Origin of the sequence: Paraprevotella xylaniphila YIT 11841 (assembly GCF_900683745.1) — a bacterium.
GTDB lineage: Bacteria > Bacteroidota > Bacteroidia > Bacteroidales > Bacteroidaceae > Paraprevotella > Paraprevotella xylaniphila.
This window is the reverse complement of record NZ_LR215980.1, coordinates 1,262,661-1,320,331: the sequence shown is the minus strand read 5'-3', so window position 1 is coordinate 1,320,331 and position 57,671 is coordinate 1,262,661. Positions and strand designations below refer to the sequence as shown.

Here is a 57,671-nt window from a genome sequence, read left to right as displayed (position 1 = left end):
ATATGATAGACCTGAAACTTATTGGAGAGATTTATACCAAGGGGTCGTGGGGATTGAGTACGCAATCCAATTACCGTAAGCGTTACCGCTTCAATGGTAATTTCTTCCTGAGCTACCAAAATACGGTGGAAGGAGAGAAAAACATGCCGGATTATTCGAAGTCCACTAGCTTCAAGATTCAATGGACGCATCGTCAGGACGCCAAGGCTAATCCTTCACAAAGTTTCTCTGCCAGTGTGAATTTTGCAACCTCTAACTACGAGCGTAACAATCTGACGAGCATGTACAATCCGGAGAACTACACGCAGAGTACGCGTACGTCGAGTGTGGCTTATTCCAAGACTTTCGAGCGGATAGGGTTGACGCTTTCCAGTTCTTTCAACTTGTCGCAAAGCATCCAGGACTCTTCCCTGTCGATGACTTTGCCGAGCCTTGATATTACTTTGGCGCGTTTCTATCCTTTCAAGCGCAAGAAGGCTGCGGGGAAAGAAAAGTGGTACGAAAAGATTGCTTTAAGCTATACCGGAAGCTTGAGCAACAGCATAGATACGAAAGAAGACTTGTTGTTCAAGTCCAATCTGATTAAAGACTGGCGTAACGGTATGCGTCATAACGTGCCCATCAGTGCGACGTTCAGTTTGTTCAACTATATCAATATCACGCCGGAATTCAGGTTTACCGACCGTATGTACACGCATAAGGTCATGAAAGGATGGGATGAAGAAAACCAACGGGAAGTGAACGACACGATTTGGGGATTCCAGAACGTGTATAATTATGATATGAGCGTATCGGCCACGACCAAACTCTACGGTTTTTACACGCCTTTGTTCGGTAAGAAGATACAGACCATCCGCCATGTCTTCACGCCGACCGTAAGCTTTAATTATGCACCGGATTTCGGTACGTCCCGTTACGGTTATTATGCGTCGTACGTGAAGACGGATAAAGACGGCAATGTATCTACGGTGAGTTATTCTCCTTACAGCGGTAGCCTCTATGGTGTGCCGGGGCGGGGGAAGACCGGAAGCGTGTCGATGGACATATCCAATAACATAGAGATGAAGGTTCGTACGAAGAACGATTCGGTACGGAAAGTCAGCCTTATTGACGAACTGGGAGCGAACCTGAGCTACAACATGGCGGCCGAACGTCAACCGTGGAGTGATTTGTCGATGAGGGTGCGTATCAAGACACCTTGGAACTATACGTTCAGCATGAATGCCCAGTTTGCCACTTATGCATACGAGTTCGATGAAAACGGTAATGTGCGTGTGGGTGACCGTACGGAATGGTCGTACGGGCGTTTTGGACGTTTCCAAGGCATGTCGCAGAACTTGTCTTATACGTTCAACAACGAGACGTTCAGAAAACTTTTCGGATGGGGAAAAGGCCGGGCGGAGTCCGTGGAAGGGACAGATGGCGAGACGGACGAGGAGGAAGCGGGCGACACGAACATAGATCCCGACCGTAAGAAATCGGAGCGGGCCGGAGCCAAAAAGGAGCCTCAGAAGGCCGAGGTGGACGAAGACGGATATTTGAAATTCCAGTTGCCTTGGTCCTTTACCGTATCATACGGTGTGACGATGTCGGAGAATACAAGCGGACGCATTAAGGTAAAGAAGATGCGCTACCCTTATAAGCTGACCCATACGCTGAACTTTTCGGGTAACATCCGTATTTCGGACGGATGGAATCTGACTTATTCCTCGGGATATGACTTCAACTATCACCGTTTGTCCATGACAACGGCTTCAATATCACGTGATTTGCACTGTTTCTCCATGTCGGCTAGCGTGGTGTTGAGTCCTTATACTTCCTATAATTTCACATTCTCAGCCAATGCTTCGGAGTTGGCCGATGTGCTGAAATGGAAAAAACAAAGCAGTTACAGTTCAAATATTGAGTGGTACTGATGTGTGTTTGTTAGAACAGAGTCGGGTAATCCATGCTTCTTTCTTCTTTTTCAGGAAATTCAACGGCTTCTTCCGATGGGCTTTCGGTGAAGTCGATTCGCATCTGTCGGCAGACGTTGGGTTTCAAGGCATACCAACCGCGATTGGCCGTTCCCATGAAAGGCGACGACGGTTTGCAGGACTGTGCCCATAGAAAGAAGCGTACATTTTGATAAACCCTTTCGTATGTCAGTTCCGTATTAAACAGTCCGGCGTGACGGTTGTAGACCTGTTTGGCGATGATGCCTACGGGAAGTCCTTCGCAGCCCTTCGTCTGCAAGATTTCATAAATATCGTTATAAAAAGGGTTTTCCATCTTGCAAAGATAATGATAAATAAGGATACTTTCAATTATTTATTTATCTTTGCTCGTCATTTTAATGAAATAAATATCATGAAGAAAGTAATTGGGTTTTCAGTAGCCTTGGCCGCTGTTTTGTTTGCGGCTTGTGATAATAAGGAGAATTCTTACAATTTTGCACAAATCATTTATCCGAGCGGATACGGCTCTGTGCTTTATGCCGACCAGACCGTTGATTCTTTGAGGTTTGCCACCACTTTCGATTGGTCTATTTCCGTGCCGGCCAACTGGATGCATGTCAATGAAGATTCCATGGCTGGAACTGTACCACAAGGATATTATATGGTGAAAAAGATTGATGTGAAGTTGGATGTAAACAACACAGATACGATTCGTACGGATTACATCTATTTCCATGCCGATGGCAAGACGTTGGTGACAGCCTACACGCAATATCACTATTTGAATATCGAGCGTCCGGTGCGCAGAAACTACCAGTTCACGTTGCAGGATACGGCTCGTCAGGTGCGTGACAGTTTGGTGTTCCAGACTTATGGTGACGACTGGACGTTGGCTTTCAAGGGAGGGGAGCCTGCGTGGGTGCGTTTGGCTGACGGGGCACCCACTTCCGGACGTTCCGGGAAATATACCGTGCATTACCAATTAGACCAGAACACGACGACAGCCGAACGTACGGCCGTGTTGGAACTGAAGAGCCGGGGCGTTTCGACAGACATCCGGATTAAACAGTTAGGGTTGAAAGCCGAAGAAGATTAAACGGTTAGGCAATATATTTTTATCTAATTATCAATATTAATTTGACATGAAAAAACATTTTGTGAACAAGGCTCTTTCTGCGGCTTTGTTAGGATGGGGATTGTGTGCATCCGTTTCGGTTGGAGCCGCAGTCCCTGATTCGGTGTACCTTATGGCCTATAATGTGCATGTGGGCAATGGGTTGAATTTTGCTTGGAGTGCGAACCGGCAGGTGTGGAAGGGGATTGGCCCTGGCCATGCTTTCGTCAAGAGCGATTTCGGAACGTGGGGGGCAGAGAAGAAAATGTACAATCCGAACCTGATGCAGATGCCGGACGGGACATGGCGTTGCGTGTTTCAGGTGAACGATTATGCCAACCAGTTTGCTGTGGCTTATAGTGAAGATTTGGTGAAATGGCGTCCGCAGGATTATCCTTATATGGAAGGGGTGAACAGCTGTATTGCACCGGTTTTGTCTTACGATGCGGCAACGGCTACTTATAAGGTGTTGTTCAAGACCAAGGATGGTGGGGTGTACGAGACCATGTCCAAGGATTTTTATCATTTCAGTAAGCCGCGTAAGGTTGATGCTTCCCTTTATCCTTCGGTAACGGAGCAGGCACTTGTGGACGGGCATCCGGTGAACGGACAAGTATTCAAGGTGTCGTATGCCGGAGTGGAGCGCATGGTGCAAGCTGTAGAAAGCGCAGTATATTGGGCAGCACTCAACGGAGAATTGGCGCGGGACAATGAGGTGCGTTTCCAAGGCTTGAAGCCTCTTGAAGCCACAATCAAGATAGATGCGGGCCGGACGAAGAAGATTAGTGACAAATTGATCGGTATCTTTTTTGAGGACATCAGTTATGCTGCCGATGGTGGTTTGTATGCCGAGTTGGTGCAGAACCGTGATTTTGAATATTCCCAAGCCGATGTCAAGGGGGGAAACAAGGCTTGGAAAGCCGATTTTGCCTGGACGTTGGAAGGCAACGGCGGGACGTGGGAGATACGGAAATCCGAGCCTATTCATGAAAACAACCCGAATTATGCCGTCGTGGACGTGAAACAGCCTGGCCAAGTGGCTTTGTTGAATGGCGGTTTCGACGGTATTCCCGTTCGTGAAGGTGAGAAATACGATTTGTCGGTGTTTGCCAAACAGTTGGAGGGAAAAGGCGGAAAGATACGGGTGAGCCTCGTGCAGGACGGTCGGGTGATGGCACAGACCATCCTTAAAGCACCCAAGTCGGATTGGAAGAAAATGACTGCGGTGTTGAAAGCCGATGCCGATGCCGACCACGCGTCCATTAAAGTGGAACCTTTGGGGACGGGCAAGGTGGCTTTGGACATGATTTCGCTTTTCCCGCAACAGACGTTCAAAGGGAGAAAGAACGGTTTGCGGGCCGATTTAGCTCAGGCGTTGGCCGATTTGAAACCGAAGTTCATGCGCTTCCCAGGCGGCTGTGTGGCTCATGGAGACGGTTTGCACAACATTTATAATTGGAAGGAGACGATTGGACCGTTGGAAGCCCGCAAACCTCAACGCAACTTGTGGGGCTACCATCAGACGAAAGGCTTGGGGTATTATGAGTACTTCCAATTCTGCGAGGATATCGGGTGCGAGCCGCTTCCGGTGTTGGCAGCCGGTGTGAGTTGCCAGAACTCGAGCGACTGCGGGCATGGACAGCAGGGAGGTATCCCGATGGATAAGATGCCGGAATACGTACAGGATGTGTTGGACTTGATTGAGTGGGCCAACGGGGATGCCAAGACTACGAAATGGGGCAAAGTCCGTGCCGAGCAGGGACACCCGGCACCGTTTAACCTGAAGTATATCGGCATCGGCAACGAAGATTTGATTTCCAAAACGTTTGAAGAACGCTATCTGATGATTGTCAAAGCCGTGAAAGAGAAGTATCCTGACATCGTCGTTTGCGGTACGTCAGGACCGTGGTCGGAAGGTAGTGATTACGAGACCGGTTGGCGTTTGGCTAAAGACCATAAGATAGACATGATTGACGAGCATTATTATCAGACGCCCGGTTGGTTCATTTATCATCAGGACTATTATGACCAATACGACCGTAACGGTTCCAAAGTGTATTTGGGCGAATACGCGGCTCATGCTCCCGGCCGTCCCAACAACATAGAGACGGCCTTGTGCGAAGCCTTGCACATTTGCGGCATGGAGCGCAACGGTGATGTGGTGGCCATGAGTTCGTATGCTCCTTTGTTGGCCAAGGATGGACATGTGAATTGGAATCCGGACATGATTTATTTCAATAACAAAGAGGTGAAGCCCACAGTAGGTTACTACGTGCAGAAGCTTTGCGGCAACTATTGCGGCGACGAGTATATCGAAAGCACGCTTTCGGTGAACGAAGGCCGTAGGGGAGTACGCGATCGTCTGGCTGTCAGCACGGTACGCGATACCAAAACTGGAAAGGTGTACATTAAAATGGTGAACCTCCTGAATCATCCCGTGAAAGGGAAACTGGACTTGTCGAGCCTGAAAGACCGTTTCGGCGAGGCGCAGAGTTTGGATGCCCGCCTGCATGTGTTGACCGGCAACTGGGACGACCGCAATGCCCGTCCGAAGGAGAGCGACATCAAGGTGAAACCTGAATTCGACTATGAACTTCCGGCTTATTCGTTCAGCCTGATTGAGATTTAAAGGCTTGTCCGTTAGCATAAAAGAACCTTGCCAAGAGCTGATTTTGCTTTTTGCAAGGTTTTTTTGTATTCTTAAATAAGAAGAATCTGCTCTTCGTTCGTATATATAATAAAGGAAAGATTATAAATCGAATCAAACAGAAAGTATACAATGGTGAAAGAAAGTTTATCAAGAGGTATGTTGCGGGTGGCGATGTATGGTTGCCTCCTTTGCGGAGGAATCCCGCTAGCGGCACAAACTCAGGAATACCTGTCTGAAGTATGGTCGCCCGATTTGGGCAATGGCATGTACAAGAATCCGGTGATTCATGCGGATTATTCCGACCCCGATGTCTGTGCCGTGGGGAATGATTTCTATCTGACGGCCTCCAGTTTCTCCTGTGTGCCCGGCCTGCCCATCCTCCATTCCAAGGATTTGGTGAATTGGAAAGTCGTGAACTATGCCCTGAAGGAGTTGGTCCCGACGGACTTTTACGCTACCGTGCAGCATGGCAGGGGAGTATGGGCACCGAGTATCCGTTACCACGAAGGGGAGTACTATATCTATTGGGGCGACCCGGACTTCGGCGTGTATATGGTCAAGGCGGAAGACCCTGCCGGCGAATGGTCTGAGCCGGTGTTGGTCAAGGCTGCCAAAGGCATTATCGACCCCTGTCCGTTGTGGGACGATGACGGGAAGTGTTATCTGGCTTACGCATGGGCTGGGAGCCGTGCACAAATCAATTCCGTGTTGTGTGTGGCCGAAATGAATGCGGAGGGCACGAAAGTAGTCGGCCCTTCCCGCATCGTGTATGACGGAAATGATGATGTGAACCACACAGCCGAGGGACCTAAGTTTTATAAACGCAACGGTTACTATTACCTGATGTTTCCGGCCGGTGGCGTGCAAATGGGATGGCAGATGGCCGCCCGCAGCCGCAACGTGTACGGGCCGTACGAGGCGCGGCGCGTCATGGAGCAAGGGGATACTCCGGTCAACGGACCCCATCAGGGCGGTTGGGTGCAGACCGCATCCGGCGAAGACTGGTTCGTGCACTTCCAGGATAAAGGATGCTACGGCCGTGTGGCTTGGCTCGAACCCATGACGTGGAAAGACGACTGGCCGGTGGTGGGCGAGGATAAGGACGGTGACGGTTGCGGCAATCCCGTACTGACCTACCGCAAGCCGTCCGTGCCGTCTTCCGTCCGGGTGAATCCGGCCGAAAGCGACGAATTCGACACTACGGAGCTTGGGTTGCAGTGGCAATGGCATTCCAATTATCAGGATTTATACGGATTTACCACTCCGTACGGTTTTATCCGTTTATATTCTTGGCCGTTATCCGAAAAGTATATAAATTTGTGGGAAGCATCCAATATGTTGCTCCAGAAGTTCCCCGCCGAGACTTTTACGGCCACGACAAAAGTCACGGTGGTGAGCAAGGAAGACGGTCAGGAAGGCGGCCTGATAGTCATGGGATGGGATTATGCGGCACTGACCGTGCGTCGGGAGGGCGACCGTTTCATCCTCATTCAGCGGGTTTGTAAGGATGCAGAGCAAGGCGGGAAGGAATCTGTGGAAAAATTGGCGGGTTTCGAGCCGTCCGAACGTCAAACTATCATTTATTCACCCACGGTCAGCCGTTCGGTCTATTTGCGGGTACAAGTGGCCGAAGAAGGGATGTGCCGTTTTGCATACAGTCTCGACGGTCAGACGTTTACTCCCTGTGGCAAGCCGTTCAAAGCCCGTCAGGGCAAGTGGATAGGCGCAAAGGTGGGCTTCGTATGCGTGGAGCCGCATGCCGAACCTGCGGTGAACCGGGGATGGATGGATGTAGACTGGTTCCGGGTTACTCCGTAAACGGGAAAAACACTCATTTTAAAATATAAAAACAACATGAAAAAACAAACATCTATGCTTGCGGTCCTTCCCGTTCTGTTCGGGTTCTTTGTGATGGGCTTTTGTGACATTGTCGGTATTTCGTCGGATTATGCGCGCGAAGCGTTCGGTTGGAGCCATACCATGGCCGGTTTCGTGCCTTCGATGGTCTTCATTTGGTTTCTGTTTTTCAGCATACCGGTGGGCATCAAGATGAATGCCTGGGGGCGCAAGAACACCGTCATGCTCAGTATGGCGGTCACGCTTGTGGGTATGCTTATCCCGTTGTTGAAGACCGATTGGGCCTGTCTTGTGGGATATGCCCTGTTGGGAATCGGCAACACCATCCTGCAAGTGTCGCTCAATCCTTTGTTGAACAATGTGGTGACCGACCAGAAACTGTTGACCAGTAGTCTGACTGCCGGGCAAGTTGTCAAGGCTGTTTCTTCGTTCTGCGGCCCGTTCATCATGCTTTTTGCCGTGAACGTGTTGGGCGGTGGCGACAAGGACAACTGGTATCTGGCTTTCCCCGTGCTCGGAGCCATTACGTTAGTGTCCGCCCTTTGGCTTTACTTCACGCCCATACCCCATGAGAAAAAGGAAGACAGCGGCGTGACGATGGGGAAGGTGTGGGGCTTGCTGTCCGACCGTACCATCCTGTTGCTCTTTCTGGGTATCTTCTTCGTAGTGGGTATCGACGTGGCCACGAACTTCATCAGTTCGAAAGTCATGATAACCCGTTTCGGTTGGGATACATCGGATGCCGGTATGGCTCCTCAAGTGTACTTCATTTGCCGTACGGCGGGGGCGTTCCTCGGCGTGTTCTTCATGACCAAGATTTCCGAGATGAAGTATTTCCGTATCAATATTCTGGCCGCTATTGCCGCCATCCTGGTGTTGGCTTTCTATGAAGATGCCACGGTGAATCTGATTTGCGTGGGCGGCATCGGATTCTTCTGCTCCTGCATTTTCTCCATCATCTACTCCATGGCCGTACAGCGCATGCCGGAGAAAGCCAATCTGATTTCCGGTCTGATGATTACGGCGGTGGCCGGTGGCGGTGCGGTGACCCCGTTGATTGGTGCGGCTACGGACGCGGCCGGTATCACAGCCGGTGTGTGCGTGCTACTGATTTGTGCATTCTATCTCACTTTCTGCGCATACGGCGTGAAGAGTACACGATAGGGATTTTTAGAATGATAACAATGAAACGGATAAACTATAAAATAGGATTTGTATTGCTGTTGGGATTGTGCTGCCGTCCGGTGGCGGCCCAACAGCGGGTCGATGTAGAGAAAGACTTGCAATACTGCCATCGTCAGGTGGCACGTGCATTGGCAGGTTTGAAGAAAGACGGCGGATGGGATTATACCCGGATGCCGCGTAACATTCTTGCGGAAGATTTGAAGGAGGGTCGGACAGAGTGGAATTGTCGTCCGGCTACACCCGAAGAATGGTGCGGCGGTTTTTGGCCGGGCGTGTTGTGGTATGACTATGAATATGGGGGCGAGGCTTACATCGGACGTCAGGCCCGGAACTATACGGCCTCACTGGCTTATTTGGCCGACCGTGACCCGTACGACCATGATTTGGGCTTTCTGGTGTATTGCAGTTTCGGCAACGGGATGCGCATCGCGCCTTGTGCATCCTATCGGGATGTCATTGTAGGCACGGCCAATCAGTTGGCCAAACTCTTCAACCCCCGGATAGGTACCATTCTGAGTTGGCCGCGTGAGGTCGAAAAACAAGGATGGCCGCACAATACCATCATGGACAATATGATTAACTTGGAGATGCTTTTCTGGGCTTCCCGTAACGGTGGTGGACAAAACTTGTACGACGTCGCTGTGCGTCATGCCGAGACGACCATGAACAACCATTTCCGCAAGGACGGTTCTTGCTATCATGTGGCGGTCTACGACACGGTGAGCGGTAAGTTGATAAAAGGTGTCACGCATCAGGGGTATTCGGACCGGTCGATGTGGGCGAGGGGACAGTCTTGGGCCATTTACGGCTACACGATGGTGTATCGTGAGACCCGTGACCCTCGTTTTCTGGCTTTTGCGCAAAAGGTGACGGATGTGTACCTCAAACGTTTGCCCGAACGCTCGGACGACTGGGTACCGTTGTGGGACTTCGACGACCCGTCGCCATCGGCACCCAAGGATGCTTCGGCAGCCTGTGTGGTGGCTTCCGCTTTGTTGGAACTGAGCGTTTATGTGGATGCCGGGAAAGGACAGCAATATCGCAAGGCGGCAGAAAATATGTTGTCATCCCTGAGCCGGAACTACCAGAGCGGAGAACGTTGCGTGTCTTTCCTGCTTCACAGTACGGGACACCATCCGGCCGGGAGCGAGATAGACGCTTCCATCATCTATGCCGATTACTATTATTATGAGGCCTTGTTGCGCTTGCGCCGGTTGCAGCAAGGACGTCCGGTGTTAGGTATCGGATGACGACTTGAAACTTTCGGGTTTCTCTTTCACTGCCATATTGCGGTCGAGGGAGAGACCCGAATATTTGTATACATAAAGTTGAGATAAACATGCTGTATGGTTTTGAAATAAAATAATGGTACGAAATGAAGACAATGGTTTGGATGGCCGTGGCAGGTGTGATATGGACTTGTTGGGGCTGCAAAGACGAAAATGGTGTAAAGAAAGGAAAAGACGAACCGTGGGTTGTGGAAATCAAATCCTTCGAGGGAGATGAGTTGAAAGTGTCGGATATTTTGGCACGTATAGATACAGTGGAGTTGTATACGGATGGGAAGGCCATGGCTTCGATAGGAGATTTGTGTTTTCTGGATTCCATGGTCTATATATTGGACGCTTCGAAAGCCGTGTCGGCCTTCAACCTGCGTACAGGGAGATTATGCAAGCAGATACGGACGGTGGGACGGGGGCATAACGAGTATATTATGCCAAACGCTATTGCTTCAGGAGGCGGCCGGGTGCACTTGATGGATTTTTCCGGAAGATGTATCCTCTCTTATGATGCAGACCTGAATTTGTTGCACCGTACGCCTGTGGACTTTATGATGCATGACATTATTCCTGTAGATGACGGATTCTTACTTAGTAACAGCTCTCCCGGAGACCGTGAAGTATTGATTATTCATACGGATACATCGGGCAAAGTATTGGGTAGGTTCCTTTCTGCTGATTTAAGTCAGGCTATTTGGCCGGTGGGCAAACCTTTTATCCGTAATCCGAAGGGGGACGTTTTCCTGAAAGCACCCTTTTCCAACGGTATTTATGTTTGGCGCGATACGGTTCCGGTATTGGCTTATCGTGCGGACTATGGTAGCCTGACTCCCGAACAAGGTCGGGAGGCGGAAGACTTCCTGAGTGCGGGAAAGGTCGGGACGTTTCATGATTTCTTGACCTCCGACCGTTGGTTGGGTATTTTTGAATATTCGGATGAGGTCTATTGTCACATGGAAAGCCTGTCCGACGGACAATTCCACCTTCAAGGAAAGCTTGTGCGGGATGTCCCTGGTTTTTATCCCCAGTGGCAGTATGGTGAAGCGTTGGTTGGGGCTGTTCACGGTGATGATTACGGCAGCGAGGCCAAACTTCAAGAAACAAGATTGGGGGCGGTTCTCTTTTTTTATTATTTGAAATAAAAATAGGGATACAAATTTTTTTTCTTACTTTTTTCACATTTTTATTTGAACTTCGAATCGAATCTCGTATATTTGCGGATGTAAGTAGGGAAACTCTTACATTTATACTTTTCCAGTGGGGACGATGTGGAAGATGGAGTAGCATCGTCCCCACATTTTGATATAGTGGAAAAAATTTGTTACTAGTCTAATTATGATAATATCATGAGAAAAGTTCTTTTGTATGTATCGTTTGTTACAGCATTGGTGTCGTGTAATAATGATAAGAGTACGCCACGATGGGAAGAGAAACATAATACTCGTGAGTTTGGTGCTGTCATTGCAATGGAAACCTATCCGGTTGTAGTAGATGAATTTATGAATATAAAAGAGTGGTGCATCGTGGATACAATGCTCATTTGTAAGAACGACGGCGGTGAACCGTTTTATTATGTGTTCAACACAAATGATTTCCGAGTTACTGGAAAATTCGGCCGTAAAGGAAACGGGGAGAACGAATGGATTTCTCCTCATCTGATACCGATAACGGATACTGCTTATACCGTCATTGATAATTTTCGGTGGGGAATCTATGACGTGACGAAGGTAGATAGTTCGTATGTGATTCAAAAGAAAAAGAATATGGGCGTGCAGATGCCTTTAAATTCCCCTAAGTTTGTCTCATATTCAACTTTTGGAAATATTTCATATAGTCCGCGAGAAATTGTATGGGAGATTACGGATATAGAGAATCTGTCATGTTCGGATTCGATTGTTTTTTTTGATGAAAGTAAAGGTGGTAATTCCATGCTTTATAATTTTTCGTATGATGTGGCGTTTGGGCATGCCGTATTTGCTTACCTTTATCAGGATGGTTTTATGATAGCCTCCTTGTCCGATGGGTGGCATGTGATACCGGAGTTAGCCGTGAAGGGCGACGGAGAAGAAAGGATGAAAGACGGAGGGTATTATACGGATGTGGTATGCGGAAAAAAATGCTTTTACATTTTGTCGCAGGGGGACGTGGAGACATCCGGATTGTCAGGAGCATCTTCCATAGAGGTTTATGACTATGAGGGAAATCCTATGAAGAAAATAAACTTAGATATCATAGCGTCCCATATGGTTTACGATAAAATAAACAAAAGGGTTATTTTCAGTCCTTCAATGGATAATGATTTACACGTATTGGATTATGAGTTTGAATAGATAATTTATTCTTACAGCAAACCGGAAAACCATTGTGTTATGATTGGTTTTCCGGTTTGTGATAACAAGACACCTATAATTTCAAGATATCTTCTTTGGAAAGTCCGGTGGCACGAGAAATATCTTCCATGGAAAGCCCCATGGCTTTCAGGTTCCGTGCCGTGGATAATATCCCTTCAGCTCTTCCTTCAGCTCTTCCTTCAGCTCTACCTTCAGCTCTTCCTTCAGCTCTTCCTTCGGTCAGTCCTTCCAGTTTGGCTGTGCTCAACACATCATTCTGTATCATAATGGCATTGAGATGTTCGTCGTAGGCGTACCGTTCACCGGGCGTCATGCTGTAGTACTTCAGTTTCTCCCGTGCTTCGCTCAACCCCGGAGTTTTCGTATCCGGCTCGATTTCTCCGGTTTTCAGGTAGTTCACCCATTCTTCCAGTGGCGTCTTTGCGACCTTGTCGAACTCGTTCACGCGGATGATGTAATATTCAGGGAAGATCTCCCTTGGGTATTTGGGCAGGATGGCATCCTCCTGCTTGGTCGAGATTTGCAGTTCATCGGAAGTGTGCACGCCGATGAAACGGTTCTGCCCGTGGTAGAGGTAGTCGTTGCCTTTTCCCAAATCGAAATAGACGATGCTGATGGAGTACACCTTCTTGATGTTTCCATAGCTCTCACCTAATGAAATGTGTTCGGTGATGGTCTTGGCCACGCCGTAGAGAATGCGTTCCAGATAATAAACTTCCCGCGTGTTCTGCACCTCCACGAGTATGATTTCTCCCTTGCTGTTCTTTGCCTTGATGTCCACGCGGTTGAACTTGTCTGTTTCGACCAACTGGTTGCCCTCACTTTCCAGTATTTCCACGATTTGCGTCTTGTCCTCGAAGAGCACGGTGAGCAGCCCTTCCAACACGGCGAAGTTGGCCTTGTCGCGTAGCATCCGCTTGATGGCCCAGTCGAATCGTATGTATCTGTCCTTTAACTTGCCCATAAGAATCTTGTTTTAGGGTTTATGCCGATACAAAGGAACGGATTTATCGTAATAAATCAAAATGGAAGGTAGTGAAAATTGTTTTTCTTTGGATTTGTTAATGATTCGTAAATTCCGCTTCCATTTGTGTGCTTTTTGCTGCACTTGTTCGTAAACCGTATAAAAACAGAAAAGATTTAAAAGACGATGAAGGATGTGACAAAACGGAAATGGAGGCCAAGCCGCCGCGTTTGGCAACTGTCTGTGGCGGCGGTGGCATGTGCGCTTGCGGGATTGTTGGGAGGTATGCTGAAAAAGCCGGATTATTATGATGCGAAGAAGGTCCGTGCCAGCATTCTGGAGGCCAATCCCGGTTTGGGGGCAGTGCTCAAACTGTATGAGGGCGACAGCCTGAAATATGCGGCAACTCTCTACCTGATAGACAACTTGGGCTATCACCAAGGGATGGACAGTGCGGACATGCGCGGGCTGTATGCGGCCTACGAGTTGTTTGCCACGGGGCGTTATGGTTACCAACAGGCCATGGATTCAGCCTACCGCCTTTACGGCACATCCGGCGTGCGCGATGTACGGTGGAAGAAGGATGCCTATATCGACCCTGGCTATCTGGTGCGCAACATTGAATGGGCTTTCAAGGTTTGGCGCGAGCAGCCGTGGGGGAAGAACGTCCCTTTCTCCCAATTCTGCGAGTACGTGTTGCCTTACCGCGTGGGCAACGAGAAACTGGAGCCATGGCGTGAGAAGCTCTATTATGAGTTCATGCCGGCCATCGAGCGGCATATAGACGACCCGAGGATGGAAGACCCCGCATACGCGGCGGGCATCCTTCTCGACAGCCTCTTCAAGTCCCCCTACCGCTTTACGGGCCAGATGGGCAGTGACGTGCATATCGGTCCGCGCATCGCGGAATGGAAGTCCGGGAGTTGCCTGGACCTCTGCCACATGGCCGTTTACATATTCCGTGCCTTGGGCATCCCCTGCGGGGTGGAGGAACTGCCCTTGCGCGGTGACAACAATGTGCCCCACTATTGGAACTTCTTCGTGGATCCTCAGGGGCAGACGTGGTGGTTTTCGATGTTCTACTGGCGCCAGCGTCTGGGCATGCCCGAGGACTATGGCGACGTGTACGGCAAGGTGTTCCGCCAACGTTTCGGTCTGAATCGTGCGTTGGCCGGGAATCTTCCCGGTGCACCGGAGTGCCTGCATCCCGTGTTCCGTTATCCTCTTTTTGAAGATGTCACGGGTGTGTATGCCGGAAAGAATTCTTTTACCGTGTGCGTGCCCGGCAATCGGTTGACCGTCCCGGTGGAGAAAGGTAGCCCGCTTTACCTTTGCATGTCCACGCGTCTGGAGTGGAAACCTGTGGCCTGCATCTCCTACAATGGTGCAGAGGCCCGTTTCCCGGACTGTCACGGCGGCACGGTGTACTGTCTGGCCGTTTATGATGCCGCTTCCAAGCGCCTGCGCACCGTGTCCCATCCCTTCGTGATGGACAAGGAGACCGGTGCCCTGACTTTCCATTCCCCCGGGAAGCGCAAGGGCGATGTCGTGGTGTTGAGCAAGTTCGGGATGATAGGCGAGTTCTACCTCGGGCGCATGGTGGGTGGCGTGTTCGAGGGCAGCGACACGCCCGACTTCCGTCTCCGCGACACGCTCTTCCTTATCCGCGAAGCCCCGTCGCGCCTTTGCACGGTGGCACGCACCGACACGGTGAGTCGTTACCGTTACGTCCGTTATTTCGGCCCTTACAAGGGCTACTGCGACGTGTCCGAGGTTTCGTTCCTCGCTCCCGACGGTTCCGCATTGCAAGGCACGGTCATCGGTCCCGAACGCGGCGCATACGGCAACAATTCCTATTTCAAGGCCATGGATGGGGACCTCACGACTTCCTACGGACATCCCACGCTCTACGGTGGATGGGTGGGTCTGGATTTGGGCGAGGGGAAGGCCGTGGGCGCAGTGTCCTACTCTCCCCGCCACCGTGACAACTTCGTCCGTCCGGGCGACACCTACGAGCTGTTCGTTTGTGACGGCGGCGGATGGAAGTCGGTCGGGGTACAGGTGGCGCAGTCCGACTCGCTCCTCTACCGCGACATCCCCCTCGACGCGCTCATGCTTCTGAGGAACCTTACACGCGGGGTGGACGAACGTGTTTTTGAATACAAGGACGGGAAACAGAAATTTTGGTAATGGTTAATACTTTCCAGGTTATGAAAAGAATAAACAAGACAGATTTAAGATTGATATACCCATCCGTATTATGGGGTGCCTTGTGGTTGTGCGAGGCTTCGGGCTTTGTTTTCATGTTGTCGGAGTGGCGGGGCTATCCCCAGTGGCATGACCTGATGTCCACGGAGACGTTCCGGGCGGATGCCCTTCACTTCAAGTTCCTGTATGCCTTCTGCATCTCCGCGTCCGTCCTTTTGGTTGTGACGGCAGTGGTTTTCCGGCATTCCTTGCTCCGTAGTCTGGAACTTCTCAAGTTGGCGGACGAAGAACGTTCCATTGATGCTATGCGTGAGGCGTTGTCTTCCGCCCTCGCTTCTTTCTCAGTCAATACGTCTGACGGGTATATGTCGTACGATGGTTGTACGGTCAAGGTGCCTCCCCGTGTGGCCGTGTTTTTGGACGCTTTGGTATTGAAGGAAGATCACACCTTGTCGTTGGAAGAACTCAATGGACTGTTCCATGCAAGATTTTATGACGGCACGGAAAGCAGCCATTCCCGGATAAGGAATATGAAATGTACGGTACATAAGACCCTTCAGGATACTCCGTTCGATGTGGTCAGGGACGCTTTCGGGAACTTCCGCTTGGTTCTGAAGAGGTAAGCAGGGAAAGGATGCCCTTTGTGTTCCTTTTCTGCCTCTTGTTTTTGCCGCAAATCGGAAAATCGTTGTGCTGTGACTGGTTTTCCGGTTTGCGGTAATTGTTTTTGGTTTCTTTGCTTGGTTTTTCTAAGCTTCCTCCCCATACAGGGAGATATGTGGGAAAATCCATTCGCATCCTTCATACTTGCTGTTTTACAGATTGTTAAGGTGAACTTTCCTCATCCATGGGGTTCACCGGGCATTCACCGGAAAGGGGCACGGGGATACCGGACGGGGACGATTACCGCTGAAAGAAGGCTGAAGGACGGATGAGCATATCATTCACCGGAACCTTTTGTATTCCAGAAGCTTGCAAAGTGTCCTGAAGGATGAAGCATATTTTTGAAAACTTGCCGTGTATGTCCATTTGGAGGGGCGGGTCTGCGCCAACCTGTTTTGCCATGCCGCAGGCGTTAACGGTGCATTACTTGGCGTTAACATGACGTTAACAAGGCGTTAACGGTGTGTTAATTAGGGAAAAACGGTACTACCGTATTTTCTAAGCTGTTGGAAATAAGGCGTTAATGTCTTGTTAATGGTGCTGATAAAATCGTTAATGAAAAAGTACGGTAGTTAACATTGTCATTCAGAAATTTTGTGATTACTTTGCCTGCGAATCCCACGCAGGTGGTCGGCAAAAAAGAGCGTGAAGCCGCGAAACCTGTAAAGGGTATAATTTTAAAACTTTAAAACAATGAAGAAGAAAAAATTCTTCGCGCCCTTGGTGGGCGCATTGGTGTTGGGCCTGTCGGCCTACGCCGGGTATCGCACGTATGATGCGTACAATGTAGTGAGTGAAAGTGACTTGTTGTTGGCGAATGCGGAAGCATTGGCTAATAATAATGAGTCTACTCCCGCTTTTAAGCGAGAAGAAGGCGAGTGTGTCATCAATGTAGGAGCAAAGGGTAAAATAAAGTTATTTGGAGGAACAATTCTCGAAGCCGATGCCAAGGGGAATATTTCTTTCACGGGTAAAGTCGTTTGTATTGGACAAGGTGATGTTTCTTGCAGGCCAATTGAGTGTATTGATTTGTATGAAGTCATATTAAATTAAAAAAAATAAAAGGGGGGCTTCCCCCTATTTTACATAAAAGATAAAGAGATGGGAAGGACGATTTTATTAAAAATGCTATTGTTTTTTGGGATAGTATTTGCCTTTTGTACTTGTGGGAAAAGGCCAGTGGCAGATTTGCCAACCTTTCATGTGGATGTAAAACAGCGCGACAGTGCAAGTTGTTTCTTTTCCGGTTATAGTTATGTCATGTTGGAAACAAATATGGAATGTTTGTTGACTGATGTTGATAAAATCAAAGTGGATTCAGAGAAAATTGCTGTTTTGGACCGAGAGCGGATTTTGTTTTATGAACATGATACTGGGCGTTTTATTGGTAAAATTGACAGATTGGGTAAAGGGCATAATGAATATCTTTCGATAGACGATTTTATAGTCCGCGATTCATTAGTTTATGTTTTGTCTGCTATGCAGCATGCCATATTGGTTTATGATGTGTATGGGCATCCAATAAAAGAAATTCAGTTGGATGCTTTTTATAAGCATTTTGACTTTTGGGATGAACATCGAGTATTTTTGTCTTCTGACTTTGGTAATGATACTTATTATAACTTCGTGTTATTTGATTTGCGAACGGGGACTGTTCTAAGAAGATTCGATGAGTTCTCCCAAAATGAAAGTGTCTTTTTTAATTCTTTTAGTTCGTTTAGTGGGAGAAATAATAAGGAATTATATGTAATTCATCCTTTTGATTATACGATATATACCTTAACGGATACAGTATTTGTTCCTTATTGTAGATTTGATTTTAATACGGAAGAGACGTTTGATATGGGAAAGTCTTTTGCTGAGTTATCAGATCAGACGAGGAATAAAAGCGTTGTAAAATATTTGGGGAATCTTATTGAAAGTGACAGTGTGATGTATTTGACTTTTGATTTGTTTGATTCACATGGAATAGGTACTTATTTATATAAGAGATGTGGTCAACAAAGTTATTTGATAAGAATTAATGAAGATTTTATTTCAGATTTTCCGTATTTGTCAAGTCCAAAAGGAATACATGGAAATACGTTAATCTCTGTGCTTTCCGCGTCCACTATATTGGATATTGAAGAAACGTATGGTTTGTCCTTTTTTAGAAAGAAAGGTTTAAACAAAGAAGATAATCATGTAATATTCTTTCATAAATTAGAATGATTGATATGAGGAATGCCAGTATTTTGTTGATAGGAGTATTTTTTGCTTTAATGTCATGTTCTGAAAAAGAAAGTTTTAAAAAAGGTATCATTCAATTACAGTCTCATCCAATAACATTGCCTTTAGATAAAATGAGGTGCATGTGGAATGGCAAGGATACACTTTCATTGCATGGCAAAATCAATCCAAATTTTAAGTTGGTTGTTTTTTTGGATACTGTCGCATGTTCATCTTGTGAATTGAAGGCAATGTATATGTGGAATGAAATGTTAGATAAAACAAAGATGTATGCCCCTGAATTATCTGTTTATTTTATATTTCTTCCATTGAACAAGGATTTGGATTCATTTTATTTTACGATGAGAACAATGTCCCCTTCTTTGCCGATATATGTGGATACGGCAGGTGTCTTCATCCGTGAGAATCCCCATATTCCGAGAGAAGCCGTATACCATACCTTCTTGTTGGACAAAGACAACCGTGTTGTGTTGGTGGGAAATCCATCAAGAAGTGAGAAGATAGAGGAAATGTTCTGGCAAATCGTGGAAGAAAAGTTAGGTAAACGAGAATAATATGAAACGTATAATCCGTCATATCCCTTCCTTGCTGTTAGGTGCGTGCTTCGTGGCCTCCGGTTGGCTGAAAGGCGTGGACCCTTACGGCACGTCGCTGAAACTGTCGGAGTATTTCCGCGTGTGGGGTTGGAGCGGCTTCGTGGCCGACCATCCCTTGGCATGGTCGGTGTGTCTCTGTGCCGGGGAGTTGTGCATGGGGCTGCTCCTGCTTTCGGGCGTGTTCCGCAAGGCGGTGGCCTGGGGTACGGTGGCGGTGATGTCTGCCTTTACCGCACTGACGGTTTGGCTGGCTTTCTCGCCCATGGGGCTGTCGGTGCAGGATTGCGGCTGCTTCGGCGAGGCTTTCACGTTGGGTCATGGGGCTACGCTGCTGAAAAACATCATGTTGTGGGCTTTGTCGGTCTGGCATCTGTGGGTAGTGTGGGCAGAGCACCAGTGCGGCCTGAAAGGGTGGCGTACGGTCTCCTGCTGTGCGGTCTTTTCCTTGGCAGTTCCCCTCTACTCGGCGGTCTGGCTTCCCCCGGTGGATTTCCTGCCTTTCGGCCGTGGGGCGGCTTTGCCTGCCGTGCCGGGTTTCGGGGTGTATGACGGAAGGTATGAAGAGGTGACGGATTCTTTGATGGAGGTGTCCGGGTCAAAGCCCTTGGTGGCGGTGGTGTCGCGGCGCACGCTTACGGCGGACGACCTGCGCAAGCTGTCCGGCCTTCTTGCCGAAGCCGGGGCCGGGCGCATCTCCCTCTGCCTGTGGACGCTTCCCGGCCTGGATGGCGGGGTGGGTATGGACGTTTTCTATACGGACGAGGTGACGCTGAAGTCGCTGCTGCGTGCCGAAGCGGGTCTCGTGGTGGTGGACGGGGGCATCGTGCGTGCCAAGCGCAACCTGCCGGTGTTCCGTCCGGAGCGGTTCGGCCGGAGGGTCACGGTGGAAGAGATGATGGAGGAGGACGCAGGCCTGCCGTGGCGTTACGGCGTTTGCGTGTTGGCGGGCCTGGCGGTGATGGTCTGGGTGCGCCGTAAAGAAACGGAGGGCGGACGATGAAGGCGGCATGGGGCGTGGCGTATAAGGTGGCGTGCGGCGTGTGCCTCGTGTGGTTGCTCATTGTGTTGGGCGTGGTCGTGCACTACGGTTGGCGTGCCTTGGTGGCCGACACGTTCGTCATCCCGTCGGACTCGATGTCGCCCACGCTGCTTCCGGGCGACAAGGTACGGGTGGACAAGACGATCTTCGGTGCGCGGCTCTACACGTCGCTGGACTTTACGGACGGGCGTATGGAGAGCATCCGCACACGGGGGCGGTGCGGCCTGCGCTACAACGACATCGTGGTGTTCAACTATCCGGTGAATGACAAGGGTCGCATCGGCTTCAAGATGAATTACGTGTACGTGAAGCGCGTGGTGGCCTTGCCGGGCGACACGATAGCCTTCGTGCACAGCCGTCCGGTGAACAGCCATTATGAGGGCGCATTGGGGCTTGCGGAGGCGCAACGGCGGTTGGAGGAAACGCCGGACAGCCTGATACCTTGGTACGCGATGCGCAACATCCTGGTGGAGACGGCGGTGTTGGGTTATACCATCAAGGACATCCCACCGGTGTACGTGCCGCGCCGGGGTGACATCCTGCGTATGGACGACTGGCGCAAGGTGGAAATCTACCGCCGGGCGATAGAGTGGGAGACGGGGCGTACTTTGGCATGGGACGGTGAGCGCGGGCGGTGCCTGTCGGGCGGTCGGCCTTTGTCGTACTACCGTTTCCGGAAGGATTATTATTTCGTATGCGGCGATATGGCCTACGGGTCGAAGGATTCGCGCTACTGGGGCTTCGTGCCGGAAGAATACATCGTGGGCGTGGTGGACCGTGTAGTGGAGTCGCACCATCCCGTGACGGGGCGTGAACGGAGGGAACGCTGCGGACTAAACCTGACGAACAATGAATAAGGAACAATATAAATCGGTCAGGATATTCCTACCGATAATTTTAAAATTAAAATTATGACAAAAAGAAAGTTCTTCGCGCCCTTGGTGGGCGCGGTGGTGTTGGGCTTGTCAGCCTACACCGGGTATCGCACTTATGATGCGTACCATGGAGTGAGTGAAAGTGATTTGTTGTTGGAAAATGCAGAAGTGTTGGCACAAAATGAAGGGCCAAGACCTCCTGGAATCTTTGATTTCATTAACAATTATGAAGTCGCAGAGAAAATACCGGTAACGACTTCTGAATGTAATAGTGGGTCTATGTATTACAAAGGAGTTCGTATAACACTGTCGAATTGTAAGAACTATTCTTACGTAATATACCATTGGTGTTATGATGGTGGAAATCGGAATGAATGTACGAGTAGTCATGTGCAATCTTATTTGTAAATAATGTGTAATCCAAGAGGGGCGATATTATCGACCCTCTTAGTAACCCTTTTGTTTTTATGAAAACGATTTTATCTGTTTTATTAGTGATGGCATTTGTTTCTTGTTCAAAAAAAGATAGGTTCGCTGGAGATATAGAGAAGTGGGAACTTGATGCCAAGACGGATAGTACAATTACTATCAATATGAAAGAACACATGGTTGCCCAAAAAAATCTAAGTGAAATAATTTGCGATGTGAGTTATTTGGAGTTAGAAGCTACGGATGGCTCTTATTTGACAATCCCTGTTAATATCAAGCTTACGGATAGTTTGATATATGTATTGGATTTGGATGAACATTTGCGCTGTTTTAACCGTAATGGAAAATTCCTTCGTAACGGTTATAAAAAAGGCCGGGGACAAGGTGAGGTTATAAGTCTGTATGATTTTGATGTGGATAAAGACTATTTGTATTTGTTGGATGGGGCAAAATCCGCTATTTTAAGATACACCCATGATGGGCATTTCGTTGATTTATGTCAATTGCCTTTTAGAGCCATCCGCTTTAAACAGATGCATAATGGATGGTATCTGTTTGCGCTTGCTCCTTTTACCATGACGGACAAAGAAGAAAATTATAGTATAGTACTTACAGACAGTAGCTTTGTTGTGAAGAAGAAATATTTTTCGTCTTTGGGGATAGAAAAATCTATTCCTGTCGCGAGAACTCCTTATTTTGAGAATAGTGCAAATTCTGTTTATTTTGCTCCGATATATCAAAGAAGCATTTATCAGTTAAGAGATTCCATATTGTTTATGAAATACTATTTGAATTTCGGCACACCTTATTTTGAGCCTAGTAGGAACGTGAATGGGGAACAGGAAGCCCAAGAGAAAGGGATATTGTATACTTACGGGAATCCTATTCATGCCAATGATTATCTGATTCAGAACTTTTATACCTCAAGAGAGGTTAAAGGTTTGTTCTTGTATGATATTCAAAAGGATGAATCCTTGTTTATAAAAGAAGTTATAAATGACATGGATAATGTTATCCGTTTTAATTTTGATCTTACGAAGTTTTATGATGTCCATCAAAATTTGTTTGTAGGCTTGACTGATGTTTATTTCAAGGGCTCTCATACGGAAGAAGAAATAAAAGAGGGAACATCCCATTTGTCGGACGATGCCAAGTCTGTATTAGTTAGAAATGAGGGTGAAGAGGGAATAAATCCAATTTTAATGTTTTATCGGCTTAGAAAGGATATAATAAAATGAGTGTGGTAAAGTTTGGAATAAACATTATATTTCTTCTTTTAGCCTGTGTGGTAGGAACATCGTGTAATGATGCTGAAAGAATCAAGAGGGAAATCAGAAGGATGCAGGAGCAAGAGACTCATTTGCATTTGTCAGAAATGGATTTGTATACAATGGAAGACAATGAAAAGGAGGTGCTTTATTCTTTTGAGAGGTGTCCAATGAAGTTGGTTGTTTATGTGGATTCAACTTCTTGTTCTTCCTGCCTTATTAAAAATATGTACCATTGGTACGATGTTATTGATGAAGTAGAAAGGCGTTATCATGGGAAGTTGAAAACTGTTTTTATTTTTAATCCGATTAAGAAACAGTTAAGGATGTTTGAGTATGCCTATCGGAATAGTGCATTTGGCTATCCTATATTTGTAGATACGACAAATGTTTTTAGAAGGATGAATACTCATATTTCTAATAGTAAAGAGTATCATATATTCCTATTGAACGAGGAAAATCGGGTGGTCCTAGTGGGGTGTCCGTTGACAAATCCTGAGGTGAAGGAGATGCTATTTGATTGGGTCGACCAAAGTTTGGAGGCGAAACGGTAGTTTCTTGTTTTTAGAGCGAAACACAAAGCTTTTCATATGAAACCTGACGAATAATGAATAAGGAACAATATACATATATAATAAGGTATGGCGTGGCGGCTATAGCCGTGGCGGCGTTGTGTGCCCCTGTCGTGTGGCAGACGGAGGCGATGCCTTCCGTGTCGGACGTTTGGGGCTATCGGGCGGTGGCGGCTTTGGCCGTCTTGGTCTTGACGGCCGTATGCTTGGGACGGCGGTTGCCGCGCCTGCATTGGGCGGACGGCGTGGCCTTGTTTTGGTGGGTCTGCGTTTCGCTGAATTATGTGTTCGTGTCGCCCTATCCGGCTGCGGAGGTCTATGGCAAGGCCATGGCCTTGGGAGTGGCTTACGTAGCCTTGCGGTTGGTTATCCCTTACTGCGGAAGGGCTTTTACCCGGCTTTGGTGGGTCGGACTGTGTGCGGCAGGCGGCTATGAGCTTTGGACGGGCTTCATGCAGTTGGTGGGGCGGGAGGCATCCCGGCATCATCTGTTCGACGTGACGGGCACGTTTTTCAATCCCGGCCCGTATGCCATATTCGTGGCCGTGGTGTGGGCCGTGTCCGTAGCCTGGTGGTACAGGCATGGAGAGGCCTTTGCCGGGCGAGGCCGGTGGAGCCGGGTGGGGGCTTGGAGCGTGGCGGCAGTGGCGGTTTTTTGCTTTCCCGTATTGGTCGCCACGTGGAGCCGTGCGGCCTGGGTGGCTGTGGCGGTGGCTGCGGCCTGCCTGCTGTGGAAGAAGCATCGGCGATGGGTGCTTGGGGGAATGGGCGTGGCCGCGTGTGCAGGCGTGGCGGCTTACTTCCTGAAACAAGGGTCGGCAGACGGACGCCTGCTAATGACGATGGTGGCCGGACAAGCTTGGGCCGGGGAATGGCTTTGCGGGCACGGGCTTGGCGGCTATGCGCAGGCCTACGGTGCGGCGCAGGAGGCTTTCTTCGCAGCGCACCCCGGTTCACCGCTATCGGTGGTGGCCGGTAGTCCGGAGTATGCCTTCAACGGTGTGTTGGGTGTAGGCGTGGAACAGGGCGTGTTGGGGGCCGTACCGGCCTTGGTGTTGGGATTGTGGAGCTTGGCGGTGCTGTGCAAGCGTGGTGAGGTCTCAGCCTACGGTTGGTTGGTCTTGTTGGTCTCTTCCCTGTTTTCTTATCCTTTCGCCTTGTGGCCGTTTCTGTCGTTGGCCGTGGCGTGGGTCTCCTGGGCGGTGTCGCTCGAAGCCGGAACGGCGGAAGTGCGGTGGTGGAAGAGGACGGTCGTATGGCCTGTGGTGGCCGTGGGCGGTTGGTGCGTGTGGAACCTGTCGGTCGATACGGCCCGGCGCGTGGAGGCTTACGGGGAGTTCCGCCGCGTGCGTGGCATCCAGGATGTGGCATTTTTGGAAGATTACCGTAAAAAGTATGAGGATTTGAAAGCTTATCCGGATTTTTTGTTTACCTTTGGTACTGCGTTGCGGGAGGCCGGGTGTTACAACGAGAGTAATGCGGTGCTGCGCCAAGGCACAAGGGTAAGTTGCGACCCCGTGTTTTACACGCTGATGGGGAACAACTACCGGGATTTGGGGGCTATGGCAGAGGCCGAATCGGCTTACCGGAAAGCTTTCGTGATGTTGCCGGGTCGCATGTATCCGCTCTACCGGTTGATGAAGCTTTATGAAGCAGACGGACAAATGCAAAAGGCTGAGGAGGTAGCCCGGAAAATCATTGCTTTCAGGCCGAAGGTGGATTCCCCGGCGGTGCGGGAGATGAAAAACGAAGCGAAGAAGTTAACAAAAAGATAATAGGTATACCATGAAAAGCGGAATGGGAAAATATTTGCGTGGTGCTTTGTGGTGCTTGTGGGTGGCTGTCGTGCCGGTAGGGGCGCAACAGGTGCGTAAACTGTCGTTGACGGAAGCCATTGAAATAGCCAAACGGGATTCGTATGCGGCGCAGGTGGCCCGCTACAGTTTCTTAGGACAGTATTGGAACTACCGTTCTTACCGGGCGGAACTGCTGCCCTCGTTGAACCTTTCGGGCGGGGTGATGAACTTCGACCGTTCCATCGTGGAGGCCCGCGACCCGGACACGGGGCGTATCTCTTACGTGGACAACAACTCGCTTTCGAACGACCTGACTTTGTCCGTGGACCAGAACATCCCGTTTTTGGGCGGTACGTTGTCATTGCAGTCGTCACTGTCGCGGTTGGACCAGTTCAACTACGATTCGCAGACGTATAACACGGTGCCCCTTATCCTGAACTACACGCAGCCCATCCGGGCTTACAATGCCCTGAAGTGGCGGAAGAAGACGGCACCGCTGCAATACGAGAATGCGCAGAGGGCTTATCTGGAAACGATGCAGGACATCACTATCAACGTGACGAACCTGTTCTTTACGGTGCTTTCGGCGCAGGAAAATTACCGCCAGAGCGTGGCGGACTATGAGGACCGGAAACATCTTTTCGAGATTGCCAAGAAGAGGCTGGACTTGGGGACGACCACAAAAAGCGAGGTGCTGCAGATGGAACTTTCGTTGCTGAACGCCAAGATGAGCGTGAACAGCACGAGCCTCACGCTGAGAACCCAACTGTTCAGCCTGTTTTCTTATTTGCGCATTGTGGATTACGAAGACGTAGAACTGCTGCCGCCTTATTACATGCCGGACATCGAGATGAACGCCGAACAGGTGCTCGACAAGGCATGGACGGGATCGTCGCATTCGATCGAACAACAGTTGAACCTGTTGGAGTCGCAGCGGGCATTGGCCGAGGCGAAGGCCAACAGGGGGTTGCAGGTGGAGTTCCGCGGGCGGCTCGGCCTGAGCCAGTCGGCGAATGAGTTGCCTGCCGCTTACCGTCGCCTGAAAGACTACGAGACGGTGGGGCTTACGATGACCATCCCGATATACGACTGGGGCATGGGCCGGGGAAAGGTGCGCATGGCCAAGACGGACGTGGAAATCACCAAGACCCAGATAGAGCAGGCTAACATAGAATTTGCGCACGACGTGCGGACGAAGGTGCTGCAGTTCAACAACCAAGCCGAACAGTGCAAGACTTCACTCCGTGCGCAGGACATTGCCGCCGAACGTTACGACATCATGAAGAAGCGGTTCGAGAACGGGTCGGTGACGGTGACGGAGCTGAACACGGCGCAAGAGGAGTTTGAAAGCGCACAGCACCAGTACATCAGCCAATTGCAACAGTTCTGGACGGACTATTACGGCATACAGAAGTTGACGCTGTACGATTTTATCCGCAAGGAGAACATCGGGGTGAATTTTAATGATTTGGTAAATTAACGACAGACAGATATGAAACGGATTACGGGAATAAGCCTCGTGGTGTGGGCCGTCTGGGGAGTCGTGTGCGGCTGCAAGGAAACGGACGGACAAGACGAAGAAAAGGAACAGGCCATGGAGGGCGCGGTGCAGAAACTGAACGAGAATTATGTGGATACGATGATGTTGCACAAGGTGGTATTCAACAAGCAAATCAAATGCAACGGCAAGTTGAGGGCGGCGGCCAAAAGCGAACTGGCCATGCCGGCTACCGGGCTGTTGCATGCCATCCATGTGAAGAACGGCTCTTTGGTGAAGAAGGGCGCGTTGCTGGCTTCGGTGGACGACCGTGAAGCCCGGCGGGAACTGGCCAAGGCCGAACAGGAGATGGAGAAGGCGGAAGTGGAACTGGTGGACAAACTTATCGGACAGGGATATGACGAGACGATGGCCGGGGTGCCGGAAGCGATTCTCAAGAGGGCCAAAGTGACTTCGGGCTATACGTCGGCGGAATATGCCTTGCAGACGGCCCGGCTCAATCTGGAGCGGTGCAACCTCTATGCTCCTTTCGCAGGGCGCGTGGCCGACATGGACTGCAAACTTTACCAACAGCCGAAGGAGAAGTTCTGCACGTTGATAGACGACACTTGGTTCGACGTGGAGTTCTGCATCTTGGAGGCCGAATTGCAGTCGGTGAGCATCGGGCAGAAGGTCGTCGTGTCTCCTTTCGTGGACGAAAACGAGGAGTTCACGGGGAAGGTGACGGAGGTAAATCCGTCCATCGACGAGAAGGGGCAGGTGAAGATACGCGCAAGAATCAGGAACCGGGGCAATGTGTTGATGGAGGGGATGAACGTGAAGGTCGTCATCGAGAAGGAAGTGCCGGACATGTTTGTCGTACCCAAGGATGCGGTGGTGATGCGTGACGGTTTCCATGTGCTCTTCCGCTTGGAGGAAGGACACGCCGTGTGGACTTACGTGGATGTGGTGTATTCCAATATTAGCCAATATGCCGTGACAGGCAATGCGCGGAAGGAGACGAAGATAGAGGACGGCGATGTGGTAATCACGTCGGGCAACCTGAACCTGGCCGACGGGACGGAGGTCATCCCGCGCGAGAGGAAAGAAAAGAAGATGGACTAAGGAAAGGAAGCCGCCATGATTGTACGCAATTTGATTCACCGGCCCATTGCCGTGACGATGTGCCTGATCGCATTGATCGCTATCGGGTGTATCTCTTTCAAATATATACCGGTGTCGCTGATGCCGGACATCGACATTCCGCAGATTACGGTGCAGGTGTCTTATCCCGGAGCGTCGGTGCACGAGGTGGATGCCGAAGTGGTGGCTCCGTTGCGCAGCCAGTTGATGCAGGTGGCCGGACTGAAGGACATCCACAGTGAATCGAGGATGGACGCGGGTTCCATCTTCATGGAGTTCGAACCGGGAAGCAATATCGACTTGATATTCATCGAGGTGAACGAGAAGATAGACCGGGCAATGAACCGTATGCCGAAGGAGTTGGAACGTCCCAAGGTGGTCAAGGCCAGTGCCATGGACATCCCGGCCTTTTATCTGGACTTGTCGTTGAAAAACGAGGGGGTAGGAAAAGACGGCAGTTTGCCGAAGGCCGGTATGAAGTTTACCCAACTGGGCGAATTTGCACGGAACATCGTGAGCAAGCGCATCGAACAGTTGCCGCAGACGGCCATGGTGGATATATCCGGTACGACGGGAGCGGAAATCATTTGTATTCCGGACGAAGCGAAACTTTTGTCGATGGGATTGGATATGGAAACCTTGTCCAAGGCCATCCAGTCGAACAATATCACGCTCGGGGCGCTTTCCGTCGTGGACGGGTTGTACCGTTACAACATCCATTTCGATTCGCAGTTGCTGAACCGGGAGGACATAGAGAATGTGTATATCAACCACGAAGGCCGCCTGGTGCAGTTGAAAGATTTGTGCCGTGTGGAAGAAAAGCTGGCATCGCGGGTAGGACTGGTGCGCCACGACGGGAAGAATGCCGTGACGATGGCCGTCATCAAACAGAACGACGCGCAGATGGAAGATTTGCAGAAGAGCATCGAGGGGTTGGTGGAAGACCTGAGAAAGGAATATCCGGATATCAGTTTCGACCTTACGCGTGACCAAACCCGGCTGCTGACGTATTCCATAGACAATTTGGGACAGAACCTGTACGTAGGGGCGGTGTTGGCCTGTCTGGTGCTTTTCCTTTTCATGAAAGACTGGCGGTTGCCGCTGCTGATTATCATCACCATCCCCTTGACGCTGATTGTGACGCTGCTCAGCTTCCATTTGTTGGGCATCTCCTTGAACATCATTTCCCTGTCGGGGCTGATTCTCGGTGTGGGAATGATTGTGGACAACTCCATCATTGTCATTGACAACGTGATGCAGCGTTGGCGGCAGGGGATGCCGCTTGCGGATGCCCTCGTGAAAGGGACGAACGAGGTGTTCACCCCGATGTTGAGTTCGGTGCTGACCACCTGCTCGGTGTTTGTCCCGTTGATTTTTCTGAGCGGCATTGCCGGTGCCTTGTTTTACGACCAGGCGATGGGGGTTACGATAGCCTTGTTCGCTTCGCTTTTCGTGGCGGTGTTGGTCATTCCGGTGTATTTCATGGTGTTGTACCGGAAAAGAAAAACATGTCCGGAAGGAGAGGTGCTCGACCGTAAGTTTCATTTTAATTTTTATACTCCTTACGAATGTGGTGTCAAGTGGGTCTTGCGGAATCCGGTGAAGAGCGTGACGGCTTTTTGCCTGGCAATCCCGGCCATTTTCTTTATCTATAAAGGGTTGGAGAAAGAACGTCTTCCTTATATGGAACATAACGATGCGTTGATGAAAATAGACTGGAACGCGGGTATCTCGGTGGAGGAGAACGATGTCCGTGTGGGGGATGTGTTGAAGCAGGTGGACGGATTGGTGCAGACCTCTACGGCGATGGTCGGCGTGCAGGATTTCGTGCTGTCCCATACCGAAGACCTTACCACGTCCGAAGCCGTGGTCTACTTTCAGGCTGAGGATGGGGAAACCTTGCGGCAGGCGCAGGAGAAGATGAGGAACTACATGGCGGAACGCTATCCGCATGGCACGGTGGAGTTCGGCGTATCCGGCAATATTTTCGATTTGATATTCTCCAATGACGATGCGGACTTGGAGATACGTTTGCAGCGTCAGGGTGGAGGCCGTCCGGATGTGCACGAGGCCCGGGCTTTTCTGGACACTTTGTCGCGCCGTTTCCCCGAGGTCGCGGTACAGCCGGTCGTTTCCGAACGCAATATACAATACGTGGCTGACACGGAGCAGATGGCGGTGTACCATGTGTCGTATGCCGGCTTGCAGGCCCGGTTGCGGATGTTGGTGAGCCAAAATGAGGTGTATGCCATCAATGAGGGCGCCCGTTCGTTGCCCGTCATTATCGGTGAACGCGGTATGGACAGCCGTAGGTTGTTGCAGTACACCGTGCGCAACGACGAGGGAGTGGACATACCTTTGAGCTACCTGATACGGGAAACGCAGGGCGAGGACTTCAAACGGCTGTATTCCGGAAACGGTGGGGATTATTATCCCGTGAAGATTGCGGCGAACGACCGTACGGTGGAGAGCATCGTGGATTTCACGGAACGGTTCGTGAAGGCCGACTCGCGCTATTCGGCATCGTTTACGGGCAATTATTATTCTAGCCGGGAGATGATAGGCGAACTGGTGCTGGTGTTGAGCGTGGCTGTGGCATTGCTGTATTTCATCTTGGCCGCGCAGTTCGAAAGCATCGTGCAACCGTTGGTCATCCTGTCGGAAATCGTGATTGATGTATTCTGGGTGTTCCTCGTCCTGTGGCTGTTGGGCGAGTCGCTGAATATCATGTCCATGATTGGTATCGTGGTGATGAGCGGTATCATTATCAACGACTCTATCCTGAAAGTGGATACGATGAACCGGTTGAGGCGGGAGGGGATGCCCCTCGTTACGGCTATCTGGCGCGGCGGGCACAGCCGCTTGCGACCCATTGTCATGACTTCGCTCACGACCATTCTGGCCATCCTTCCTTTCCTGAGCCGGGGCGATATGGGTTCCGCCTTGCAATACCCGTTGTCGTTGACCCTGATTGTCGGCATGGTGGCCGGTACGTTGGTCAGCCTGTTCTTCATACCGTTGGTGTATTACCTTATATATAGGAAAAGGGGATAAGGCTTATGCAAGAGAAAACTCACATATTGGATCGCGTATCGTCGTTCAGCCTGTTGCTCACGATGGTTATCCTGATGATTATCGGGGCAGCCCTGATTCCTTTGGTAGACGTAGGTTCTTCCCCCAAGCCGCGTCAGGGCAAGACGCTGACGATAAGCTATGGATGGAGGAATGCTTCGCCCAAGGTGGTGGAGCAGGAGGTGACGTCGAAGATAGAAGGACTGGTCTCGGCGGTGAAGGGCGTGGCCGAAGTCTCGTCGGAGTCTTATTTCGGTTCGGGACGGGTTACGGTCGTGCTGAAGAAAGAAGCCGATGTGTCCGCCGTGAAGTTCGAGATTTCGTCGCTCTTGAAGCAGGTGCGGAAGAAATTGCCCGAAGAGGTTTCTTATCCGGAACTGACGGGCGGGGAAGTGGTAAATGACGAAGGTGCCCCGAAAGAAAACACGGCGAGCCATTTGCTGACTTATCAGGTGAACTCCAACCTGACCGGTGAGCAAATCAAGGAATATGTGAAGGAAAACGTGGAGCCGGTGGTGAGAGCCTGGGAAGAAGTGGTGTGGGTGGACGTGACCGGAGGCACTTCCAAATATATGGAAATCACTTACGACCCGCTCATAGTGGCCAATTACGGCCTTACGGTGGCTGATGTGGAGGACGGTATCAAAAGTTTTATCGGGAAGTCGGATATCGTGGGCGATGTGATGTACAGGGATGAAGACGGGGAGCAAAGCCGTGTCACGCTTTACTTGAAGACCTTGAGGTTTTCCCGTCAGATAGGCGAGATGCCCCTGAAGACGGTGAACGGGAAGATTATCTATCTGAACGACTTGGCCACCTTTGAATACCGTGACCGCTTGCCTGGCAGTTATTACCGTGTAAACGGGCTGAACACCGTCTACATGAACATTTTTGTGGATGCCGATGCCAACGAGATAGAGTTGTCGCGCCAGTTGCGTGCGAAAATAGAGGAATTGAAACCCCGGTTGCGTGACGGCATGTATCTGACGCTGACGCATGATGCGGCAAAGGATAAGCAGTCGGAATTGGAAAAGCTGATTACGCGCACATTGATGTCTTTGGCTATCCTGTTGGTATTCGTCTGGTTGGTACGCCGCAACTGGAAGTATCTGTCGATTATCGCCATCACGTTGGCTGCCAATATCCTGATAGCCGTCATGGCTTATTATGTGTTCGACATGCGCCTGCACACTTTCTCGTTGGCCGGCATCACGGTGTCGTTGGGACTGATTATCGACGCGGCCATCGTGATGGTGGACCATTACAGTTACTACCACAACCGGAAGGCGTTCCTGGCCATACTGGCCGCCTTGCTCACCACGATAGGGTCGTTGGTGGTGGTGTTCTTCATGCCGGAGTATATCCAACGCGATTTGTACGATTTCTCTTGGATTATCATCATCAACCTGACGGTGGCGCTTGTCGTGGCCCTGTTCTTCGTGCCGGCTTTGGTCAAACAGTTCCATTACAGCAGCCGCATGCCGATAAAACGGGTGGGGCGTTCCAAACGAGTGATGGCTTGGACGCGGTTTTACCGCAAGTACATCGCTTTCACGCAGAAACGCAAGTGGATATATTATATCCTGTTGGTACTGGCTTTCGGTATACCGTTCCATGCCCTTCCGGACCGGTGGGACAAGGAGAAGGTATATTACCAAAACGAGGAGGAAGAAGAATCACCTTGGTATGAGAAGGCGTATAATGCCACGTTCGGCACCCGTTTTTTCCAGACCGAGCTGAAAGAACCGCTCTCCAAGGTGTTCGGAGGGACCATGCGTCTCTTTGCGCAGTCGTTGGACGAGAACACGTATGCCAAGGAGGAAGAGGAGATGAAGCTCCACATCCGTGCCCAAATGCCTTTGGGCGGAAGCGTGCACGAATTGAACGAGAAGGTGCAGATTCTGGAAAATTTCTTGGTCGGGTTCAAGGAAATCAAACGGTTCGAGAGCCGCGTGGAATGGTGGGGGGCCAACCTGACCGTGGAATTCAAGGATGAATACCGCGACACGTCTTTCCCTTATGTCTTGGAGAGCAAGGTCATCGGCAAGGTCATTTCCATCGGAGGGGCAGACTGGAGCACTTACGGCGTGAGCGAGCGGGGGTTCAGCAATTCGCTGAACCTGCAGTACCGGTCGAACCGGATTGAGATTGCAGGATACAATTATAATGCCTTGTACCGGTATGCGGAGGACATTTGTGCCCGTTTGAAACAGAACCACCGCGTGATGGACATCATCATCGAGACGCCGGGGCATGAACGGCAGGAAGATGAACTGTACATGGTCTATACACCGCAAAACTTTGCCTTGTACGGACAGACGGCGGCGGCCATGCACGGCACGTTGCGCGAGTTGCTTTCGGGAGTGGACGTGGGGCGTTACGAGGACGAGTTTATCCGGACCGACATCTACCTGCGTTCGTTGCAATCCGACCGTTTCAATGTGTGGGATTTGGAACATACCCATGTCAAGACGTCCGAAGGAGACGTGTGGCTTCCGCCTTTCATGGACATGAACCTGCGGGAGGCCAAGAACTGCATTCCCAAAAAGAACCAGGAGTATGTGTTGCGTGTGGCTTTCAACGTGTTGGGTTCGTACAACTACACGGCCAAATACATAGAGGAAGTGACGGATGAGTTCAACGACCGTTTTCCGGTGGGGTACCGTTGCCTGAACAACACGCCGAACTGGTACCAGGACGAAGGCACGCAGTATTGGCTGATATTGGTCATCGTGCTGATTATCTACTTCATGTGTTCCATCCTTTTCGAGTCGTTCCGGTTGCCTTTCGTCATCATCACTTTGATTCCGGTGTCCTTCATTGGCACGTTCCTGACATTCTACTTTTCCGGAGTGAAGTTCGGGACGGGCGGTTTTGCCTCGTTGGTCCTGCTGAGCGGACTGGTGGTGAATGCGGGTATTTACATCATCAACGAGTATAACAACCAAGTGGCGGCCTGCAAGGCGCAGGCGTTGCCCCGTGTGAATTTGTATGTCAAGGCTTACAACCACAAGATTATTCCGGTGTTCCTGACCACGCTTTCCACCGTTCTGGGGTTGGTGCCGTTCTTGATAGACGGGCAGGAGGAAGCTTTCTGGTTCTCTTTCGCCATCGGAACGTCGGGCGGCCTGCTGTTTTCCATCTTGGCCCTGATATTCGTCATGCCTATTTTTATGCCTTTGAAGAAGGCTGCTTCCGGTGTCGCACGGCATACGCGGACGGCGTCATGCCGAACATCTCTTTGAAGTAGGAGGAGAAGTAGCGCGGGGTGTTGAAACCTACCATCCATGAAATTTCCTGTACGGAGTATTGGCCGCTTTCCAACAACTGGGCGGCGCGTTTCAACCGGATGGAACGCATGAAATCCGTGGGTGTCTGCCCCACTATGGCTTGCATCTTCCGGTAGAGCGAGGAGCGTTCTATTCCCATGTCGGCACTGAGGGCTTCCACGTTGTATCCGGTGTTGTCCATGTTCTTTTCGATACATTCCAAAGCTTTTTGTATCAGTTTCTCGTCCAAGTTGGTAATCGTGATTTCCTTGGGGTTGATGTGCGTGCCTTTACGGAACGAAGCCAACCGTCGCTCGCGTTGTTCAAGAAGTTGGCGAATGCGGCTGTGTAACACGTCGATGTCGAATGGTTTGGCGATAAACGAGTCGGCACCGGCTTCGTATGCCCCGCTCCGGCTTTCGGAAGAGTTTTTAGCCGTGAGCAGGATGAGCGGGATGTGGCAGCATTGCACATCGTCCTTGACCGCACGGCAGAAAGCGTAGCCGTCCATGTGCGGCATCATCACGTCGCTGATGATGAGATCGGGGCCATATTCCCGTGCCATGGCCAGTCCTTCCTGCCCGTCGGCGGCGGTGAGCACGGTGAATTCTTGTCGGAGAAGGTCTTTCATGAACGTGCGGAATTGCTCGTTGTCTTCGGCCACCAAGACGGTGACTTTGTTTCCTTCGGGCACAGGGGATTCGGATGCTTTCTCTGTGTCGGGAAGCTTGCTTTTGATGGCGACTTGGGAATCGGAGGAGGAAGTTTGCGGTGGTTGGGCAGGCAGCAGCAGCGTGAAGCGCGTGCCTTTTCCCGGTGTGCTTTCCACCGTGATTTCTCCTTTGTGCAAGTCCATATAACCTTTGACCAGGTGCAGTCCGATACCGCTGCCGGTATTCATGGGATGGCTTTGTGTGCCTTCGCTTTGGTAGAAACGCACGAAGATGTTTTTCAAGTCTTCCGCCGGGATGCCTATGCCGGTGTCGCTGACGGTGATGCAGATGCCGTTGGGGCCTTCGCCTGCCGGGGAACTTTCCTGCCAACCCGCTTGTACGGTGATGAAACCGCCTTCGGGGGTGAACTTCATGGCGTTGGAAAGCAGGTTGTTCAGCACGCGTGTCATCTTTTCGGCATCCAGACGGAACAGGTCTTCCTGCCCGAAAGCACACTCGCAGGACAATCCGATGTGCCGTTCGTAAGCGAGTTGGCAGAAATGGTTCACGTTGTCTTCGATGAACGGTTTGATTTGCACGGTCAACAGTTTTAGTTGTTCGCCTTTCTGTTCCAGGCGGCGGAAATCGAGCAATTGGTTGACAAGCCGGAGCAAGTCACGTGCGTTGCCGAGTATCTTTTCCAAGTCGTTTTTGAGGGAAGAATCACCGGCTTTGCGGATGAGCAGCTCGAGCGGAGTAATGATGAGTGTGAGCGGAGTGCGAAGTTCGTGGCTAATGTTGGTGAAGAAGCGGAATTTAAGTTCGTCGAGATGCTGTTCCTTCTGCCGTTTCAGGTTTTCTTGTTCTGCCATCATGCGCGAACGCTTGTCGGCGATGTACAGTTCGATGATGTAGTAGAGGAGTGTCAATGCGGCGATAAGGTAAATGGCGTAAGCCCACCAAGTCTTCCACAAAGGTGGCTCTACTGTGATTTGCCATTCGGCGGTTGTTCCCCACGACGTGCTTCCCATGGCGGCTTGTACCTGGAGCGTATACGTTCCGGGCGTGAGGGAGGTGTAGATGGCCGTGCAGACGCCTGTCGGTTCCGAACTCAGGTTCCATGTTTTGTCCACTCCTTCCAACCGGTAACGGTAATGTGTATGTTGGGGCGCGTCGTAATTTAGGGCAGAGAATTTCATCTCGATGAAGTTCTCGTTGTACTTCAGGTGCAGGTGGCGGGTGTAGGACAGCCCTTCCGGAAGCAGTTGGCGGTTGTGGAACGTTCCTTCGTTGTTGATGGGGTGGTTCATGACGCGCAGGCTGACGAGTGTCGGTCTCAGACTTTCGTGTCCGTAGTCCGTGGCCTGAGGGGGAATGTCGGTGATGCCGTTCAGTCCACCCACATATACATGACCGTCCGGCATGGCGGTGATGGACTGTTCCATCATTTCCCCATATTGCACGCCGTCTTTTCCGTCTAACCGTGCGATGGAAAAGGTGCCGTCTGCATTCCGGTTTATTCTCCCGATTCCGTTTGAAGTCGAAACCCACAGGTCTCCCTTGGCATCGGCGGCAATGCCTTGTATGCAGTTGTTCGGCAGGCCGTTTTCCGTGCTGAGCCGCAGGGTTTCCTTCGTGCGGAAGTCATGGCATATCAATCCGTTCTGCGTACCTATCCAGACGGATCTTCCTTCGGCGTATGCGCAGTTGTATTTCGTGCTGTATCTTTCCCAAGGGACTATCCAAGCCAGGCGTTGCAGTTTCCTTCGGGCAATCTCATATCCGAAGAGTCCGTTTTGTCCGCCGATGATGAGTTGGCCGGGTTTTATTTCTATGGCAAAGCTCATGGCACGGCTGCGGTTCAGTTCCGGAAAATCTTCATTGAGGCGCAGGGCTTGTCCTTTTTTCGGCTGACAGAGATACAGGTCTTTCAAATCCATACAAACCAAAATGCAGCCATCGGAAAGGGGAAGACTGAAACGGACCGTTTCGGACGGGATTCCCGGAAGCAGCGTCTGGTCTGCCCGCTCAACCCTATTGCCCTGTATTTTGTATAGTCCTTGCCGGGTGCTGCACCAGAATGCACCGTCCCGGTCTCTTTTGATATCTGTACAAAAGAGGTGTCCGAATCCGGAGTGGAATGCCTGGTAGTTTTTGCGGGCCGTGTCGAACAGGTAGATGCCTCCCATCGTGCCGACTAGCAAGTACCGGCCGTCGTACGGACACAGGCTGCGAATCATCCGTCCTTCCTCGTGCGCCACCTCCTCGTTGATATAGTATTCCATATATTTTCCGGGAGGGACGGCCCGCAAGATTCCGGAACTGCTCAATCCTAACCATAGTCCTTGCCGGTCGTCGACGAGGACTGACATGATGAAGTCCGTTACGGTTTCGTTTCCGGTCAGTTCCAGGCGATGGGTTTCTTGTAGCAGTTCAAAACGCGGGGAAAGTTTGATGAGCGTTTGGTTGCCACCTAACCAAAAACAGCCGTCTTTGCATTTTTTAATATCATTAATAGCTCTGCCTTTAAGTATTTCTTTCCACTCGCGCGTATATATATTATAGAGGTACAAGTATCCTTCCGTATGGCTGACGGAGATAAGCAGGTGCTCCTTGTCGGCTTGCAGCCAGGCCGTACGGAAGTATTCGGAGGGAGAGGGAGTGGCCACGGTTGAATCTTCGCCCACGATGCGTCTGCTTTTCTCTTCCCAAACTAGCATCCTGCCGGTGTTCAGGAATATCAGGTGAAAGGGGCCTGCCTGCATGACTTCTTTGACACGAATGCCTCGGGATTTTTCTTCGGCTCGTGGTTCGTAAACCTGTTCGGCCGGGTTTTTCCAGTCATACCGATAGAGTTTTCCGCTTTCGGTGATTATCCAAGCGTTCCGGTCGTGGTCAAGAATGAAGTCATTGAAAACTTCGGTCAGACGGGCTGCCTCGAAGCGTTCTTTGATATCGTGGCAGAAACGTCCGGTACGGGTATTGATGAGATAGAGACGGTAAAAGTCTTTGGCCCACAGCAGCCCGTTGCCACCGTCATAGCTTGTGCATATATTGTGCATTCCCAAGGGGACAGTGTAGGTCAAGTCGCAGACGAGCGGCTCGAAACTGTTGCCGTTGTACACATTGAACATGCCCTCGGTGCAGACCAATATCTTGCCGTCTTCCATTTGTGTAAGGAAGCGTACCTGATTATTGAAAAGTCCGTTTCCGGTATCCAACAGCCTGAATCTTTCCGTTGAGGAAGATGACCGGTATGGCAGGGACAGCAGAGAGGTGGTTATGATAAGGAACCAGAAGTTTTTCATCTTTTGACATTAGGTTGGAAACAGGAAGCAAAGATAATAAAATGGAAGAAAAGAAAAACGGTTTTGGCCAGATTTGTGTTTCGGGAATATCGGGTTTATGTATAAAATGTTGTTTTTATATGCATGATATGTTGTAACTGGTGTTTTGCAACGCTTGGCACAGTGTTTTGCGACGCTTTATGCAGTAGTGTTTTGCACACACCCGTTACATTTGCGAAGTCCTAATGAAAAACCGTGAGAACATGGAAGAAAGATTTGACTTTGCAGATTTTTATGAGTGCCACTATCGGCAGGCTCTGCGATATGCTTCGATGTATGTCTTTAATAATGAAGACGCACGTGACATCGTAAGCGACGTTTTGCTGCGTTTCTTGGAACAAAAGGGAAAGCTGAACCGCGAAAGGAATATAGTCGGTCTGTTTTTCTCTATGATTCATAACAAGTGTATGGATTATCTTCGCCGCAGGTCGCGCTTCAAACAAATAGAAAACAAGTTGAAGCAGACGGCAGACCGTTTTTCGGATAGTGAGTTCGAGGCGTTGTGCCATAAGGAACTATTTCGTATCATCGGTGAGACATTATCCAACATGCCGGCTTTGCAGCAGGAGGTGTTTCTGGATGTCCACATGGAAGGGCAGACTTACCTCGAAGTGGCAGAGGCCAGGAATATCACTAAACGCGTGGTGGAATATCAGTTGCGTAAGGCCGAAAGGGCTGTCGGTTGCAGTTTACAGCGGATGTACGGTTAGAATGGATTCTTTTAATAGGTTTTTTCATATATTATTTAAGTTAATAATTAAAGGGAACTGGGCAGTGATGCCCGGTTCCCTTTGTTTATGTTTCGGATTTTGTTTTGTTATTTGATACCTCTTTGGTTGAGGGCTTTCGAGTATTTGGCAGCGTTAGCCAGATGTTCGCGGTAGGTGCGTGCAAAGTTGTGTGTACCGGAAAAGTCCTCTTTGGCGCACATATACAGGTAGTCGTGCTTGACATGGTTCAATACGGCATCGATACCGACGATGGAAGGGATACGGATGGGGCCGGGAGGCAAGCCGATGTTCCGGTAAGTGTTGTAGGGGCTTTCTACGTTCAGGTGGTTATGGTAAATTCTTCGGAGGGAGAAATCGCGCAGGGCAAACTTGACCGTCGGGTCGGCTTGCAGGGGCATGCCGGTACGCAGTCGGTTGATATACATGCCGGCTACCATGGGTTTTTCGGCATTGTTGGCCGTTTCTTCGTCCACAATGGAGGCCAGGGTGACGACCTCGTTCGGTGTCAATCCGGCTGCTTCCGCCCGGCGAAGCCTTTCTTCGTTCCAGAATGTGGTGTTTTCTTTCTGCATGCGTTTCATGAAATCCTCCAGACTTGTATTCCAATATACTTCATACGTGTTGGGGATGAACAGACAAGCAATCGTCGCGGTGCCATAACCGTACTGACGGCAGAAGGCGGAGTCTGCAAAGTGTTGCGCCACGACGGCAGAGTCCATCATGAGTTTTTTTCCTAATGCGCCGGCCAGACGCTCCATCGTCCGTACGTTGGGAATAGTCAACCGGACGGGTGTCTGGCGTCCCTGTTTCAGTCGGCGGAATACGCTGAACATGTTATCTTCCGGTTCCACGGCGTAGCATCCGCTTTTCACGGTGTAGCCGCTTAGTGCGGATAGCACGGGGAAACCGGAAGAGATGCCCGGACGGGCTGTGTTTTTGATTTTGACCCGTACGGAATCCGGTGTATCGTCTGTATCTATATAAAGGTATACAGTGTTTTCGATGCCGAATGTGGCATGGAAGAATGTCAGGTGAGTCCATAGTCCCAACAAGACCACGATGATGCCGGCAGCTGGAATTCCCCATTTTTTGAATGCTTCTTTCTTTTCCATGATGAAATTCTGTTTCTTAATCGTGCAAAGTTAACCAAAAAAGGAAGGGTTTTCAAAAAAGATATGTATATTTGCAACGATTTAATCTCATTTTAATATCATGAAGGTAAGAAAGCTAATGATGAGTGCGGCCCTGATGGCCGTTTTGCCGCTTGCGGCGCAGAAAGATTCACAAGTCCGATTGTTTCCCGATCAGGCCAAACAATCCATTCCCAAAGAAATCTACGGTCAGTTTGCCGAACACCTCGGAACGTGTATTTACGGTGGATTATGGGTGGGCGAGAATTCAACTATTCCCAATACGGGCGGTTACCGGAACGATGTGCTTCAGGCCTTGAAGGACCTGAAGATACCCGTGTTGCGTTGGCCGGGAGGTTGTTTTGCCGATGAATATCATTGGATGGACGGTATCGGCCCCAAAGAGAATCGTCCGCGTATGGTGAACAACAACTGGGGTGGCACCGTGGAGGACAACAGTTTCGGTACGCATGAATTCCTGAACTTGTGCGAGCTGTTGGAGTGCGAGCCGTATGTGTCCATGAATGTGGGGAGCGGCACGGTGCAGGAGACGGCGCAGTGGGTGGAATACATGACGGCCGAGGACGGCCCGATGGCCAAGTTGCGCAAGCAGAACGGTCGCGAGAAGCCGTGGCGTGTGAAATACATCGGTGTGGGCAATGAAAGTTGGGGATGCGGCGGTAACATGCGTCCGGAATATTATGCCGACCTGTATCGCCGCTACCAGACTTATTGTCGTAACTATAACGGAAACCGTTTGTTCAAGATAGCTAGCGGGTCGGGGGAATATGATTTGCATTGGACGGAAACGATGATGAAGCAGGCGCGTAACCAGATGGACGGCCTTTCGCTCCATTATTATACCGTGGCCGGATGGTCGGGTAGTAAAGGTTCGGCTACGGACTTCACTCCGGAAGATTATTATTGGACGATGGGCAAGTGCCTTGACATTGAGAACTGCATCAAGGAACATTCGGCCGTCATGGACAAGTATGACCCTAAAAAGCGCGTGGCTCTGATGGTGGACGAGTGGGGGACATGGTGGGATGAAGAACCCGGAACCGTCCGTGGGCATTTGTACCAACAGAATACGATGCGTGATGCTTTCGTGGCTGCCCTTTCGCTGAACGTGTTTCACAAGTACACCGACCGTATCAAGATGGCCAATATCGCGCAGATAGCCAATGTGTTGCAAAGCATGATTCTGACAAAGGACGACAAGATGGTGCTGACGCCTTCCTATTATGTATTCCAGATGTACAACGTGCATCAGGACGCTACTTACTTGCCGGTAGAGGTGCAGTGCGAGAACAAGCAAGTGCGTGCACGCATGGGGCAGGACGGCGAGCAGCGCACGCTGCCGATGCTCGGTGCCACGGCTTCCAAGGCGCAGGACGGTGCGGTGCATATTTCGCTGTCCAACGTGGATTTGGAGAACTCCAACGAAGTCACTGTCGATTTGTCCGACTTAGGCATGAAATCCGTTGCAGGACGCATATTGACCTGTAAGGCCATCACGGACAAGAACACCTTTGAGCAGCCCGACGTGGTGAAGCCTGCGGACTTCAAGGGGGCGAAACTGAAAAACGGAAAGTTGACTGTGAAGATGCCACCGATGAGTATTGTGGCGTTGGAGTTGTGGTAATTTATTTTGGATTTATTTCTATTCTCCTCGTATTCATCTGTCATGGTGGATGCGGGGAGATTTTGTGATAAAGTCAAACAGCATGGATATTTGGAGCAAGAAAAAGCGTTCTGCCGTCATGGCGAGGATACGGAGCCGGGATACGAAACCCGAGTGGATTGTCCGCCGTTACCTCTTCTCGCGCGGTTACCGTTACCGTAAGAACGTGAAGGGCTTGCCCGGCACGCCGGATATCGTGCTGCGCAAGTATGGCATTGTGATTTTCATACACGGGTGCTTTTGGCACGGGCACGAGGTGGACGGGCATCTGCCGCATTCCAATATCGACTTTTGGAGGAAGAAGATAGAGCGCAACAAGCAGCGTGACGCTCGTGACAAGGAAGCGTTGAAACAGATGGGTTGGCGAGTAATGACGGTTTGGGAGTGCCAGTTGAAACCGGCAGTGAGGAAGCAGACGTTGTTGGAAATAGAGTACCATATCAACCACACATTCTTGGAGCGGTTCGAACTGAAAACGCCAAGGCTTTATGATATGGGCGGGCATGAAGAAGCCTCTGGCATGGTAGCCGAAGGTGATGTGGAATATGGGAAGAAGTGATTTTTGACGACTTTGAAAATATTAATAAATTCATGCGATTTTGCCGGTTTCAATTTCTGATTTGAGGAATTGGAATATATAGACGGCACCTTGATAATATAAGCCGTACTCTGGCTCGTTGAGTTTGGCAAATGTGGTAGAGGAATACAATTCGTCAAGGGCGCGACGAATGTCCCAACCATATTCAGACATAAGCATTTCGGTCAGTTCTGCGGCAAGGCATTCTATCTGAAATTGTATATCTTGTGTCATAGCTCGATGTGTTTAGAATTTCTATGGTGCGGTGAGTGCCAAAAAAGTATTGAACAGCATGATTTCCCTTAAATTTCAGTTCCTCAACAAGTGCGGCTGCTGAAAGATAGCCCATCATGTAACGTCGTATCTGAACGCCAACTGTATCGTCAGCAATCGGGCCGATTACAATGTCGTATGAATGTGCTGGTATATCTGAGGCATTCTTGCGGTTCATCACCACAAATTCAGTCCATTCTTCTGAATAGTCTGTAAACACTTTGGTGTGAAGCCCCGCTTTGTCAGCCTTAGTCTCATCAAAATCAAAACACGACAATGTGGGCTGTCCTTCGTTCATAAAGCGTGCGGTGCGTATAGCCATTTCCATAGCTTGGTCGGGATTGGCGTTGAGATAGAAGCCTTGCCCGAAATCCTTGCCTCGTTTACTTCGGGAGAGGTCAATTTGTTCAATGGCCATGTTTGAGCCATGATAGAGTCTAATCATATCCGTCCCCCTTTCCGGCTACAGAGTTCTTGGAGGTCAGAGACCGCATCGTCAATGGATAGGGTGTGTTCGGCGGCATAGCAATCAAGAAGAAAATCTATGCCGGTAAAACGGCGCAGATAAGCGTAGGCTTGTGGGTTGGAGAGCTTAAACCGTTGAGCAAATGCCCCGACACATGCCACCACAAACTCAATTCTATCAAATCTTTCTTTCTTGTCCATAGAATGCTTTGATGTCTGGTACAAAGTTACGAATAAAACTCGAAAACACATCCTTTTTATTAAATTACTTGACTCTATTTTTTTACAAAAGGATGAACGATTTGTTCACTTTTCATATAGTACTTTGCAATACCCCTTCTGGATGTTTTACTTTAAACGTATTATACATGGTATTTACGCTTTCCGGTAAAGTGGCCGTTCAGCAGAAAGCAAACAACCAGACGGAAGAGATTACGCTCGAATGAGGTTTTTATATCGTCAAGGTCGGCAACGGCCCTTACAAGACAGTCGTGAAATAAGGTTTCCTACCCTTTGTGGAAGTTGACGAAAGGAAAGACCCTTGTGACGTCGTGTACGTCATGAGGGACTTTTTGGATAACAAAACGTCAAAAAACGAAGCGGATGGCTGCTGTGAAAAGCAGCGATTTGGACGTGCGGATATACAAAACGATGTATATTTATACGGCTTTTGGCATTTCTGATGCATAAAAACCGTATAAACCGGAATCGCTTTCAGCCAAGCAATTTTTCGTTTGGAGCAGTATGCAAAATTTTCTTCCGCATGAAAATCCTGGGTTCTCCTCATGTGGCCGGATTTTACGGAGCCGGGCGAAGACGGAACGTGCTTTAAGTATCCTTTTTTCGTCTGTTTGGTGGTTTTTGGTCTACGAAATTTTCATGCAGAAAGAAACCTGATGCTTGTTTTTGTTGACAGGAAGGAAAGAAATAACCTTGTATTGTGGTCTCCCGTGTGACATTGTGGAATGGAAGAAGCCTGCCGGGCTGTCATTATGCTAAAACACCGGCAGGCGAGAATCGTTTGTTTTCGTCGAAGCCCCGTTCCGTGTCCGAATAAAGCATTCTCGGAAGGGTGGGGCTGTCGATTTGACAACTTGCCCTATTTCAGTTTCTTGCCGTCGGAGAAGGCTTTTCCAACGGTCTGGCCGAGACCGGCGTAGTTGTGGTGGACGGGGTCGAAGACAATCAGCCCCATCTTCTCCATGTCCGGTTTGCCATCATTGGCGAGGTATTTTTCATCAGCAAGGATGTTCACGACCTCCGCGACGATGTAATATCCGGTGTCCGATTCATGTATTTTTTCTTTAATCCGGCACTCGAATGTCATCGGGAAGTCGGTGAAGACCGGGGCGTCGACGTTTTCCGACCGTACGGCCGTCCATCCCGTTTTTTCCATCTTTTGCGGGTTGTTCTTTGCGCTGACGATGCCCACGTAGTCGGCCGCCGTCATGGTGGCTTGGGTGGCAAAGGCCACTGTGAAGTCCCCTTGGCGGTTCAGGTTTTCGGTGGTGGCATGCTTGCCCATTGAAATCATGATTTCTTTCATGTCCCATTGTCCGCCCCAGGCCGCGTTCATGGCGTTGGGCCGTCCTTGTTCGTCGTAAGTGCCGATAATCAGCACGGGTTGTGGCAACAGCCACGGTTGAGGTTTAAAACTTTTCATGTTTCGTCTTCTTGCATGAGTTTGTTGTATATTTCTGCATCTTCTTCGCGGAAACAGCATAGCACGACTTCGCCTTTGTATGCCCCATTCTGGATGTGCTTCTTGATAGTATCCCAGGCTATTTTTGCGGCAGCCGCGTGCGGATAACCGTACACACCGGTGCTGATGCAAGGAAAGGCGATGCTTTTCAGGTGGTGGGCCTCGGCCATTTGCAAGGCGGTGGCGTAGCAGGATGCCAGCAACTCGGCTTCGTGGTGCCCTCCGCCGTGCCATACGGGTCCGACGGTATGGATGATTTTCTTGCAGGGTAGCCTGTACGCCCCGGTCATCTTGCTCTCACCGGTCCGGCAGCCGCCCAACGTGCGGCATTCTTCCAACAATTCTTTGCCCGCAGCGCGGTGTATGGCCCCGTCCACGCCCCCGCCTCCCAACAAGGAACAGTTCGCGGCGTTTACTATGGCATCCACTTGCAGTTGCGTGATGTCGCCCACGATTATTTTTATCCGGTCTTTCATGTTTCGTTACGTATGGTTTGTTGCAATGCTCCAAAAATAGTGAAAGGCAGGCGCAGAGGCAAACGGGAAACAAAGTTTCCCAGGTTGGGCTATGCCGTGCCGCATCCTATTTTCGTGAAAACAAAAATAGTCAAAATATCCGGGAAAGGAAGTATGTTTTTGGGAAAGATTGCAAAATATTTGCGATTGGATATTTTTTTGCATGAAGCATGGCTTAGGCGGTAGTGGAGGCCGTTTTATCGATATTCTCCTATTTTTTGACGGGTTTGTTCTACTGTGTGAAGCGTGGAATCGTTAATTTTGCACTTCATTACGTTAAATATAAGAACAAAAGAAAAGAAACACGAAAATGAGAGTGGGAAAATACTTTTTAGGTCTGGCCGCTTGTTTGTATGCAGCGGCGGCAGATGCGGAACGCGTACCGATGAAACTGTGGTATGACGAGCCGGCTAAAGTGTGGATGACATCGGCCTTGCCGGTCGGTAACGGGGGAATCGGGGCTATGTTCTTCGGGGGTGTGGCCAAGGAACGGTTGCAGTTCAACGACAAGACGTTGTGGGCCGGCAGTACGACCCGGCGTGGGGCATACCAGAACATGGGCGACTTGTTTTTCGAGTTCGATACGCCGGAAACTTGCACCAATTACCGTCGGGAACTTTCCTTGGACGATGCCATAGGACGTGTGTCTTATACGATTGACGGAGTGGACTACCTGCGCGAATATTTTGCCAGCAATCCGGACAGCGTGATTGTGGTGCGGCTGACGACGCCCGGACATAAAGGCAAACTGAACTTCTCCCTGCGGATGCAGGACGGACGGCAGGGGATGACCCGGGTGGACGGCCATACGATGACCATCAAAGGCACGTTGGATTTGTTGTCCTACGAGGCACAGGCTCGCTTGCAGGCCGACGGCGGCATGGTGGAGACGAAATCCGACCGGTTGGAGGTGAAAGGGGCGGATGCGGTGACGGTCGTGCTGACCGGTGCGACCAATTTCGACCTCGCTTCGCCGACGTACACGCTTGGAGATGCGGACGAGATACACCGACGGGTATCGGCTCGGATGGACAAGGCTGCGCGGAAGTCTTACAAGAAGTTGAAAGCAGCGCATCTGGCGGATTACCAACCTCTCTTTGCCCGTGTGGAGTTGGATTTGGATGCGGAGCAGCCGGACTATACGACGGACGTGCTCGTGCGTGAGCATAAAGACAATGCTTACCTTGACATGCTCTATTTCCAGTATGGGCGTTACCTCATGCTCGGCTCTTCGCGCGGAGGCCAGTTGCCCAGCAACCTGCAAGGGTTGTGGAACAACGTGAACAATCCTGCATGGGAGTGCGACTACCATAGCAATATCAACGTGCAGATGAATTATTGGCCTGCCGAAGTGGCCAACCTTTCGGAATGCTATGCCCCGTTCATCACCTACGTGTCTACCGAGGCTTTGAAGGACGGAGGCTCGTGGCAACAAGTGGCACGGAAAGAGAATTGTCGCGGATGGGCCGTACACACGCAGAACAATATCTTCGGTTATACGGACTGGTTGATTAACCGTCCGGCCAATGCCTGGTATTGCACTCACCTGTGGCAACATTATGCTTATACTTTAGATAAGGAATATTTGCGCGACACGGCCTGGCCCGTCATGAAGGTGACTTGCCAGTATTGGTTCGACCGCTTGAAGGAAAATACAGAAGGACGGTTGGTGGCTCCCAACGAATGGTCACCCGAACACGGGCCTTGGGAAGACGGCGTGGCCTACGCCCAACAGTTGGTGTACGCCTTGTTCGAGGAAACATTGGCTGCAGCCGGTGTGTTGGCTGTCGATGATGCTTTCGTATCGGAACTGAAAGAGAAATTCTCCCGTTTGGACAATGGCCTGCATGTCGGTTCATGGGGGCAAATCAAGGAATGGACCATACAGGAGGATAAACAAGGAGATCATCAGCGACACTTGTCTCATTTGATGGCCTTGTACCCCTGCGACCAGATTTCTTACCTGAAAGACAAACGTTATGCCGAGGCGGCCAAAGTGGCTTTGGATTCACGGGGCGACGGTGCCACGGGATGGAGCCGGGCTTGGAAAGTGGCTTGTTGGGCACGCTTGTGGGATGGCGAACGGGCTTACCGTTTGTTGAAACAGGCGCAAAATATTACGGACGTGACGGTGGTGAGCATGGACGACAATGCAGGAGGTGTGTATGAGAACCTGTTCTGTGCCCATCCTTCGTTCCAGATAGACGGAAATTTCGGAGCCACGGCCGGTATCGCCGAGATGATGTTGCAGAACACCGTGAAGGGCGTGCATCTGTTGCCTGCTTTGCCTTCGGCGTGGGATGACGGGCATTTCAAAGGTCTGAAGGCAAAAGGAGGTTTTGTTTTCGACGTGGCGTGGAAAGACGGGAAGATGGTGGAAGGCCGGGTGCATTCAGCTGCCGGACAGGAATGCCGGATGTACCTGCCGGATGCCAAACTTGTCGAGGTGAAGAAGTCGAAAGGCGGCAAGGTGGCTTTTACGCAGGAGGCCGATGGCGCAGTGGTATTTCCTACATCGGCCGGGAAGAGTTACCGTCTTCGTTTTGAATAAAGATATAGCCCTAAAAAACGTGCTACTCCGCCGCCTTTTCATGGAAAAAGGCGGCGGAGCTGCGTTTGTTCATTACTTTTTTTGAATACTTTATCGGAAAAAGATGCTTCTTTCTTTTATTTTCGTTACCTTTGTGCCTATCTAATATCAAAATTGTATGAAAATAACACTTTTGCAACAAGATATTTCATGGGGGAATCCGGAAACTAATGTGAGGAATGCCGAGCTGGCGATGGAGGCTTGTCCCGGGTCGGATGTATATGTGTTACCCGAAATGTTCTCCACCGGGTTCTGTACGCAACCCGAAGGACTGGCCGAACCGGCGGACAGTGATACGCTGCGCTGGATGCGCCGCTATGCCGCAGGGCACGATTGTGCCGTGGCCGGTAGCGTGGCCGTACAGGAAGGCGGAAAGTATTATAATCGTTTCTATTTCGTAAGTCCGGACGGGGCGGTCCGTTCGTATGACAAAAAGCATTTGTTCACGTACGGTGGAGAGCACTATCGTTTTACAGCCGGGCGGGAACGTGTGGTCGTGGAGTTCCGGGGTGTACGAATCCTGCTCCAGATTTGCTACGATTTACGTTTTCCCGTATGGGCGCGCAACCGGAAGGACTACGACGTGGCGCTCTATGTGGCCAGTTGGCCTACGCCGCGTGTGGAAGCCTGGTTGGCCTTGCTACGGGCAAGGGCCATCGAAAACCAGTGCTATGTGGCGGGGGTGAACCGTGTGGGGACGGATCCGTCTTGCGAGTATTGCGGAGGCACGTTGGTGATAGACCCTTACGGACGTACGGTAGCGGCCTGTGAGCAGGGCCGGGTAGATGCCGTGACGGTGGAGGTGGATATGGACAGCCTGGCCGAATTTCGCCGCAAATTTCCGGTATTGGATGATGCCGATGATTTTACATTGAATATTTAAACTCAGTAGATATAAAGATATGGAAAAGAAACTTTTGTTAGGTGATGAGGCCATAGCTCTCGGGGCTATCCATGCGGGCATTCGCGGAGTATACGCTTATCCGGGGACACCGAGCACGGAAATCACCGAATATATCCAACGGCACCCGTTGGCGCGTGCGCGAGGCTTGCACAGCACGTGGTGTACGAATGAGAAGACAGCTGTAGAAGCGGCTTTGGGGGCATCCTACGCCGGTGCGCGTGTGATAGCCTGCATGAAGCACGTGGGGCTGAACGTGGCGGCCGATGCTTTTGTCAACGCTGCCATTACGGGCGTGAACGGCGGCATGATCGTGGTTGTGGCGGACGACCCTTCCATGCACTCTTCACAGAATGAACAGGACTCCCGTTTCTACGGTAAGTTTTCCATGATAACGACCTTGGAACCGTCTACTCAACAAGAGGCGTACGACATGATGCAATACGGCTTCGAACTTTCCGAACGGGAGAAGTTGCCGGTGCTGATGCGTATCGTGATGCGTTTGGCGCACTCCCGTGCCGCTGTGACGGTGAAGGAAGAAGCCGAAGAGATGAGAGCGTTGCCCTGTGCGAAGGATCCGGCCAGTTGGGTGCTCCTTCCGGCCAATTCGCGCCGGAAATATGCCGCATTGGTGGAACAGCAACCGCGTCTGGAGCAGGCTGCGGCCGAAGCTCCTTACACGCGTTACGAACAGGCTTCGGGAGAGAAACCGGTGGGCATATTGGCCTGCGGTATAGGATATAACTATGTGACGGAGGTACGCGAGGCGGCGGAGAAGTTCAACATTCTTAAAATCACCCAATATCCTTTGCCCGCTGACTTGGTGCGGCGCTTGGCTGCCGACAGTCGTGAGATTCTGGTGGTGGAAGACGGCCAGCCTTTTGCCGAAGAACTCGTGAGGGGGATGCTGTCCGCAGACTATCCCGTACGAGGTCGTCTGACGGGCGACTTGCCGCGTACGGGGGAACTGACGCCGGACAGCGTGGCAGCGGCTATGGGACATCGGCCGGAGCGTTACTTCGATGCCCCGAAGAATGTGGTGGGACGCCCGCCTGCCTTATGTCAGGGATGCGGCCACCGCGACGTGTACACGGCTTTGAACGAAGTGGTAAAGGAATATCCCGATGCACGCGTGTTTGCCGACATCGGTTGTTATACATTAGGTGCTTTGCCGCCTTTCCGTGCCATAGACACTTGCCTCGACATGGGGGCTTCCATTACGATGGCTAAAGGGGCGGCCGACGCCGGTGTGTTTCCGGCCATCGCAGTCATCGGCGATTCCACGTTTACCCATTCGGGGATGACGGGATTGTTGGATGCCGTGAACGACAAGGCGCAGATTACCGTCATCATATCGGACAACCTGACTACGGCGATGACCGGCGGGCAAGACTCTGCCGGTACGAACAAGTTTGAGGCGATTTGCCTGGGGCTTGGGGTGGAGCCGGAACATGTGCGTGTAGTGGTGCCGTTGCCTAAGAACATGGACGAGATTACGCGTATTCTTCGTGAAGAGATAGAGTACAAAGGGGTGTCGGTCATCATCCCGCGCCGGGAGTGCATACAGACCTTGAACAGAAAGTTGAAACAGAAAAGAGCAGAAAAGAAAGCATGAAACAAGATATAATTCTTTCGGGCGTGGGAGGACAAGGCATCCTTTCCATTGCCACCATCATCGGTGAGGCTGCCACGCAGGCAGGGTTGACCTTGAAACAGGCTGAGGTGCACGGCATGAGCCAACGCGGAGGCGACGTGCAGTCCAACTTGCGTTTGTCTGACGGGGAGATTGCTTCCGATTTGATTGCGGTAGGAACTGCCGACATGATTCTCTCGTTGGAGCCGATGGAGGCTTTGCGGTATATACCTTATTTAAATAAGGAGGGTTGGGTGATTACCTCTTCTTCCCCGTTCAAAAACATTCCCAATTATCCCGAAGACGAGGCTTTGATGGCCGAATTGAGGGCATTGCCCCATGTCGTCATGGTGGATGTGGACGCATTGGCCAAGGAACATTCCATGCCGAAGTGCGCCAATGTGATGCTGTTGGGGGCTGCGGCCCGTTACCTGAACATCCTGTCTGTGGAGGAGTTGCGTGAAAGTATCGCCCGTGTGTTCGGGACAAAAGGGGAGGCCGTAGTGGAAATGAACCGCCGGGCTTTCGATTTGGGGCATGCTGCTTCGGACTTAAAGTAAGCGGATATGGGACATCAGGTTTTTAGTGAAGAGTTGGTGGCATCTGTAGTAAAGGAGTTGCAGATTGCCGACCTCGCCCATGCCACCATCGGCGAGGTGCTGTTGGTGGCTTCCCGGTTGGAACAACAGACGGGGATTCCATTCATCCGAATGGATCAAGGTTCGCCGGGCCTGCCTGCCAATCGTGTCGGCGTGGAAGCGGAGAAGGCCGCTTTGGACCGTGGAGTGGGGGCGCAGTATCCTGCAGCCGACGGGATTCCAGAACTGAAGCGCGAAGCTTCGCGCTTCGTGAAGGCTTTTGTCGATATAGACATCTCGCCACGGGCTTGCATTCCGACGACTGGTTCAGTGGCTGCCTCGTTCGGGGCATTCGTCATTACCACGCAGTGCGTGCCGGGGAAAGACAAGGTGCTGTTCATCGACCCGGGGTTTCCCATCCAGAAATCCCAGTTGCGCATCATCGGGGCGAAGTGGGAACAGTTCGACATCTACCATTACCGGGGAGAGGCGTTGAGGGAGAAGCTGGAGAGTTATCTGAAACAGGGCGACATCGCGGCTATCGTTTACTCCAATCCGAACAATCCGGCATGGATTTGCTTGGAGGACAGCGAACTGGCGATTATCGGTGAGTTGTCCACCCGTTACGGGGTTATCGTATTGGAAGACATGGCTTATTTCTGTATGGACTTCCGTCAGGACTTGGGCCAACCTTGGAAGGCACCTTATCCGCCTACGGTGGCCCGCTATACGGACAATTACATCCTTATGCTGTCTTCCTCCAAAATCTTCAGCTATGCCGGGCAGCGGATGGCCGTGGCTTGTGTGTCCGACAAATTGTTCGACATGCATTATCCGGCGTTGGCCGAACGTTACGGCGACTCCGGCGTGTTCGGGCAGACTTTCGTGGCTTCGGTGCTGTATATGATAACTTCCGGCTGTACGGCATCCACGCAGTATGGCTATGCCGAAATGCTGCGTGCGGCCACGGACGGCGAATTGGATTTTGCAGCCGACGTGCGTGAATATGCCCGGCGGGCCGAACGGATGAAGAAGATATTCACCGACAACGGGTTCCACATCGTGTATGACTACGATGTGACGCGGCCGGTGGGTGACGGTTTTTTCTTTACCGTGGGTTATGGCCGGATGAGTGGTGGCGAATTGTTGCGCGAGCTGTTATATTATGGAGTGAGCAGTATCTCGTTGGAGACAACCGGCAGCGGGCAGCCCGGCGTGAGGGCATGTACGTCCCGTATGCGTGAGGAACTTTATCCGCTCATGGAGGAGCGGATGAAGGCTTTCCGATTGGATCATCCTTTAAATTAGACGAAATGGAAAACATGATTTGGAACAAGAATAAAGAGTGCATGAGTCGTGAGGAATTGCGCGACTTACAGGGGAAACGGTTGCACAAGTTGGTGGATTTGGTATATCATAACACGCCTTTCTACCGGACTAAGATGCAGGAAATGGATTTGCTTCCGGATGATATCCGTACGATAGACGACATTGTGAAATTGCCTTTTACGACCAAGGCGGATTTGCGTGATAATTATCCGGTGGGCCTGTTGGCTACGCCCATGTCCGAGATAGTCCGTATCCATGCCTCCTCCGGTACGACGGGTAATCCCACCATAGTAGGTTATACTTATCGTGACCTGGAGATTTGGAAAGAAGTGATAGCACGTGCGTTGACGGCCTATGGCGTGACGCGTGGAGATATCGTTTCCGTGGGATATGGCTACGGGTTGTTTACGGGCGGACTGGGTGCCCATTATGGCGTGGAGCATCTGGGGGCTACCGTATTGCCTACTTCTACCGGGAATACGGAGAAACATATCCGTCTGTTGAGAGACCTTGGAGTGACGGGTATTGCCTGTACGCCTTCCTATGCCCTGTATCTGGCTGAGGCGTTGCATAAGCAAGGGCTTTCGGCCGACGATTTAAAGTTGCGCATCGGCGCGTTCGGGGCGGAGCCGTGGACGGAGAACATGCGCCGCGAGATAGAAGAACGTTTGGGCGTTCAGGCCTACAACATTTACGGATTGAGTGAAATCATGGGGCCGGGCGTAGCTTACGAGTGCGGCTGCAAGAACGGTTCGCATATCGCGGAAGACCATTTCTATCCGGAAATCATCCATCCGGAAACCGGCGAGGTACTGCCGCTCGGGCAAGAAGGGGAGTTGGTGCTGACTACGCTGACGAAGACCGGAATGCCGCTGTTGCGCTACCGTACGAAAGACCTGACGACATTGATGCCCGGCACGTGCGAATGCGGACGTACCAGTGTACGCTTTACGCGTATCCTCGGACGGAGCGACGATATGCTGATCATACGCGGCATTAACGTGTTCCCCTCGCAGGTGGAAAACGTGATTCTGGAGATGCCGGAATTTGCGCCCCGTTACATGTTGGTGGTAGACCGCAAAAACAACATGGATATGTTGGAGGTACAGGTAGAGTTGCGTCCGGATAATTTCTCAGACGATTTGGGCGGTATGCTGGCTTTGAAGAAACGTTTGGCCGAACGCCTGAAGAGCGTGCTTTCCATCAGCGCGGAAGTGAAATTGGTGGAACCCAACAGCCTGCCGAGGAGCGAAGGGAAAAGTACGCGAGTGATAGATAAACGTGTGTTGGCTTAATTCAAAAACGAAAGAGTATGACTATCAAACAATTATCCGTTTTCTTGGAAAACAAAAGCGGGAGAATCAACGAAGTGACCAAAGCTTTGGGTGAACAAGGTATCAACATGCACGCTTTCAGTATGGCGGAGACTACGGATTTCGGTATCCTTCGTTTGATTGTGTCCGACGTAGACAAGGCAGTAGAAGTATTGCGTGCGAAAGATTTCGCAGTGATTCTGACCGATGTGGTTTGCATCAGTTGTCCGAACGTGGCCGGTGCGCTGTCTAAGATTTTGGAGAAGTTGGCCGAGCATCAGATTTTTATCGAGTATATGTATGCCTTTGCCCAGGGAGACCGGGCGAATATCGTTATCCGGCCGAGCAATCTGTCCGAGTGCCTGAAACAGCTCTCTGAGGAAGACTGCCATATTTTAGGCGGCCAACAGCTTTAGAGGTAAGCTAAGGAATAGAAAGATTAAAGAAACCCAAGTAGGATTGTCGCGTGGAAAGGCAACCATCTTTCATGTAATTGAGACGATGGTTGCTTTTGTCTTATAGTAGCAATTCTGGAATTTGATAATAAAAAAGGAAGAAAATATAAATTATTTTCTTCCTTTTTCCTTTGAGCCGACACGGGGACTCGAACCCCGGACCCTTTCATTACGAATGACTATAAAAATAAAGGTGTATCTATTTGAACATAAGTAAATTATATATTACTTTGTATATATGATTGGATATTCATTTGGATATTTTTGTTATAAACATGTTTCCTACACCTAATAAAATCCAGTTTGGAGAGATATTATAATCACGTATTAAGTATACTATCCATTCAGGCTTTAATACACTGCGGTCAGGATTCCATTTTACTGTATTCATGTTCCAACGATTTATTCCATGTGCATTTGTAAATGTTTGTAGACCTCTGATTTTCTTTTGAGCCTTTAGTATGTCTATGGCTTCAAAGAATCTTTTGGTCACATCGATTCCTTCTTGTGATATTTTCATAGGCAAAATATTGTCGATAAGATAATGACAAGAACAATTATTGAGGCACATCCATTATTAGAGGACTTTGATGTATTTAATTTACTTCCGCATTTAGAGCAGTAGTTTCCTCCCTTTGTGGATATTTGGTTGCATTTCTTGCATGTGAAGACAGAAAGAGGTGGATTTAATAGAATGCGTTCATCATTTCTGTCTATTAATTTTCCACATTGACAGCAATATTTATGTGAATACAGAGTTTTACCACCACAAATAGAACATACCACTGTGTTAAACTCATTTTCTTTATATTTTAATTCTATTGGTTTATAATCAAAGTTAGTAGTGGTGTTTTTTTTAGCGTCTCCTATATTAAACTTATGGCCACATTTCAAGCAAACAAGTTCTATCTTGTTTTTACCCGTTGCTCCTGCTGCCGCTGCGATAAGGATATTTCCTGTTAATAAACCTCCTGCAATGGCACGTCCTGTTTTAAAACCTCGCTCATGAACGTGTATTTGTGTGGAGCCACATTTAGGGCATTTTATAGGTTCTTCTTCCATGTTTATATTATTTTAGGTGTTTGTTTTGGTATTTTTTGTAATACTTGTACGCTTCCGCAAAGCATTCTTCCAATTTGTCGGCATATTTAAAAATATCGTCAAGTGTGTTTATCTCAATTCTTTCTTGTGATTTATAATCGTCAGTAGGAATATACAAACACTTGCTTCTGTTTCCAAAAGATAAGCGACATCCCCACCAACAAGAAGGGTTTGACACTCCGATAGCGAAATAGGATTTGAAATCTTTGTAAACAATTAGGTCGGCACTGATTTGTTTACGGACAATCGAACGGATAATATTGTAGGCATCTATTTCTTCTTGCGTGGTAATAATGCCTTTTTCCTTATCTATAAAAACTACCCCATCGGGTAATGTATCGTCACTATTTGTATCGTCAGATGCGACGATTTCCATACTGCTTGGAGTTATTTGCTGTTCTTCATTCTTTATGGCATTGTTCAATCTCTCCGAGATAATATCATTTATAATAGATGATATGGATTTCTTTACAAGCGGTGTAAATTGCTCAATTACGCTTTGCCATATTGCACCATCATATATTTGTTTGGTTATAAACTTGACAAATTCGGGTGATGGAGATGCAAACTCATTGCTTAATATTCCTTTTATCTCTGTTGTGTATTTCAGTTCATTTGCAGTACTGAGAATTTCCGTTTCATTGTAGTATGACTTGTGGAACTTCTTCAACTGCTCTATGTCATTGTCCGACAGGTCAGTCGCGTCAATAACCAAGAAAGGTTTTTCATCCATAATGTTTTGCTTTTCTAGGTCAGTATAGAATCTGTATTCTATCCCGTTAGTAAGCACACCAAACCGTGCATTGGATGCTGCAAAATACTTGGCGAGCTGTGTGTTGTGCACATCAAGATTCTGTTTGCAATGTTTGCATTCAATTATCAAGATTGGTTGCTCGTTCTTCATTATGGCATAGTCTATCCTATCGCCTCGCTTGGTAAGGTCGCAATCCATTTCGGGTACTACCTCAAAAGGGTCAAATACATCATATCCCAATACAGTTATCATCGGCATAATGAAAGCATTCTTTGTCGCTTCTTCTGTTGTTATCATGTCTTTCTGTTTGCTTATGCGTTCAGAAAGCTGTTGAATTTGGTCTTTGAAGTCCATATATATATATTGATTTTGGTAGTTAATGATATTTCAGATGGTATTTTTATAGTAGATTGAATCCGATTTTCTAAGTATTAAATGTCATTACAAACTTAATGATTTCCTTATTCCTTGTTTTGATTGCAGCATCTGTAAATATCTTGATTTCATTCTCAGTAAATCCTGTACATTCTTTGGATTTCAAAGAAATCTAAAGGAGGACTTCTGTTGCTTTTTCGTATGCCTCATTTTTTAAGTCATCATTGTTTTCTATTTCCTCTAAAAAAATTAGTGAATTAAATAATGATCTTACAGCATTATTATAGTCGTCATTATAATATTGAGATATTCCTAATTGTGCTAAAGAAACTCCTATAGACAGACATTTGCAATCTTCTATACTTTTGTTCACGTGTTTGATAGAATACCGACTTTGTTCATCCATCAATTTGATATGTTTATTTATGGTCTTTATATTTTTGTTAACCTCTTCTTTTATCTCTCTTTTGGTAAGTATATTGGATAATATTTGCCAGCCTACAAGAATAGTGATGAGTATAGACAGAATCCCGATTATAATTCCTGTATAATCGAACTCCAATGGTCTTGTATTCGGGTAATAATGGCAAGCATAGTAAATATTGAAAACTATTACAATGGCATTTGCGACAAACAATAATAGATTTACGCAATAGATAAATTTCGCGAATATATCACTTCTTTTATTATCACAAAAGTCATTGTTACCTTCTATGATATTCACATTCTTTACATTGCTATCTCTTATGTTCCCTACTCGTTGCTCCATGTTCTTTTTTCAATGATTGTAATAAGCCTGTCTATCTGTTCTTGGAATTTTTCAGTAGTTTTTTGGTTTGATTCTACTATTTTCAGTAATGTGTCATAAGCATTTGGATTGATATGAATTTCTCGTCCGCTCACATTTACTCCTGACACATTGCTGTTTGAAATGTCGCCAACTGATTGGTTGGGTTTTAGCATTTCGCCCTCTCCTGTAAGCAACCAGTTTTCATTAAATTCATAATTGAAGGCACGATTAAATCTATGCAAGAAACTTTCTGTTAATACGGACTCCACTCCTTTTATAGCACTTGATACATTTGGGGGCGTGGTACCCATTTTTTCTGCAACATCCTTTTGACTATACACTTCTCCTTTATTTTTGAGATATTCAATAGCCAATTTTAGCCGATTTCCGTCTAATGTCATATTCTTAAATATTATTAATTACAAGAATTTATTATTCTTATTAGTTATTGTAATTAAGAATTTATTCTTATCTTTGCATTAAATAATTAATCAAACAATACAAAGATAATGGAAAATATCAATAATTCAAACACTTCATCACAAAAAGGCAAAAATATGACTTTAAAGGGCTATTATAAGAGTCTGCCGGAACCAACGTATCCCAAAAAAGATTTTGTGAATACAATTGCCGAAAAATGCAATGTGACTCTTGCTACGGCAAATAATTGGGTAAAGTATGGTATCAAGCCTTCCAATCCAGAACATGTACGGATATTATCAGAAATTACAGGAATCTCTCCTGAATGTCTTTGGGATTAAATAAATAAAAATGAGAGACTTGGAATTTTATATATTGGAG

At 49.6% G+C, this 57,671-nt stretch carries 48 protein-coding genes (2 of these 48 cut by a window edge); 34 read left to right on the top strand and 14 right to left on the bottom strand.

Translation table 11 applies throughout. The annotated features are described in order from the left end of the window. Positions 1-1,916 carry the 3' portion of a putative LPS assembly protein LptD gene (locus E0E47_RS05640; RefSeq protein ID WP_130894328.1) on the top strand. 904 nt of this gene lie to the left of the window's left edge, so 1,916 of the gene's 2,820 nt are visible here — the last part of the coding sequence; its start codon lies beyond the left edge, outside the window; it ends in the stop codon at positions 1,914-1,916. Positions 1,917-1,926: 10 nt separating this feature from the next. Here E0E47_RS05640 and E0E47_RS05635 read toward each other — a convergent pair whose 3' ends face one another. Continuing rightward, positions 1,927-2,271, bottom strand: a complete 345-nt coding sequence (locus E0E47_RS05635) for a hypothetical protein (RefSeq protein WP_008624600.1) — start codon at positions 2,269-2,271, stop codon at positions 1,927-1,929. Positions 2,272-2,349: 78 nt separating this feature from the next. Here E0E47_RS05635 and E0E47_RS05630 point away from each other — a divergent pair, with 78 nt between their 5' ends. The 7 genes from E0E47_RS05630 to E0E47_RS05600 all read left to right on the top strand — a co-directional run bounded on the left by E0E47_RS05630 (position 2,350) and on the right by E0E47_RS05600 (position 12,353). Beyond that, entirely contained in the window at positions 2,350-3,033 is a 684-nt protein-coding gene (locus E0E47_RS05630; RefSeq protein WP_232038345.1) for a BACON domain-containing protein, read from the top strand. 46 nt (positions 3,034-3,079) lie between these two features. After that, complete coding sequence (locus tag E0E47_RS05625; RefSeq protein WP_130893161.1) at positions 3,080-5,680, top strand: alpha-L-arabinofuranosidase C-terminal domain-containing protein; 2,601 nt, start codon at positions 3,080-3,082, stop codon at positions 5,678-5,680. Positions 5,681-5,857: 177 nt separating this feature from the next. Then, positions 5,858-7,519: a glycoside hydrolase family 43 protein gene (locus tag E0E47_RS05620; RefSeq protein WP_172604759.1), complete on the top strand. Its 1,662-nt coding sequence runs from the start codon at positions 5,858-5,860 to the stop codon at positions 7,517-7,519. A 36-nt stretch (positions 7,520-7,555) separates the two neighbouring features. Continuing rightward, a complete protein-coding gene (locus E0E47_RS05615; RefSeq protein WP_130893159.1) occupies positions 7,556-8,722 on the top strand; it encodes an MFS transporter in 1,167 nt (388 codons plus the stop codon). Positions 8,723-8,742: 20 nt separating this feature from the next. Beyond that, entirely contained in the window at positions 8,743-9,993 is a 1,251-nt protein-coding gene (locus tag E0E47_RS05610) for a glycoside hydrolase family 88 protein (protein WP_172604658.1), read from the top strand. Positions 9,994-10,118: 125 nt separating this feature from the next. Next, positions 10,119-11,165 (top strand): 6-bladed beta-propeller, encoded by a 1,047-nt coding sequence (locus E0E47_RS05605; protein ID WP_130893158.1) that lies wholly within the window; start codon positions 10,119-10,121, stop codon positions 11,163-11,165. 204 nt (positions 11,166-11,369) lie between these two features. After that, positions 11,370-12,353 carry a BF3164 family lipoprotein gene (locus tag E0E47_RS05600; protein WP_130893157.1) on the top strand — a complete coding sequence of 328 codons (984 nt, stop codon included), beginning with the start codon at positions 11,370-11,372 and terminating at the stop codon, positions 12,351-12,353. A 73-nt stretch (positions 12,354-12,426) separates the two neighbouring features. On the opposite strand, the gene E0E47_RS05595 is transcribed toward E0E47_RS05600, so the two are convergent. Next, positions 12,427-13,338: an Rpn family recombination-promoting nuclease/putative transposase gene (locus tag E0E47_RS05595; RefSeq protein ID WP_130893156.1), complete on the bottom strand. Its 912-nt coding sequence runs from the start codon at positions 13,336-13,338 to the stop codon at positions 12,427-12,429. Between the two features lie 186 nt (positions 13,339-13,524). Here E0E47_RS05595 and E0E47_RS05590 point away from each other — a divergent pair, with 186 nt between their 5' ends. The 14 genes from E0E47_RS05590 to E0E47_RS05515 all read left to right on the top strand — a co-directional run bounded on the left by E0E47_RS05590 (position 13,525) and on the right by E0E47_RS05515 (position 33,950). Beyond that, the gene (locus E0E47_RS05590) at positions 13,525-15,528 is read left to right on the top strand and encodes a hypothetical protein (RefSeq protein WP_008628819.1); all 2,004 of its coding nucleotides are present in this window, start codon (positions 13,525-13,527) and stop codon (positions 15,526-15,528) included. A gap of 20 nt (positions 15,529-15,548) precedes the next feature. Beyond that, positions 15,549-16,169, top strand: a complete 621-nt coding sequence (locus tag E0E47_RS05585; protein ID WP_040603074.1) for a hypothetical protein — start codon at positions 15,549-15,551, stop codon at positions 16,167-16,169. A gap of 733 nt (positions 16,170-16,902) precedes the next feature. Further along, positions 16,903-17,262 (top strand): hypothetical protein, encoded by a 360-nt coding sequence (locus E0E47_RS05575; RefSeq protein WP_008628833.1) that lies wholly within the window; start codon positions 16,903-16,905, stop codon positions 17,260-17,262. A 48-nt stretch (positions 17,263-17,310) separates the two neighbouring features. Next, entirely contained in the window at positions 17,311-18,420 is a 1,110-nt protein-coding gene (locus tag E0E47_RS05570) for a 6-bladed beta-propeller (protein WP_008628836.1), read from the top strand. A 5-nt stretch (positions 18,421-18,425) separates the two neighbouring features. Then, positions 18,426-18,992 (top strand): hypothetical protein, encoded by a 567-nt coding sequence (locus E0E47_RS05565; protein WP_040603076.1) that lies wholly within the window; start codon positions 18,426-18,428, stop codon positions 18,990-18,992. Position 18,993: 1 nt separating this feature from the next. Then, positions 18,994-20,034 (top strand): MauE/DoxX family redox-associated membrane protein, encoded by a 1,041-nt coding sequence (locus tag E0E47_RS05560; protein ID WP_130893155.1) that lies wholly within the window; start codon positions 18,994-18,996, stop codon positions 20,032-20,034. Then, positions 20,031-20,930, top strand: a complete 900-nt coding sequence (gene lepB / locus E0E47_RS05555; RefSeq protein ID WP_130893154.1) for a signal peptidase I — start codon at positions 20,031-20,033, stop codon at positions 20,928-20,930. Before E0E47_RS05560 ends, lepB begins: the two co-directional genes overlap by 4 nt. 485 nt (positions 20,931-21,415) lie before the next feature. Next, positions 21,416-22,615, top strand: a complete 1,200-nt coding sequence (locus E0E47_RS05545; protein ID WP_130893152.1) for a BF3164 family lipoprotein — start codon at positions 21,416-21,418, stop codon at positions 22,613-22,615. After that, on the top strand, positions 22,612-23,199 hold the full coding sequence (locus tag E0E47_RS05540; protein ID WP_130893151.1) for a hypothetical protein: 588 nt from the start codon (positions 22,612-22,614) through the stop codon (positions 23,197-23,199). The genes E0E47_RS05545 and E0E47_RS05540 overlap by 4 nt, the downstream gene beginning before the upstream one ends. A gap of 53 nt (positions 23,200-23,252) precedes the next feature. Continuing rightward, the gene (locus tag E0E47_RS05535; protein WP_130893150.1) at positions 23,253-24,992 is read left to right on the top strand and encodes an O-antigen ligase family protein; all 1,740 of its coding nucleotides are present in this window, start codon (positions 23,253-23,255) and stop codon (positions 24,990-24,992) included. A 22-nt stretch (positions 24,993-25,014) separates the two neighbouring features. Next, on the top strand, positions 25,015-26,493 hold the full coding sequence (locus E0E47_RS05530) for a TolC family protein (protein ID WP_232038344.1): 1,479 nt from the start codon (positions 25,015-25,017) through the stop codon (positions 26,491-26,493). Positions 26,494-26,505: 12 nt separating this feature from the next. Beyond that, a complete protein-coding gene (locus tag E0E47_RS05525) occupies positions 26,506-27,615 on the top strand; it encodes an efflux RND transporter periplasmic adaptor subunit (RefSeq protein ID WP_130893148.1) in 1,110 nt (369 codons plus the stop codon). Positions 27,616-27,630: 15 nt separating this feature from the next. Then, the gene (locus E0E47_RS05520; protein WP_130893147.1) at positions 27,631-30,687 is read left to right on the top strand and encodes an efflux RND transporter permease subunit; all 3,057 of its coding nucleotides are present in this window, start codon (positions 27,631-27,633) and stop codon (positions 30,685-30,687) included. A gap of 5 nt (positions 30,688-30,692) precedes the next feature. Continuing rightward, positions 30,693-33,950 carry an efflux RND transporter permease subunit gene (locus tag E0E47_RS05515; RefSeq protein ID WP_130893146.1) on the top strand — a complete coding sequence of 1,086 codons (3,258 nt, stop codon included), beginning with the start codon at positions 30,693-30,695 and terminating at the stop codon, positions 33,948-33,950. Here the strand turns inward: E0E47_RS05515 and E0E47_RS05510 are convergent. Further along, positions 33,877-37,935, bottom strand: coding sequence for a hybrid sensor histidine kinase/response regulator transcription factor (locus E0E47_RS05510; protein WP_130893145.1), 4,059 nt, complete (start codon positions 37,933-37,935; stop codon positions 33,877-33,879). The genes E0E47_RS05515 and E0E47_RS05510 overlap by 74 nt on opposite strands. Positions 37,936-38,177: 242 nt before the next feature. On the opposite strand from E0E47_RS05510, the gene E0E47_RS05505 reads away from it, so the two are divergent. Beyond that, positions 38,178-38,684: a sigma-70 family RNA polymerase sigma factor gene (locus E0E47_RS05505; RefSeq protein ID WP_232038343.1), complete on the top strand. Its 507-nt coding sequence runs from the start codon at positions 38,178-38,180 to the stop codon at positions 38,682-38,684. Positions 38,685-38,791: 107 nt separating this feature from the next. Here the strand turns inward: E0E47_RS05505 and mltG are convergent, their stop codons facing one another. Next, positions 38,792-39,817 (bottom strand): endolytic transglycosylase MltG, encoded by a 1,026-nt coding sequence (gene mltG / locus E0E47_RS05500; RefSeq protein WP_130893144.1) that lies wholly within the window; start codon positions 39,815-39,817, stop codon positions 38,792-38,794. A 121-nt stretch (positions 39,818-39,938) separates the two neighbouring features. Here mltG and E0E47_RS05495 point away from each other — a divergent pair, with 121 nt between their 5' ends. Further along, on the top strand, positions 39,939-41,480 hold the full coding sequence (locus E0E47_RS05495; RefSeq protein WP_172604758.1) for an alpha-N-arabinofuranosidase: 1,542 nt from the start codon (positions 39,939-39,941) through the stop codon (positions 41,478-41,480). 82 nt (positions 41,481-41,562) lie between these two features. Next, positions 41,563-42,078, top strand: coding sequence for a very short patch repair endonuclease (locus E0E47_RS05490; protein ID WP_040603163.1), 516 nt, complete (start codon positions 41,563-41,565; stop codon positions 42,076-42,078). Positions 42,079-42,108: 30 nt separating this feature from the next. On the opposite strand, the gene E0E47_RS05485 is transcribed toward E0E47_RS05490, so the two are convergent. The 5 genes from E0E47_RS05485 to E0E47_RS05465 form a co-directional block, all read right to left on the bottom strand. Then, complete coding sequence (locus E0E47_RS05485; protein WP_232038342.1) at positions 42,109-42,270, bottom strand: hypothetical protein; 162 nt, start codon at positions 42,268-42,270, stop codon at positions 42,109-42,111. After that, positions 42,263-42,814, bottom strand: coding sequence for a DUF3990 domain-containing protein (locus tag E0E47_RS05480; protein ID WP_232038341.1), 552 nt, complete (start codon positions 42,812-42,814; stop codon positions 42,263-42,265). Before E0E47_RS05480 ends, E0E47_RS05485 begins: the two co-directional genes overlap by 8 nt. After that, complete coding sequence (locus tag E0E47_RS05475; protein WP_130893142.1) at positions 42,811-43,035, bottom strand: DUF3791 domain-containing protein; 225 nt, start codon at positions 43,033-43,035, stop codon at positions 42,811-42,813. Before E0E47_RS05475 ends, E0E47_RS05480 begins: the two co-directional genes overlap by 4 nt. 898 nt (positions 43,036-43,933) lie before the next feature. Continuing rightward, positions 43,934-44,497, bottom strand: a complete 564-nt coding sequence (locus tag E0E47_RS05470) for a flavin reductase family protein (RefSeq protein WP_008629572.1) — start codon at positions 44,495-44,497, stop codon at positions 43,934-43,936. Next, positions 44,494-45,012, bottom strand: coding sequence for an O-acetyl-ADP-ribose deacetylase (locus tag E0E47_RS05465; protein ID WP_130893141.1), 519 nt, complete (start codon positions 45,010-45,012; stop codon positions 44,494-44,496). The genes E0E47_RS05470 and E0E47_RS05465 overlap by 4 nt, the downstream gene beginning before the upstream one ends. Before the next feature lie 349 nt (positions 45,013-45,361). On the opposite strand from E0E47_RS05465, the gene E0E47_RS05460 reads away from it, so the two are divergent. The 7 genes from E0E47_RS05460 (at position 45,362) to E0E47_RS05430 (ending at position 53,811) form a co-directional block, all read left to right on the top strand. Next, positions 45,362-47,602 carry a glycoside hydrolase family 95 protein gene (locus E0E47_RS05460; RefSeq protein ID WP_130893140.1) on the top strand — a complete coding sequence of 747 codons (2,241 nt, stop codon included), beginning with the start codon at positions 45,362-45,364 and terminating at the stop codon, positions 47,600-47,602. Between the two features lie 157 nt (positions 47,603-47,759). Beyond that, on the top strand, positions 47,760-48,524 hold the full coding sequence (locus E0E47_RS05455; RefSeq protein ID WP_130893139.1) for an amidohydrolase: 765 nt from the start codon (positions 47,760-47,762) through the stop codon (positions 48,522-48,524). Between the two features lie 19 nt (positions 48,525-48,543). Further along, positions 48,544-50,157 carry a thiamine pyrophosphate-dependent enzyme gene (locus E0E47_RS05450; RefSeq protein ID WP_130893138.1) on the top strand — a complete coding sequence of 538 codons (1,614 nt, stop codon included), beginning with the start codon at positions 48,544-48,546 and terminating at the stop codon, positions 50,155-50,157. Further along, a complete protein-coding gene (locus E0E47_RS05445) occupies positions 50,154-50,735 on the top strand; it encodes an indolepyruvate oxidoreductase subunit beta (RefSeq protein WP_008629557.1) in 582 nt (193 codons plus the stop codon). The genes E0E47_RS05450 and E0E47_RS05445 overlap by 4 nt, the downstream gene beginning before the upstream one ends. Before the next feature lie 6 nt (positions 50,736-50,741). Then, entirely contained in the window at positions 50,742-52,061 is a 1,320-nt protein-coding gene (locus tag E0E47_RS05440) for an aminotransferase class I/II-fold pyridoxal phosphate-dependent enzyme (RefSeq protein WP_130893137.1), read from the top strand. A 14-nt stretch (positions 52,062-52,075) separates the two neighbouring features. Next, positions 52,076-53,377 carry a phenylacetate--CoA ligase family protein gene (locus E0E47_RS05435; protein ID WP_172604757.1) on the top strand — a complete coding sequence of 434 codons (1,302 nt, stop codon included), beginning with the start codon at positions 52,076-52,078 and terminating at the stop codon, positions 53,375-53,377. Positions 53,378-53,394: 17 nt separating this feature from the next. Further along, complete coding sequence (locus tag E0E47_RS05430) at positions 53,395-53,811, top strand: ACT domain-containing protein (RefSeq protein ID WP_008629551.1); 417 nt, start codon at positions 53,395-53,397, stop codon at positions 53,809-53,811. 289 nt (positions 53,812-54,100) lie between these two features. Here the strand turns inward: E0E47_RS05430 and E0E47_RS05425 are convergent, their stop codons facing one another. From E0E47_RS05425 to E0E47_RS05405, 5 genes are all read right to left on the bottom strand, one after another. Beyond that, complete coding sequence (locus tag E0E47_RS05425) at positions 54,101-54,370, bottom strand: hypothetical protein (protein ID WP_130893135.1); 270 nt, start codon at positions 54,368-54,370, stop codon at positions 54,101-54,103. Next, complete coding sequence (locus E0E47_RS05420) at positions 54,367-54,912, bottom strand: hypothetical protein (RefSeq protein WP_130893134.1); 546 nt, start codon at positions 54,910-54,912, stop codon at positions 54,367-54,369. Before E0E47_RS05420 ends, E0E47_RS05425 begins: the two co-directional genes overlap by 4 nt. A 7-nt stretch (positions 54,913-54,919) precedes the next feature. Beyond that, positions 54,920-56,059 carry a type I restriction endonuclease gene (locus E0E47_RS05415; RefSeq protein ID WP_130893133.1) on the bottom strand — a complete coding sequence of 380 codons (1,140 nt, stop codon included), beginning with the start codon at positions 56,057-56,059 and terminating at the stop codon, positions 54,920-54,922. 193 nt (positions 56,060-56,252) lie between these two features. Then, the gene (locus E0E47_RS05410) at positions 56,253-56,849 is read right to left on the bottom strand and encodes a hypothetical protein (RefSeq protein WP_130893132.1); all 597 of its coding nucleotides are present in this window, start codon (positions 56,847-56,849) and stop codon (positions 56,253-56,255) included. After that, on the bottom strand, positions 56,834-57,271 hold the full coding sequence (locus E0E47_RS05405) for a helix-turn-helix domain-containing protein (protein ID WP_130893131.1): 438 nt from the start codon (positions 57,269-57,271) through the stop codon (positions 56,834-56,836). Before E0E47_RS05405 ends, E0E47_RS05410 begins: the two co-directional genes overlap by 16 nt. Before the next feature lie 108 nt (positions 57,272-57,379). Between E0E47_RS05405 and E0E47_RS05400 the strand changes: the two genes are divergently transcribed. Continuing rightward, positions 57,380-57,631, top strand: coding sequence for a hypothetical protein (locus tag E0E47_RS05400; protein WP_130893130.1), 252 nt, complete (start codon positions 57,380-57,382; stop codon positions 57,629-57,631). A gap of 10 nt (positions 57,632-57,641) precedes the next feature. After that, positions 57,642-57,671, top strand: partial view of a helix-turn-helix domain-containing protein gene (locus E0E47_RS05395; protein ID WP_130893129.1) — the beginning only. It continues 525 nt past the right edge of the window; 30 of the gene's 555 nt are visible here — the first part of the coding sequence; it begins with the start codon at positions 57,642-57,644; the stop codon falls past the right edge of the window.

Coding starts and splice junctions, on each gene's coding strand:
- E0E47_RS05635 (WP_008624600.1), bottom strand. CDS start 2,271: ATGGAAAACCCTTTTTATAACGATATTTATGAAATCTTGCAGACGAAG.
- E0E47_RS05630 (WP_232038345.1), top strand. CDS start 2,350: ATGAAGAAAGTAATTGGGTTTTCAGTAGCCTTGGCCGCTGTTTTGTTT.
- E0E47_RS05625 (WP_130893161.1), top strand. CDS start 3,080: ATGAAAAAACATTTTGTGAACAAGGCTCTTTCTGCGGCTTTGTTAGGA.
- E0E47_RS05620 (WP_172604759.1), top strand. CDS start 5,858: ATGTTGCGGGTGGCGATGTATGGTTGCCTCCTTTGCGGAGGAATCCCG.
- E0E47_RS05615 (WP_130893159.1), top strand. CDS start 7,556: ATGAAAAAACAAACATCTATGCTTGCGGTCCTTCCCGTTCTGTTCGGG.
- E0E47_RS05610 (WP_172604658.1), top strand. CDS start 8,743: ATGAAACGGATAAACTATAAAATAGGATTTGTATTGCTGTTGGGATTG.
- E0E47_RS05605 (WP_130893158.1), top strand. CDS start 10,119: ATGAAGACAATGGTTTGGATGGCCGTGGCAGGTGTGATATGGACTTGT.
- E0E47_RS05600 (WP_130893157.1), top strand. CDS start 11,370: ATGAGAAAAGTTCTTTTGTATGTATCGTTTGTTACAGCATTGGTGTCG.
- E0E47_RS05595 (WP_130893156.1), bottom strand. CDS start 13,338: ATGGGCAAGTTAAAGGACAGATACATACGATTCGACTGGGCCATCAAG.
- E0E47_RS05590 (WP_008628819.1), top strand. CDS start 13,525: ATGAAGGATGTGACAAAACGGAAATGGAGGCCAAGCCGCCGCGTTTGG.
- E0E47_RS05585 (WP_040603074.1), top strand. CDS start 15,549: ATGAAAAGAATAAACAAGACAGATTTAAGATTGATATACCCATCCGTA.
- E0E47_RS05575 (WP_008628833.1), top strand. CDS start 16,903: ATGAAGAAGAAAAAATTCTTCGCGCCCTTGGTGGGCGCATTGGTGTTG.
- E0E47_RS05570 (WP_008628836.1), top strand. CDS start 17,311: ATGGGAAGGACGATTTTATTAAAAATGCTATTGTTTTTTGGGATAGTA.
- E0E47_RS05565 (WP_040603076.1), top strand. CDS start 18,426: ATGAGGAATGCCAGTATTTTGTTGATAGGAGTATTTTTTGCTTTAATG.
- E0E47_RS05560 (WP_130893155.1), top strand. CDS start 18,994: ATGAAACGTATAATCCGTCATATCCCTTCCTTGCTGTTAGGTGCGTGC.
- lepB (WP_130893154.1), top strand. CDS start 20,031: ATGAAGGCGGCATGGGGCGTGGCGTATAAGGTGGCGTGCGGCGTGTGC.
- E0E47_RS05545 (WP_130893152.1), top strand. CDS start 21,416: ATGAAAACGATTTTATCTGTTTTATTAGTGATGGCATTTGTTTCTTGT.
- E0E47_RS05540 (WP_130893151.1), top strand. CDS start 22,612: ATGAGTGTGGTAAAGTTTGGAATAAACATTATATTTCTTCTTTTAGCC.
- E0E47_RS05535 (WP_130893150.1), top strand. CDS start 23,253: ATGAATAAGGAACAATATACATATATAATAAGGTATGGCGTGGCGGCT.
- E0E47_RS05530 (WP_232038344.1), top strand. CDS start 25,015: ATGGGAAAATATTTGCGTGGTGCTTTGTGGTGCTTGTGGGTGGCTGTC.
- E0E47_RS05525 (WP_130893148.1), top strand. CDS start 26,506: ATGAAACGGATTACGGGAATAAGCCTCGTGGTGTGGGCCGTCTGGGGA.
- E0E47_RS05520 (WP_130893147.1), top strand. CDS start 27,631: ATGATTGTACGCAATTTGATTCACCGGCCCATTGCCGTGACGATGTGC.
- E0E47_RS05515 (WP_130893146.1), top strand. CDS start 30,693: ATGCAAGAGAAAACTCACATATTGGATCGCGTATCGTCGTTCAGCCTG.
- E0E47_RS05510 (WP_130893145.1), bottom strand. CDS start 37,935: ATGAAAAACTTCTGGTTCCTTATCATAACCACCTCTCTGCTGTCCCTG.
- E0E47_RS05505 (WP_232038343.1), top strand. CDS start 38,178: ATGGAAGAAAGATTTGACTTTGCAGATTTTTATGAGTGCCACTATCGG.
- mltG (WP_130893144.1), bottom strand. CDS start 39,817: ATGGAAAAGAAAGAAGCATTCAAAAAATGGGGAATTCCAGCTGCCGGC.
- E0E47_RS05495 (WP_172604758.1), top strand. CDS start 39,939: ATGAGTGCGGCCCTGATGGCCGTTTTGCCGCTTGCGGCGCAGAAAGAT.
- E0E47_RS05490 (WP_040603163.1), top strand. CDS start 41,563: ATGGATATTTGGAGCAAGAAAAAGCGTTCTGCCGTCATGGCGAGGATA.
- E0E47_RS05485 (WP_232038342.1), bottom strand. CDS start 42,270: ATGTCTGAATATGGTTGGGACATTCGTCGCGCCCTTGACGAATTGTAT.
- E0E47_RS05480 (WP_232038341.1), bottom strand. CDS start 42,814: ATGATTAGACTCTATCATGGCTCAAACATGGCCATTGAACAAATTGAC.
- E0E47_RS05475 (WP_130893142.1), bottom strand. CDS start 43,035: ATGGACAAGAAAGAAAGATTTGATAGAATTGAGTTTGTGGTGGCATGT.
- E0E47_RS05470 (WP_008629572.1), bottom strand. CDS start 44,497: ATGAAAAGTTTTAAACCTCAACCGTGGCTGTTGCCACAACCCGTGCTG.
- E0E47_RS05465 (WP_130893141.1), bottom strand. CDS start 45,012: ATGAAAGACCGGATAAAAATAATCGTGGGCGACATCACGCAACTGCAA.
- E0E47_RS05460 (WP_130893140.1), top strand. CDS start 45,362: ATGAGAGTGGGAAAATACTTTTTAGGTCTGGCCGCTTGTTTGTATGCA.
- E0E47_RS05455 (WP_130893139.1), top strand. CDS start 47,760: ATGAAAATAACACTTTTGCAACAAGATATTTCATGGGGGAATCCGGAA.
- E0E47_RS05450 (WP_130893138.1), top strand. CDS start 48,544: ATGGAAAAGAAACTTTTGTTAGGTGATGAGGCCATAGCTCTCGGGGCT.
- E0E47_RS05445 (WP_008629557.1), top strand. CDS start 50,154: ATGAAACAAGATATAATTCTTTCGGGCGTGGGAGGACAAGGCATCCTT.
- E0E47_RS05440 (WP_130893137.1), top strand. CDS start 50,742: ATGGGACATCAGGTTTTTAGTGAAGAGTTGGTGGCATCTGTAGTAAAG.
- E0E47_RS05435 (WP_172604757.1), top strand. CDS start 52,076: ATGATTTGGAACAAGAATAAAGAGTGCATGAGTCGTGAGGAATTGCGC.
- E0E47_RS05430 (WP_008629551.1), top strand. CDS start 53,395: ATGACTATCAAACAATTATCCGTTTTCTTGGAAAACAAAAGCGGGAGA.
- E0E47_RS05425 (WP_130893135.1), bottom strand. CDS start 54,370: ATGAAAATATCACAAGAAGGAATCGATGTGACCAAAAGATTCTTTGAA.
- E0E47_RS05420 (WP_130893134.1), bottom strand. CDS start 54,912: ATGGAAGAAGAACCTATAAAATGCCCTAAATGTGGCTCCACACAAATA.
- E0E47_RS05415 (WP_130893133.1), bottom strand. CDS start 56,059: ATGGACTTCAAAGACCAAATTCAACAGCTTTCTGAACGCATAAGCAAA.
- E0E47_RS05410 (WP_130893132.1), bottom strand. CDS start 56,849: ATGGAGCAACGAGTAGGGAACATAAGAGATAGCAATGTAAAGAATGTG.
- E0E47_RS05405 (WP_130893131.1), bottom strand. CDS start 57,271: ATGACATTAGACGGAAATCGGCTAAAATTGGCTATTGAATATCTCAAA.
- E0E47_RS05400 (WP_130893130.1), top strand. CDS start 57,380: ATGGAAAATATCAATAATTCAAACACTTCATCACAAAAAGGCAAAAAT.